This window comes from Arthrobacter sp. MDT1-49-2 (genome assembly GCF_059090185.1).
Map to the genome: position 1 here is coordinate 109,743 of NZ_JBNHFK010000009.1, position 56,146 is coordinate 165,888.

Here is a 56,146-nt window from a genome sequence, read left to right on the forward strand (position 1 = left end):
TTTGCAGAGGCCCGGAAAGGACGGTTGTAGGAGCCCGGACACGCGAGGTGGCGGGGCAGATCACGGCAGGTGTTGGCATTGGCCACAAAAGGCGGACACCGCAAACAGGTATTCCTACCATGGAAGTATGGCCGCCTGCGGGAATCATGGCGGCTTCCACCGGTCCCCGCGCACATGAATCCGGGGACAAAAAGAGTCCTTGACCAATACTCACACTGGGGTGATTGTTGACCGAGCACTTTTTGGAACGCGCAAAAGCTTTTGAATCCCTTTCCTCCCGCGCGCTGCACCGCACCCTGCAGAGCGTACGGAGCTGGACCAATGACCTGATGGAACGGCGCCCCCGGGGCGAGCACGCTGCACCGCACAAACCCCATGACTTCGCCGCCGATGCCATCGATATCCGTGTCCGTGCCAAGGCACTGAGGGGCAGGGCCCGGGTCTGGCTTCAGGACCAGGACACCCCCAGCCACCGCACCGGTGCGCTGGGAGTGGCCGCCGCCATTGCCCTCTCCGGGGCGGTTGCCGGCGCCGCCGCCACCGCCGAGCCGGAGCTGAGGCTCGAACGCCAGGCCGTGGTGACCACCCTGGATGCCGAAGCCAGGCAGGACCCAAGCGAGGGTCCTGCTGACGCGCCTGCCGCGCCGGCGCCTGCTGCCGATGCCGGGGCCGGTGAAGCTCCCGCCCCTGAACCGGCCGCACCTGAACCGGCCGCCCCTGAACCGGCCGACCCGGGTCCGGTTGCCCCGGTTGATGACATGGTGGTCACCTCTCCGTTTGGCGACCGCATCAATCCGCTGGCGCCCGGCTACCTGGAGTTCCACACGGGTACGGATTTCGGTGCGGTTACCGGCACCCCGGTGAAGTCCATGCTGGGCGGAACGGTGGTTGAAGCCGGCTGGCATACCACCGGTGGCGGCGGGCTGCGGGTGGTGGTTGACCACGGTGACGGGCTCGAGACCACCTACAACCATCTGAACAGCATCGATGTTGCCGTGGGGCAGGAAATTGAGGGTGGCGCCGTGGTTGGCGGCGTGGGCAGCACCGGCAACTCCACCGGACCGCATCTGCACTTCGAAGTGCTGCGGCACGGGAACTACGAAGATCCGATGGGCTGGCTGTAGCCGCCGCCCGGCTAGGGCTCCGGGTTGGTCAGGACCGCCGGGTCCTTCTTGCCGTGCGGCATCCGGATGCGCAGTGCACCGGCGTCCATCTCGAAGAGGATGTGGGTGGCGTTGCCCAAGTGGTCGCCGTCCATTTCGAAGTCCAGCGGAGACTCGGTCCAGACCTCGGCCCGTTTGCACTGGTAGTACTCCACCGAGGTGCTGCTGCCCTTTCCACGGCGCAGCAGACCGGTGACCACCCCGAGCCAGCCCAGCTTGCCCTTGGGCGCGAGGGTCAGAATGTCCAGCAGGCCGTCGTCCAGTTTCGCGCCGGGGAAAATCTCCAGGCCGCCGGTGATCTTGCCGCAGTTGCCGCCCATCACGCTGCGAAGGCGGCGATGGATGGGCTTGCCCCCGTCAATGGAAATGGTGGTTTTGACGGGCTTGCCGGGCAGGTTGCGGATCCCGGCGTCAACGTAGGCCAACCAGCCAATCTTGTCCTTCAGCACGTCCCTGGTGTCCGCCATCATGCCGGCGTCGTAGCCCAGCCCGGCCATGACCAGGAAGGTGTCGCTGTCCACTGACTCGTCCACGGTGACACGGACGACGTCGATGCGCCGCTCGGTTCCGTTCAGGGCGGCGCGGACAGCCTGCTCGGGGTCATCCACGCCAATGTCCAGGTTCCGTGCCAGCAGGTTGCCGGTGCCCAGCGGCAGCAGGCCCATGGCGAAGGAAGTGCCCGCCAGTTCCGCGGCAACGCACCGGACGGTGCCATCGCCGCCGGCGGCGATCACCAGGTCCACGCCCGCTTCCATGGCCTTACGGGCCATGGAGTGCCCCGGATCGTCCTGCTCGGTTTCGAAGAACAGCGGCTCGTCCCAGCCTTCATCCGCACAGATTTCCGCCACCCGCACGCGTACGTCGAAATCCGTCTTCTTGATCGGATTCACAATGACAGCAGCGCGCTGGCGGGCCGGGGTCTCTTGGCTGGTCATGGTGTCCTTATCGTAAGCATGCGAACTAGTACCGGTTCTGAGTCTAACCGGGGATGCGGCCCGACGGCCTGCGGCGCTGTGCCGGGTCCCGGCCCTGTCCCCGGCCGGTTGCTTGTACGCTGTGGTGGTGACTTTTACGCAGCGATATGTGGCCCTGGGTGATTCGTTTACGGAAGGCGTGGGGGACGAGGACGAGTCCCGTCCCAACGGCGTGCGCGGCTGGGCGGACCGGGTGGCCGAGCAGCTGGTGCTCGCCGACCCATCATGGGGCTACGCCAACCTGGCCATCCGGGGCAAGAAACTCCACCAGGTCCTGAACGAGCAGGTGGACGCCGCCCTTGCTTTGTCGCCGACCCTGGTCACCATCTACGCCGGCGGGAATGACATCCTGCGGCCGAAGGTGGATATCGACGCGATTGTGGATGCCTACGACGGCGGTATCGCCAGATTACGCTCCAGCGGCGCGGCCGTCCTTGTTTTTACCGGATTCGACTCCGGCCAGTCCCCGGTCTTCGGCCGGACGCGGGGGCGGACCGCCCTCTACAATGAGCTGGTCCGCGAGGTCGTGGATAAGAACGATGCCGTGCTGGTGGACTACTGGCGGATGAAGAATCTCCAGGATGAGCGCTACTGGGCGGTGGACCGGCTGCACATGTCTCCGGCCGGGCACATCCTGACCGCCAAGAAGGTCCTGGAGGTGCTCCGCGGCACCGACGCCATCGACCTTCCGGAACTCCAGGAACCGCAGTCGCTGAACCGGGTGGAACAGCTGCGCCGGGACGCCCAGTGGGCACGCGAATACCTGGGCCCGTGGGTCAGCCGGCGCCTCCGTGGCGTCTCCTCCGGCGACAACCTCAAGCCGCGCTATCCGGAGCTGATTCAGCCGCCTTTGCCCGCCTGAGCAGGCTCTTGTGCCGCAAATCACAGAATTGATGATAAGTCCGCTTTTTATCTGATGAGCGGCCGGGTGCCCCGGTGTGGAAAAGGGGCGAAAACCGGGCCCGGATTCGGTGGAAGGGGCGCATTTTTCTAAACTTGTAGGTCTGCCCGGCACCGTGTGGTGCCTGGGAGGTTGCTTCTGTCTCCAGCAGCCGACTTCTATCGAGGGAAGGCCCACATGCCGAAAGATGCACCGCCCCACATTTCCGGAGCCCCGGACTCACAGTCGAGCTCCGCTGCCCGAAAGCCGCGCCGGTCACCGCTGAGGCGCCGCCGTCTCGAGGTGGATGACGTCAACGTTGTCGACAAATCCATGATGAAAAAGGCCGTTGGCGGCACCGTCGTCGGCAACACCATGGAATGGTTCGACGTCGGTGTTTACGGCTACCTTGCGGTCACCATGGGTGCCGTCTTCCTGTCCGATGCCGACAAGGACGCCCAGCTGCTCTTCAGCCTCGGCGTCTTCGCGGCCACCTTCATTGCCCGCCCGCTGGGCGGCGTCGTCTTCGGGCGCCTCGGCGACCGTATAGGCCGGCAGAAGACCCTGGCCATCACGCTGATCATGATGGCCGCTTCCACTTTCGTCATCGGCCTGCTCCCCAGCTACAACACCATCGGCATCTGGGCTCCGATCCTGCTGGTGCTGATGAAGCTGCTGCAGGGCTTCTCCACCGGCGGCGAGTACGCCGGTGCCACCACCTTCGTCTCGGAATACGCCTCCGACAAGAGGCGGGGTTTCCTGGCCAGCATCCTGGACCTGGGCAGCTACATGGGCTTTGCCCTGGGTGCCGCAGTCGTTTCGGTGATGCAGCTGCTGCTCTCCGACGCCGACATGGTGGGCTGGGGCTGGCGGATTCCCTTCCTCATTGCAGGACCGCTGGGTGCCATCGCAATCTACTTCCGGCTGAAAATCGAAGAATCCCCGGCCTTCCAGGCCACGCTGGACGCCCAGGAAGCCAGCGCCAAGGCCGGTGACGAGACCGGTTCCCTCGGCACCATTGGAATCTTCCGTGCCTACTGGCGTCCGGTTGTGCTGGCCATGGTCCTCGTGGCCGCCGTCAACACGGTGGGCTACGCGCTGACGTCCTACATGCCGTCCTACCTGACCGATTCCAAGGGCTACGACCCGGTCCACGGCACCCTGCTCACCATTCCCGTCCTGGTGCTGATGGCACTGTGCATTCCGCTTGCCGGCAAGCTGTCAGACCGGATCGGCCGCCGCCCCGTGTTGTGGATCGGTGCGGGATCCACCGTCGTGCTGGCTGTTCCTGCCTTTGTGCTGATCGACCAGGGGCCGGTTGCCACTACGCTGCTGGGCCTGGCGCTGCTCGCCGTCCCGGTGACCTTCTATGTGGGCAACCTGGCCGCCACGCTGCCCTCCCTGTTCCAGACGGCCAGCCGCTACGGCGCCATGGGCATCTCCTACAACCTCGCCACTGCCATCTTCGGCGGCACCGCTCCGCTGATTATGCAGGGCCTGATCACCCTCACGGACAATGACATGTCGCCGGCATACTGGCTGATGTTCACCTCCGTGGCCGGTGCCATCGCTGTCATCTTCATGAAGGAATCCGCCCAGCGGCCGATGCCCGGTTCCATGCCGAGCGTGGACACTCGCGCTGAGGCGCATGAACTCGTGGCCGGCCAGGACGAGAACCCGCTGCTCGACGTCGACGCACTGCCATTCGACACGCTGGGCAGCAACCCCTCCGCCAAGCCGGCCGTAGACCCTGCTGCCGAACCCGCCGACCGCTAAGCGGTCCGGAGCCCGCCGGCCTCCGGGCCGGTTGGGTGCCATGCAGACTGGCTGCCTCGCCGCCGGACCGTTCCTTCCCGGGACGTTCCGGCGGCGTCGCCCGTTAAGCGCCGGGGCACCGGCTGGCCGGATGTCGGCTGGAGGCCGGAGGCCGGCGGCAGCGAGCCGCCCGGGGCGGCCCACGCGCCGTTTCCAGAGCCGGTCCCGAGCTGAGATGATTGAAGCATAAAGTTTTGATCGAAACGAGGGCCGTAATGACTGAAGATGCACCGCGCTGGCTGAGCGCCGAGGAACGGCAGGCCTGGCTGGCGTTGTATGCGGTGTCCAGCAGGCTTCCCGCAGTCCTTGACGCGGAGCTTTTCCGCCGGGCACGGATCACCCTTTTCGACTACCACGTCCTGGCCATGGTCTCTGAAGCACAGGACAGGTCGCTGCCCATGAGCGAACTGGCGGCACGGTCCAATGCCTCGCTGTCCCGGCTGTCACACGTCGTCAAAAAGCTTGAGCAGCGCGGCTGGATGTCCCGAACCCCCTCTCCGCAGGATGCCCGTGTCACCACAGCGGCACTGACGGATGCGGGCATGGCGGCCTTGGTGGATCTGGCCCCGGACCATGTGGCATCCGTCAGGGACGCGGTGTTCGACGGTCTTTCCGCCGCCGATGTGGCGGATCTGGAACGGGTCGGAAAGAAGATCCTGGGCCGGATCGATCCGGGCAACGGCATCCTGGGCCCTGACCAGGCGCCGTAGCGGCTTTCAGTCCCGCTGCCCGTCCTTGTTAGCGTGGTAGTGACTGCAAACGGCACGACGAGAGGTACCAAAGCATGCGCTTTCCCCGAATCCTGGCCGTAATCCTCGCCGGGGGCACCGGCGGACGCCTGGGCAGCCTGACCGATCACCGGGCAAAACCGGCCATGCCGGTCGCCGGGTCCTACAACCTCATCGACATTTCCCTTTCCAACCTGCATAACAGCGGATTCAGCGATGTCTGGATCGTGGAGCAGTACAAACCGCAATCGCTCAATGACCAGCTGGTGAGCGGCCGTCCGTGGGATCTGGACCGCACCAATGGCGGGCTGCGGGTACTCCCGCCCTTCCAGGGCGGCGAGGGGGAGGGGTTTGCACAGGGGAACGCCGATGCCCTGTACCGGCAGGTGGACTACATCCGGGAATTTGATCCCGACCTGGTGCTGGTACTCAGTGCGGACCACCTCTACCGCCTGGACTTCCGGGATGTGGTGGAGACCCATCAGCAAAGCGGCGCGGCGCTGACGCTTGTTACCACCAGGATCGAGCACAATCCAGGCGACCACGGCGTGGTTGAAGTCTCGGACGGGGCCGTCACCGGCTTCGAGTACAAACCCGAAAAGCCGGCAACCGACCTGGTGGCTGCGGAAATCTTCCTGTACGACGCCGGTGTCCTGCTGGACTCGCTGGAGGCATTGGTGAAGCGGGACGGCCAGCTGGAGGACTACGGAGACCAGCTCATCCCCTACCTCGTGGAAAACACGAAGGTGGTTGAGCACCGGCTGCCCGGATACTGGCGGGATATGGGTACTCCGCAGAGTTACCACCAGGCCCACATGGACCTCATTGAGGGGCGCGGGCTGGACTTCGATGATGAGCAGTGGCCCATCCTGTCCGCCAGCCCGCGGCGGCTTCCGGCCTACATCGGTCCCGAGGCCGCGGTGCGGGACAGCCTGCTGGCGCCCGGAGTCCGTGTGGACGGCTCAGTTCACCGCAGTGTCCTGAGCGCTGGAACCGTGGTGGAGGCCGGAGCGGAAGTGGAGTCCTGCGTGCTCCTTGACGGCGTCACAGTCCGCGCCGGCGCGCGCCTGGCCAACCTGGTGGTGGACTCCGGGGCGGTGATCGGTGCCGGGCGGAAACTGGACGGTGCACAGGAGGATCCGGAGAACGGCGTGGCAGTAGTCGCCCGGGACTCAAAGGTGGACCCGCCGTCGTCGTGACGGCCGGCACCCGGGTAGCCGCGAGTTTGAACGAAACGCCGGATGGCCCTAGGATAGAGAGGCGTTAAGTCATGCGTGTGTTAATCTGCCTGCCCCGTGCGGACAGGGGAACATTTGCATGGCCACCCGTATAAACCTAGAATTGAGGGCTGTCGAGCCGGGTTTCCCCGTTCGGCTGCCTGAACTTCACCGTCTTCCCCGCGGCGAGGCACTTCGGCTGGATCTCACCCCGCCAGGTCAACCTCCGGAAAGTCGCAGTAATAACGGTGTCAAAACTGGTGGCGGGACGCTCTTTATGGCAGGTGCTTAGGCGCTTTGGCCTTGTGTCTGTTTTTTGAGGACCGTCATATTTACTACAACTGGAGGAGAGATCATGGCAGCTTACTGCCAGGTAACCGGAGCCATCCCCGGCTTTGGTCACAGCATTTCGCACTCGCACCGCCGCAACAAGCGTCGGTTCGACCCGAATATTCAGAAGAAGCGCTACTGGGTTCCGTCCCTGCGCCGCAACGTGACGCTGCAGGTTTCTGCACGCGGCATCAAGACGATTGACATCCGCGGCATCGACGCTGTTGTTACCGACCTGATCGCGAAGGGTGTGAAGCTGTAGTGGCTAAGGATAAGGACGTACGTCCGATCATCAAGCTGAAGTCCACTGCGGGCACCGGCTACACCTACGTAACTCGCAAGAACCGTCGCAACGATCCGGATCGTATGGTTCTGAAGAAGTACGATCCCAAGATCCGCCAGCACGTCGAATTCCGTGAGGAGCGCTAAGAATGGCAAAGAAGTCCAAGATTGCCCGCAACGAGCAGCGCAAGGTCGTTGTTGAGCGCTACGCTGCAAAGCGCCTCGAACTGAAGAAGACCCTGGTAGACGAAAACGCTACCGACGAAGCCCGCGAAGCTGCACGCCTCGGCCTGCAGAAGCTTCCGCGCAACGCTTCCCCGGTCCGCCTTCGCAACCGCGACCAGATTGACGGCCGCCCCCGCGGTACCCTCCAGAAGTTCGGTATCTCGCGCGTGCGTTTCCGCAACATGGCCCACGCAGGCGAACTGCCGGGTATCAAGAAGTCCAGCTGGTAATCACCGGCTGAAAAGGACGGCTCCCTTGAACGGGAGCCGTCCTTTTGTATTTTAAGCCCGGGGGCCCCGGTTTCCCGCCGCTCGTGCCGCGGCCGGCAGGCAGCCATGGACCGTGTGATGGCCGGCCCCGGAGGACGGAAAACGGGGTTTTCAGGCCTAAAAACCCGAAAAAACCCCTAAATGCAGGGGTTTTTGCAGGAGTTGGGGGTGCAAGCTGGTAAGTTTTCGAACAGCGGCGGTTTCGCATCCGCGTTTCCGCACGAGTAATCCCAGAGTCCAGGAGGACATAAATTGGCTATGAACCGCAGTGAACTTGTTGCCGCAGTTGCAGAAAAGTCCGGCAACAGCCAGACCGCAGTCAACGGCGTGCTGGATGCCGTCTTCGACATCTTCGCAACCTCCGTTGCAAACGGCGAAAAGATCACCATCCCGGGCTGGCTGGCAGTTGAGCGCACCGACCGCGCCGCACGCACGGGCCGCAACCCGCAGACCGGCGAAACCATTCAGATCCCGGCAGGCCACAGCGTCAAGCTGACCGCCGGCTCCAAGCTGAAGGCTGCTGTCTCCAAGAAGTAGTATCCACCGCGGCAGAATGCCGCAGGAACCGAAGGGCCGGCATCGTGGATGCCGGCCCTTCCGTTGTCCCGGGCTCTTCCCGCTCGTACCGGCCGATGCCGGAACTCCACGGTCTACCGTGAGAGGGGCAACAATGATTGGCCCTATTTTTACAGCGGGTAGAGAATAGGTATTGTGCCAAAATCCGTCAAAACCCAGTCCGACCGCTCCGCCGGCAGTTCCCTGCCCCCGACAGCCGGAAGCCGGGAGGAATCCAGTGCCCGGAGGGGGAGCGGCAACGCTGTTCCGGCGGTACGTACCGGCTGGCTCGCGGCGTCGGGTGCCCTGGTTTTCGTTGCATTGGTGGCGGCGCTGCTGTTCACCGGTGCCGCAGGCGCCTCGCAGCTGGGTGATCCCGGAGCACTGACACGCTGGGCACTTCCCGTGGCCAAGGCGGTGCAGAACGTCTCCATGGCCGCAGTAATCGGTTCGCTGGTCTTCGCCGTGGCCATCCTGCCCAAGAACCTGCACTTCAAACGCAGCCGCAAGCACGCCCCGGAGCGGACGGCATCAGCGGAACCGGAGCATCCGGCCTTCACCCGGACCCTGGCGCTGACCTCGGCTGCTGCCGTCGTGTGGACGTTGTCGGCGCTGGCAGTCATGGTGTTCACCTACTCCGATGTCTCCGGGCTGCCGCTGAGCGGAGACCCCACCTATACGTCCGGGCTGGCGTCCTTCCTGACCGATTTCGCCACCGGACGGGCATGGTTGGCCGTCAGCATTATTGCGGCCGTTGTCACTGCGCTGTCCTTCGGCGTGCGGTCCCTGAACATGCTGGCCTTTACCGGCATCCTGGCGGCCGGGGCTCTTCTGCCCACTGCCCTGATCGGACACTCGGCCGGCGGCGATGACCACAGCGCGGCGGTGAATTCCATCGGCCTTCATCTGCTCGGCGTCTGCCTGTGGATTGGCGGCATCATTGTGCTGGCCGTCATCTCCCGCCAGCTCGGTTCCATCACCGGGGTCGTCCTGACCCGGTTCTCCGCCCTGGCCGGCTTTGCCTTTGCGCTGGTTTTCCTCTCAGGCGTTGTCAACGCCTCCCTGCGCATTACCTCCTTCGACCAGCTCGCCACCGAGTGGGGCGCCCTGGTGATCACCAAGGCGGCACTCACGCTCCTGCTGGGTCTCCTGGGGCTGATGCACCGCCGCTGGATCATTCCCCGGCTTGCCGGTGCCAACCCGGCGCGCACGCCGTCCGCCGCAGCGGACTCCGCCGCCGCCGGCTCCAAGGGTGAGCTGTCGGCGCAGCGCGTGCTGTGGCAGCTCATCGCGGTGGAACTGGCGGTCATGGGCGCCGTGTCCGGGGTTGCGGTGGCACTGGGCCGCACCGCACCGCCGCGCTCGGAGGAACTTCCCCAGGATGCCTCCCCGGCACGGATCCTCACCGGTTACGACCTTCCGCCCGAGCTGACACCCGAACGGTACCTGACCGAGTGGCGGCCGGACTGGCTGTGGGTGGCCATCATCCTCACCCTCGCCACCTCCTATCTGATCGGCGCGGTCAAGGTCCGCCGGCGCGGAGACAAGTGGCCGGTGCTGCGGACCATTTGCTGGTTCGTCGGCCTGATTGCCCTGTTCTACATCACCTGCGGTGCTCCCCAGGTGTACGGCATGGTCCTGTTCAGTACCCACATGCTCGGCCACATGGCCCTGACCATGGTGGTTCCCCTGTTCCTGGTGCTGGGCGCCCCCGTCACCCTTGCCCTCAAGGCCCTGCCGCCGCGGCCGGACGGCACCCGCGGCATCCGCGAATGGATCCTGATCGGCGTGCATTCGCGCTACTCGAAGGTCATCACCAACCCGATCTTCGCTGCCGTGAACTTCGCCGGATCCATTGTGGTCTTCTATTACTCGGACCTGTTCGGATATGCCCTGCGGGAACACGTTGGCCATGAACTGATGGTGGTGCACTTCCTGCTCACCGGCTACATCTTCATCCTCACGATGATCGGTACCGATCCGCTTCCCAGCCGGGCGCCGTACCCGCTGCGCCTGGTCATCCTGCTGGCCACCATGGCCTTCCACGCGTTCTTCGGCGTAGCGGTGATGGGCGGAACATCGCTGATCCAGGCGTCCTACTTCGGCAACATGGGCCGGGAATGGGGCCTCTCGGCCCTGGAGGACCAGCAGCTGGGCGGTTCCCTGATGTGGGGGATCGGTGAGATTCCAACCCTGTTTGTCGCCATCGGTGTGGCCTATCAGTGGTCCAAATCCGATGCCCGCGAGACCCGCCGCTCGGACCGGGCAGCGGAGCGGAATAATGACGCGGACCTCGCCGCTTACAACAACATGTTTGCAAACCTGGCGCAGCGTGATGCCAGGACCCCGGACCAAGGAGATCGTTAATGACTGAAACCGTGCGCGCCGGATACCGGGTGCGGGCCTCGGAGCTTGAGGGCCGGAACTGGCTGAACACCGGCGGCCGGCAGCTGAACCTTGAAGATCTCCGCGGCAAGATCGTGCTGCTGGATTTCTGGACCTTCTGCTGCATCAACTGCCTGCACGTGCTGGACGAGCTAAGGCCGCTCGAGGAGAAGTACTCCGACGTGCTGGTGACCGTAGGGGTGCATTCGCCCAAGTTCGAGCATGAAGCGGACCCGGTGGCCCTTGCCGCCGCGGTGGAACGCTACGACATCCACCACCCGGTGCTGGATGACCCCGAGCTGGTCACCTGGCAGGCCTACACCGCCCGCGCCTGGCCCACCCTCGTGGTCCTGGACCCGGAAGGGTACATCGTGGCGCACCTCTCCGGTGAGGGGCACGCTGCGGGCCTGGAATCGCTTGTTGCGGAGCTCGTGGAGGAACACGAGGCCAAGGGCACCCTGCACCGAGGTGACGGCCCGTACGTGCCCGCCGAGCCCACTGCCGGGGATCTGCGTTTCCCGGGCAAGGTGACAGCACTGCCCGGGGGGACCTTCCTGGTGGCGGATACCGGCCACCACCGCCTCGTGGAGCTGGAAGCGGATCTGACCACCGTCCGCCGGGTCATCGGTGACGGCACCAAGGGCTGGCGCGACGGTACTGCCGAGGCCGCCCGCTTCAACGAACCCCAGGGTGTGGCCGTGCTGCCCGAAGCGGTGGCCGGTGAAGCCGGGTACGACGTCGTTGTCGCGGACACCGTGAACCACCGTCTGCGCGGGGTCAACCTGGCTACGGGCACCGTGTCCACCGTGGCCGGCAACGGGGTGCAGAGGCTGCTGGACTCCGGCAACCAGACCAAGGCATCGGCCGCTGACACTGCGGACGCCGTCGATGCCGCACCGGCCGACGCCTCCGATCTGCTCGGCGCGGACCCGCTGGCGGTTTCCCTGTCCTCGCCGTGGGACCTGGTCTGGTCTTCGCAGCTCGAACGCCTGGTGGTGGCCATGGCCGGCACCCACCAGATCTTCAGCTTCGATCCCGCCAGCGGCGCAGTAGCCGTACTGGCCGGAACCGGTCTTGAGGGACTGCTCGACGGTGCTGCCTCCGAGTCCTGGTTTGCCCAGTCCTCCGGCCTGGCAGAGGACGCTGACGGAAACATCTGGGTTGCCGATTCCGAGACCTCCGCACTGCGGCGGATCAGCACGGCCGACGGCGTCCGCGTGGACACCGCAGTGGGCACGGGACTGTTCGACTTCGGTTTCCGGGACGGCGAGGCCGCTGATGCCCGCCTGCAGCACCCACTGGGCGTCGCTGTGCTGCCTGACGGCTCCGTAGCCATTGCCGACACATACAACGGGGCCGTGCGCCGCTACGACCCGGCCACCGGCACCGTGTCCACCCTGGCCCGCGGCCTTGCCGAGCCTTCCGATGTCCTGGTGGACAGCAGTACCGGGGAACCCCTGCTGATTGTGGTGGAATCCAACCGGCACCAGCTGCTCCGGCTGCCGATCCCCAAGGAAGCCCAGTCCGTGGACGAGGGCGCCCGCCAGACGCAGCGTCCCAAGACCGCCGTCGAGGCCGGTCCGATGGCCCTGACCGTCCGTTTCGCCGCACCCAAGGGGCAGAAGCTTGACGACCGCTGGGGAGACCCCACGCAGCTGAAGATCTCCGCCTCGCCGGAAGAGCTGCTGGTCTCCGGCGGCGGCACGGCCACGGGGCTGACCCGGGACATAGTCCTTTCAGACACCGTCACCGAGGGAGTCCTGCACATCACAGCCCGTGCGGCGGCCTGCGACGGCGAGCCGGGCGGGGAGATCCCCGACCACGCTGCGTGCCACATGTACCAGCAGGACTGGGGTATTCCCGTTGTCATCAGCACGGGCGGGGAGTCCGAACTGGTCCTGGACCTGCGCGGACTGGACTGATCCCCGGCAGCGAACCAGTAAAAAACCGCCCCGACCGCTTACGGCCGGGGCGGTTTTTCGTGGCATGCCTTGATGCGCTGAAGGCAGTGCCGGCGGTGTCAGTTCACCTGGGGGCTGAGGGTGACATTCTCGCCGTCCACCCGCAGCGCGGCGTTGAACGTGAATGCCTCCTCGGCAACCAGCGGGCTCTTGTCACCGGTGAACAGATCCACCTGGGTAGCTGTGACACGGGCCGTACCGGTGAGCGGGCTCAGGATCCAGCGGCCCTCGGCCTGCGTGAGTTCGACTTCCGGATAGCTGGCAATGCTCCACTTGATGGGCTGCTCCACCCGGTTGTTGGTCAGGTGGTAAAACGGGCAGCCGGGCGGCGCCAGGCGGTCTTCGGCGGAGCAGCCGTCCAGGAACTCACGGATTTCCGTGTCCACCTTTGACAGAAGTTCATCAGTGGCCTCAGGCGCCAGCGTCAGCTGCCGGCCGGTCTCGGCGGTGACCAATGCCGACTCTTCCGGGGCGGCCAGGTACTGGCTTTCGTAGGCGGCGGCAACCCGCGAGAGCGGGAAAGCGGCAAAGGTGTTGCTTCCCTCCGGCAGCGTCACCCGCACGCCATTCAGTGCGGCCTCGCGCAGCACGGGGGCGCTGACCTGGACAGTGGGCAGCGTGGAGGGGACAAATTTCCAGGTGTCGAAGAACATCCAACGTTTCCCGGTGTTCTCCAGCACGAAGGCAGCGGTCTCCTCGGTGTCCCCGTAGGAGTAGGTCACGGGTACCTCGACCCGGTCCTCGCCGACGTCCTTCACCTCTCCGAAGCCGGTGATGGTGAGTCCCTCGACGGACGCGCGGAGGGCGTCGTCGTCGAGCAGTGCGGCATTCGCCTCCGGGACCTCGGCATGGAGCAGGCCCAGAGCCTGCTCGCCTTCACCGTCGGTGAGCGTTTGGACATAGCCGCGGATATGCTGCTCGGGTCCGTACGCCTTGGCATTGACGAAATAGACCGCCACGACGGCGGCCGCGATAGTGAGCATGAGGGCAAGCAGCCAGGCGGCCACTGCCTTGATTACCGGTGATGTTCCCTGCACCGGTATTACGTTACCTGCCCCGACAGGCGAAGGCCGGATCGGTGTCCCGCTCCGGCCTTCGTGTCAGGTGCTCCCCGCTCGGTTAGGAAGCCGCGGGAACCTCGTCACGCGCGGCGGCGATTTCCTCGGCCCGGGCGGCGTTGGCCTCCTCGGTCAGGCGGGCACCGGCATCTGCGTCGCGGGTCAGGTTCTCGCCCGTCTCCGGATCGAACAGGTGCACCTTGCGGGTATCCAGCCACAGCTCGGCATCCCTGCCGCCGCGGATCCGGCTGGCGGCATCAAGGGTCACCACCACCTGCGGGCGCAGTTCGTCGGCGTCCATGTCCCGGGCCAGGCTATCCAGCAGCTCCCGGACCTCGGGGGTGGGATCGAAGTGGATGTACCCGTACTGTTCGTTGCCGAGCCACTCGGTGTGGGTAATCGGAGCGGTGAACGTGGAACCGTGGTGCAGCTTGCTCTCCTCGACCAGGGACGCGTCTTCGAAGAACTCGGGACGGATCCCCACCAGCACCACCTTCTTGCCAGCGGCCTTGCCTGCCTTCTCCTCGGGGATGCGGATGTCGCCCACCGCGGTTTTCAATACGTTGTTTTCAATGGTGGCCGGCAGGAAGTTCATGGACGGTGAACCGATGAAACCGGCCACAAACAGGTTGACCGGCTGTTCATAGAGTTCGCGGGGAGAGGCCACCTGCTGCAGGACGCCCTTCTTGAGCACGGCCACCCGGTCTCCGAGCGTCATGGCCTCGGTCTGGTCGTGGGTGACGTACACGCTGGTGGTTCCCAGCCGGCGCTGCATCTGTGCAATCTCGGAACGCATTTGTCCGCGCAGTTTGGCGTCCAGGTTGGACAGCGGCTCGTCGAAGAGGAAGGCATCCGCCTGCCGGACGATCGCCCGGCCCATGGCCACCCGCTGCCGCTGCCCGCCCGAAAGGTTGGCGGGTTTGCGCTCCAGGTGGTCGGTCAGTTCCAGTGTGGCGGCCGCATCGGTGACCAGCTTCTTGACCTGCTCCTCCTTGTACTTCCCCTTGTTCAGGCGAAGCGGGAAGGCGATGTTTTCGTACACGGTCAGGTGCGGATACAGCGCGTAGTTCTGGAACACCATGGCCAGGTTGCGGTCGCGGGGTGCCTTGTCATTGACCCGTTCGCCGTTGATCAGCAGATCGCCCGAGGTGATGTCTTCCAGGCCCACGATCATGCGCAGCAGGGTGGACTTGCCGCAGCCGGAGGGGCCCACCAGGATAATGAACTCACCGTCGGCAATGTCCAGGCTGACGTCATTGACGGCCGGAAAACCGTCGCCGTACTTCTTGACGAGGTGGTTGAGCGTAATAGATGCCATGGTTAGGGATCCTTTTCTGAGTCCGGATGCCGAAGGGCGCTAGCCCTTGACGGCGCCCTGGGTTAGACCGGAGACGATTTGGCGCTGGAACGCCAGCACCAGGACAACTACGGGGATGGTGACGATGATGGCGGCAGCGGAGATGGCGCCGGTGGGCTCTTCGAACTGTGACGCGCCGGTAAAGAACGCCAGTGCGGCCGGGACCGGGCGGGCGGCCTCCGTGGAGGTCAGCGAGATGCCGTACACAAAGTCATTCCACGCAATGAAGAACGCGATGATGGCGGTGGTGAAGACACCGGGCGCAGCCAGGGGCACGATGGCTTTGCGGAACGCCTGCCACGTGGTGGCGCCGTCCACCTGTGCGGCCTGTTCCAGTTCCCACGGGATCTGCCGGAAGAACGCTGCGAGCGTCCAGATGGAGATCGGCAGGGTCAGGGACAGGTAAGGGATGATCAGGCCCGGCCAGGTGTCGTACAGGCCGATGTTGCGCCACAGATTGAACAGCGGCGTCACGATGGAGATCACCGGGAAAATGGAAACGCCGAGCGCCGTGGTCAGGACCAGCTTCTTGCCCGGGAAGTCCAGGCGGGCAATGGCGTACGCGCACAGCGTGGCCAGGATGACCGCACTGAACGTGGCAATGAGGCAGATGCCGATCGAGTTCCGCAGCGAGCTGAGGAACAGTCCCTGCGCGTCGCCCACCAGGATCTGCTCGTAGTTGCTCGTTGACCAGTTGGTGGGAAGGAAGGTCCCGGAGGTCAGATCGCTGGGGAGCTTGAACGAGGTCGCGAAGATCGAGGCCACCGGGAAGAGCGCGTACAGAATGACCAGGACCGAAATGATGGTCCAGATGACCCGCCGTTTGACTGGTGAGGACTTCACTAGTTACCCCCTCGTGCGCCGGAAAGGTCCACTTTGAACAGCTTGATGGCGATGAAACAGATGATGATGACGCAGATGAACAGCAGGACGGATACGGCGGAACCCATGCCGATCTCCAGGCGCGTGATCGAGGTCCGGTAGGCCAGCAGCGAGAGCACTTCGGTGCCGTAGGCGCCGTTGGTCATGATGTAGACGTTGTCGAAAATGCGGAAGGCATCCAGTGCGCGGAACAGGACGGCCACCATGATGGCCGCCTTCATGTTCGGGATGATGACCCTGGACATCCGCTGCCACCAGGTGGCGCCGTCCACTTCCGCCGCTTCGGTCAGTTCCCCGGGGACCTGGGCCAGTCCGGCCAGGAGCAGCAGGGAGATGAACGGGGTGGTTTTCCAGATCTCCGACGCCATGATGACAAACAGTGCGGTCCAGGTGTCGGCAAACCAGTTCAGGTCAGGGTCTATGCCGGGCACCCAGCTGAACCAACTGTTGATGTACCCGGAGTTGATGTCGAACGCGTAGAACCAGGCGAAGGCCGAAACCACGGTGATGATGCCGTACGGCACCAGGATGGCGGTTCGGAGCCAGCCCCGGACGGCCTTCAGTGCACTGTTCATGACGAGGGCCAGCGCGAAGCCCAGGATGAGTTCCACGACGACAGTGATGACCGTGATCAGCACCGTCACGCCCAGGTCCCGCCAGAACAGCCCGTCCGTGAGGATGGTGGCGTAGTTGCCCAGGCCGACGAATGCGCGGTCATCCGGGGCCGTAAGGCGGTATTTGAACAGGGAATCCCACAGTGCCAGCAGGATGGGATAGGCAGTGACTGCCAGCATGATGATGAACGCCGGTCCCGCCAGCCAGAAACCCAGCCGCCGTTCAGCCTTGGCACGGTCGCTGAGGGGCTGCTTGCGCGGCGCTGCCTGGGACGGCGTGTTGCGGACCGCATCTACTGATGTGCTCACAGCAGTTTCTCCCCTCGAAGGACCTCAGTGATGAACTCCTGGCTGGTGGCCGGGGTGGTATCCGGATTGACGTCGCTCGGCGGAGTCCACGTCTGCTGGATGCCGGTGGAGATTTCGTTGTAGTACGGGGTCTGCGGCCGCGGTACGGCCAGTTCGAGCGAATCCCGGATGGTCGGGGCCATCGGGAAGGTCTCTTCGATCCCGGAAGTCTCGTACGCCTCTTCATTCGAGGGCGGGTTGCCGTTGGTCTCGAAGTACTGCGCCTGGTTTTCCGGTGAGACGATGCATTCGATGGCCTCGTAGGCCAGGTCCGGGTGCTGGCTGCTGGAACCCACGCCAAGATTGATGCCGCCGAGCGGCGGAGCGGTGTCCTCGCCTTCATTCATGGCCGGATAGAGCGTCCAGCCGATGTCATCAATGAGGGACTCCGGCAGCGCACCTTCCTCCACCGAGGCATTGGTGGCAGGCCAGACGAACGGATAGTTCACCATAAAGGAGCCCTGATCACCCTGGAACTGGACCATGGACGTGTTTTCGGTCTGGGTGGGCAGGCCCGGGCCGCCGAGTCCTTCCTTGCCAATGGTCGAAACCACCTCAGCGGCCTGCTTTCCGGCATCCGTGTCGAGGCCGAGCTGGATTTCATCGGCAGAGGCATCGGGATTCTCCACGATGGTGCCGCCAGCCGAAGCCACCAGGGCGTTGACCCAGACGGTCATGGACTCCGCGCGTGCACCCTGCACGCCGATGTACTTGTCCTGGCTCTTCGCGGCTTCGATAATCTGGTCCCAGGTGACGGGTTGGCTCATATCGAGCCCCGCGGCTTCAGCCACGGATTTGCGGTACCAAAGGATCTGCGTGTTGGCCCAGAACGGGACGGCCACCACCTTGTCCTTCCACGTCGCTCCCGCGAGGGCACCCTCCAGGACCCCCTCGGTGGTGCGCTCTGCGACGTCGTCGGGAACCGGGGCAAGATAGCCGGGTTCTGCATACTCCGGGACGTTCGGCGGGTCCAGGCTCATGATGTCCATGGACTTATCCCCGGCAGCCAGGCGCCGTGCCAACTGCTCGCGCTGCGAAGCGGCGTCATTGGGGAGCAGGGATGTTTCGATGGTGTAGGCACCGTTGGACGCATCGCTGCACTGTTTGGCCAGTTCGGCCTGTCCGCCGGCGTCCGGGTTGATGTACCAAGTCAGTGTCGGTGCTGCGCCCTCATCGGTTCCGCAGCCGGTCAGGAGAGTCGCGCCGAGGGCCAGGGCAACGCCGACGGCGGACCGGGCCCCTTTCCGGGTGCGCCCCCAGTGTCTTGCATCCTTTGGCATCGGTACAGTGCCTCCACCTCGTTGTAGGCGTCCGCTGACGGGCAGCGGACGGGCCGCAACACTAAGCAGCCTTTGGTTTGACCATATGCCCTGATCGTAATTTACGCCACACAAAAGCGGGTAGCTGAAAGGCGGGTCAGGCGAGCAGGGCTGCAGCCAGAACCAGGACGGGCAGGGAAGCCACGGTGGTCATCAGCACGGTGTCCTTGGCAACGAGGACGCCCTGCCCGTATCTGGCGGCGGCTACGAAGACATTCTGCGCTGTGGGCAACGCCGCCGTCACTACTACGGCGAAGAGCAGGTGCCCGTCCATGCCAAGCAGGTAACGCGCAAACAGGTATGCCAGCAGCGGTTGCAGCACCAGCTTGAATCCGGAGGCGAGGGCGACGTCGGCCCGGCGTCCGCCGTCGGCATCCATGGGCCGGGATCCCACCAGGGAAAGACCGAAGGCCAGCAGCATGGCAGGCACTGCGGCTCCGCCGATCAGGCTTATCGGCTCGGAGATAATCTCGGGAAGGCGGGTGCCGGTGGCAGCCAGCAGGAGCCCGACCAGCGAGCCGACCACAATGGGGTTGCGTACCACCTGTCCGGCGAAAACGGCGACCGACGTGCGGCGGCCGCTGGTGGCCGAATCCAGCATCATGAGGAACAGCGGCGTGAAGAACGCGAGTTGGAAAATCAGGACCGGGGCAATGTACGCGGCATCCCCGAGCACGTACACGCAGATGGGCAGGCCCAGGTTCGCGGCGTTGACCAGCGAGGCCGACATGGATGAGACAAGCAGTTCCGGTACCGGCCGCCGCAGCCACCAGCGGGTCACCAGCACGTACAACCCGGCCGTGGCCAGGGCGCTGACGGCCGCTACGAGCAGGGGAAGCGAGAAGACCGTGTGCAGGTCCGCTTCACTGAGGGTGGTCAGGAGCAGCGCCGGCGAGGCGACGAAGAAGGCCAGCCGGCTGAGGACCGTCTGGGCATTGTCCCCGAGGACGCCGAGCCGGCCGATCACATAACCGGTCAGGATAATGAGCCAGACTACGGCGAATCCGGTGAGTACCCCCAGCACCGGAAGCGGTTATCCGGCTGTGGCGGTGTCCGGGGTGTTGCCCAGGACGCGGGTGTTGTCCAGGGCCAGCGGCGGACGCTCGGTCCCTTCCGTGACTGCCTCGGCCGGGTCGGTTCCCAGCTCCAGGATGCGGTTGTCCGAATCCACATGGACCACGGTGGGGACGAAGGAGCGGGCCTCATCGGTGGACATGTCCGCGTAGGTGATCAGGATGACCGTGTCACCGACATGCACCAGATGGGCAGCCGCGCCGTTGATGCCCAGCACTCCGGAGCCGCGCTCGCCGGCGATGGTGTAGGTTTCCAGCCGGGCGCCGTTGTCGACGTCGACGATGGAGACGAGCTCGCCGGGCAGGATATCCGCGGCTTCAAGCAGGTCGAGGTCAACCGTCACAGACCCGACATAGTGAAGGTCTGCGTGGGTCACCGTTGCACGGTGGATCTTGGACTTAAACATTTTCCGGTTCATCGCGGACAAGTCTACGCCGATCAGGGAAGAGTTCGAGCCCCCTGTCTTGACAGCTGTCTGTGCGGCTGTCGTGCGGGGGAGCGGGCCGGCTCGCGGGGGATCTCGCGGGGGGAGGGGGGATTCCGTCAGTTGTATATCCGGCGGGTGGTGCTGTGGTGCTGAGGTGCTGTGGTGCTGAGGTGCTATGGGGCAGTGGAGCGGGCGACGGGAATCGAACCCGCGTATCAAGCTTGGGAAGCTAGCGCTCTACCATTGAGCTACGCCCGCAGCGCCGGAGATTTCCGGCACAGTTCCCTACTTTACATGGAAGCGGGCGGTTGCCGAATTTACCCGCCTGGCGGAGCCGTCGACGCGGTGGACGAAGCGGTTTACGCGCTGGGCGAAGGACGCATTAGGGGGAAGGATCAGTGAATGAAGGGTCGGTGGACGAAGGGCCAGTGGAAGGAAGGTCAGCCGCCTCGTCCGGCTCCCCGCTGCGGGCACGTTCCACGAGTTCGCGCCACCGGCCCTTGACCTGCCGCTCGGGAATGGTCACGGCGGCAGGGCCTACGGAGATCTCATAGGTAAAGCGGTCCGGTTCGTCGTCCGCAGCCTCCGGTGGATCGCTCAGGAGAGGCAGCCACTGTTCCCGTGCCTCTTCAGGGCTCACCTGGGTACTCCACTGACGCTGCATTCCCGTGAAGCCGCCGCTGCGCACTACTACCAGTCTCATACCATGACGTTAACCTCTTTCCATGCGGACTGAACAGCAGAACTTTCCTCGGTTCCTGCCCCGTAGCGTTTTTCGGCGGCCGTGAGGGTGGCAGCCGCGAAGACCGCGAAAGTGGCATCAGCCGGGAAGTTGGGCTCGATAATGGTGTCGTACCAGATCTGCCCTGCGCGTTCCCAGGCATACCCGCCCAGTGCGGAGGCAACCAGGTAGAAAGCACGGTTGGGGATGCCCGAGTTGATGTGCACGCCGCCGTTGTCCGCAGCTGTCCGGACGTAATCGTCCATGTTCCCGGGCTGCGGGTCCTTGCCCAGTACGTCGTCGTCGTAAGCAGTTCCGGGCGCTTTGAGGGAGCGCAGCGCCTGCCCGCCCACCTGTTCGGTGAACAGGCCTTCACCCACCAGCCAGGTCGCTTCGCCGGCTTCCTGATTCAGCAGCTTCTGCTCCACCAGCACACCAAAGACGTCGGCGATCGATTCGTTCAGCGCTCCTGACTGGTCCCGGTACTCCAGCTGCGCCGTGTACTGGATGAACCCGTGCGCCAGCTCATGGCCGATCACTGTGCGGGATTTGCTGAAGCGTTCAAAGACCTCGCCGTCGCCGTCCCCGAGGACCATGCGCGAACCGTCCCAGAAGGCATTGTCGTAGTTGCGGCCGTAGTGAACCGTGGCTTCCAGGGTCCGCCCGGCACCGTCCACCGAGGAACGGCCGTAGGCATCGCTGAAGAGCCGGTAGGTGGCGCCAAGCCCGTCATACGTTTCATCCACCGCCGCATCCCCGGTGGCGGGCTGCCCCTCGGACCGCACCGGCGTGCCGGGGACTTCCTCCTGGCCGAGGGCATCGGAGACGATGCGGCGCAGCGTGGGCGTGAACGCGGTCCCTGCATTGCGGGACGGAGGCGGATGAGGCAGGGACCGGGCTGCTTCCACGGTGCCGAGCGTGGTCAGGGTACGCCGGGCGGCTGCGGCCGCTGCCGCGCGGCCCGGGTCTTCCGCGGCGGCGAGACGTGTCAGCAGATACGGGGGAACGATGGAACAGATTGAATGTGTCACTCGTGAGTTGGTCATGTCAGCCCTCCTGATGAGGTTCCCCAGCGTAGGCCCCGCCACTGACACTGCAAGAGTTGGACCCGCAAACTGCCATCAAACGGCCATAACGCAACCTAACCGGCCCGATTCGATGCTTTTCCGGCTGGATTAACCGTCCGTCTCGGTGCGCTCGGGGCGCACCGAATTCTCCTGGGAAGCCTGCTCGGCAGCCTGGTCGTAGGCCGCGGTCAGCGAGGCGACCACATCCGGTCCGATCTCCATGCCGACGTCGTGCCCGGGGTTAAGTGCCATGCCGTAGCCGGGGGCGATGCTGCGGATGGTGGCCTCGCCGGTGGCCTTGACGATCACCGGCGCCGCCTCACGCAGCTGCTGCGGGATCCGGTCCGCGGTGGAGAAGACTGCTGCCACGGAGTATTCCGAGTCGGGGGCCTTCAGTACCAGCGCCTGGAAGGAAGAGGGGTCGTCCTCCTTTGCCAGCCGGCCCACGCTGAGCAGTTCGGAGGTCCAGATCACGGACATGACCTCACGGTTGGAAAGGCGTCCTTCCCGGCCGGCAGTGACGGCTTCCTCGAGGGCAGCACCGGGGGCCGGGGCATCCTCGTTGGCCAACTGCATTGCGGGGACGTCGGGGGTGTTGTCCGGTTCCATGCGGGACTCCTTGGAGAGATCGGGGTCAAAACCCCAAGTCTGGCACACCCAGCGGATACCGTGGTGGGCATGGAAGCCAACGAGAACACGCGCAGCCTTGAAGCAGGTATTGAACGGGATTTCAGCGACAAGATGAGTTACGGGTCCTACCTCGCGCTGGATGAGCTGCTTTCCGCGCAGCATCCGGTGAGCCGGCCCGAGCACCATGACGAGATGCTGTTCATCATCCAGCACCAGACCTCGGAATTGTGGCTGAAGCTGGTCCTGCATGAGCTGCTGGCCGTGCGGTCCCGGCTGCAGGAGGACGATCTCCGTTCGGCCATGAAGGGGATAGCGCGGATTAAGCACATCCAGCGCTCGCTGACCGAGCAGTGGTCCGTGCTGGCCACCCTGACACCCTCCGAATACGCGCAGTTCCGCGGAGATCTCGGAGCTTCCAGCGGATTCCAGTCCTACCAGTACCGCGCCGTGGAGTTCCTGCTGGGCAACAAGAACGAGTCGATGATCGCCGTTTTCTCCGCTGATCCGCAGGCGCAGGCGCTGCTGTCAGGGCTGCTCGGGGAAACCAGCATCTATGACGAGTTCATCCGGTACCTGCACCGCCGCGGCTACGCGGTGGACACTGCCCTGCTGGAGCGGGACGTGCGGCAGGCCCACGTGTACAACCAGTCACTGCTGGAGGTTTACAAATACGTCTATGAGAACCACGAGGCGAACTGGGATGTCTATGAGGCCTGCGAAGAGCTGGTGGACCTGGAGGACAATTTCCAGCTGTGGCGTTTCCGACACCTCAAGACCGTGGAACGCACCATCGGGATGAAGCGCGGCACGGGCGGCTCCAGCGGCGCAGGCTTCCTCCGGCGGGCGCTGGACCTGACGTTCTTCCCGGAGCTCTATGCCGTCCGCACTGAGATCGGGCGCTAGGGGTATGCGCTATTTTTGAAGAGTGCTGATATCTGATCGTGACATCCGAGCCGAGATTGCCGAAAACCGGATCGCCCTGGACCCGTATGACCCCGCCATGGTCCAGCCTTCCAGCGTCGATGTACGCATCGACCGCTTCTTCCGGCTCTTCGACAACCACAAATATGCCCACATCGATCCGTCGCAGGACCAGTCGGAGCTGACCCGCCTGGTAGAGGTGGAACCGGATGAGCCGTTCATCCTCCACCCCGGTGAGTTTGTCCTGGGGTCCACCTACGAGCAGGTCACGCTGCCGGACGACATTGCCGCCCGGCTCGAGGGCAAGTCCTCGCTGGGCCGGCTGGGGCTGCTCACACACTCGACGGCAGGCTTTATCGACCCGGGCTTCTCCGGGCATGTGACCCTGGAGCTTTCGAACATGGCCACCCTGCCGATCAAGCTCTGGCCCGGCTCCAAGATCGGCCAGCTGTGCTTCTTCCGGCTGAGCTCGCCCGCGGAGTTCGCCTACGGTTCGGGACAGTACGGCAACCGGTACCAGGGCCAGCGCGGCCCGACGGCGTCGCGCAGCCACCTGAACTTCCACCGCACCAACGTGGCCGACGACGCCGTGGCCGGCGCCGCCGGCGGCCAGGCGGAAGTCGGCGCTTCCTCCTAGGACCGGCCTTCGGCCCGCCGGCGGGCGGATTTGCGGGCGGCGGCCGGGGAGCGCACCGGCAGCAGCACCAGCAGGCCGACCAGCAGCACGGCGATGATGCCGATGATTCCGTACCGCTGGGCTCCGAAGATCACAATGCAGGCGGAGAACAGGGTGGGGGCCAGGAAGCTGACCGCGCGGCCGGTGGTGGCGTACAGGCCGAAGAGTTCGCCTTCCTCGCCTTCCGGCGCGAGCCGGGCAAGGAATGCGCGCGACGCCGACTGCGCAGGTCCCACGAACAGGCAGAGCAGCAGCCCGAAGATCCAGAAGGTCGTTTCGCCGGCCCACTGCAGGCCAAGCATGTCCTGGTTGGCCGGCCCCAGCACCACCACGGCGGTGCCGGCCAGGATGAGTCCGATCAGCGACCCCACAATAACGGCCTTCGGGCCGACGCGGTCGTCCAGGAATCCGCCGATGACAGATCCCACCGCCGCCACCACGTTGCCGAAGATGGCGAACATGATCACCTCGGACGGTTCCAAGCCGAAGGTTCCTGCCGCGATAACCCCGCCGAAAGTGAACACTGCGGCCAGTCCGTCACGGAAGACGGCGCTGGCGAGCAGGAAGTAGATGGTGTGCGGGCTGCTTTTGAACAGGGACCGGATGCGCTTGAAGAGCAGTTTGTAGGAGGCAATGATGCCCAGCCGGGCCACGGCGTCCTGGCGCGGCACTTCCGGCACTGCGAACATCAGCGGCAGGGCGAAAAGCAGGAACCAGACGGCCGCGAACAGGGCGACGGCGCGCAGGTTCAGTCCGTCTTCGGACGTGACACCGAACCAGCCGACGTCGGGCTGGACGAAGCCCACCAGGACCAGTGCCAGCGCGGCGATGCCGCCCACATAACCCATGGCCCAGCCGAGTCCGCTGATTCTCCCCACGGATGCCGGGGTAGCGATCTGGGTGAGCATGGCGTTGTAGTTCACGCCGGCAAACTCGAAGAACAGGTTCGCGAGGGCGATGAGCGTCACGCCGAGAATCAGGTAGTTGGGGGAGGGGAACACAAACCAGCAACCGGCCATCAGGGCACAGGTGAGCAGCGTGTTGATGGTGAGCCATTTGCGCCGCCGGCCGCCGGCGTCGGAGCGCTGTCCGGTCACGGGTGCGAACAGGGCCACGGCTACTCCGGCAATCGCCAGGCCTGCGCCCAGCACGGCGGAGTTCTCGTCCGTATCGCCAAAGGAAGAGGACGTGAGATAGACGGTGAACACGAAGGTGGTCATCACCGCGTTGAAGCCGGCAGAGCCCCAGTCCCAGGAAGCCCAGGCGAGCACCTGCTTCCAGCGTGCCGGTTGCGGAGAGTGTGCCGCCCCCGCGGACTCTTTGTGTGTGCTGAGACTCATGCGCAGAGCCTAGCGGCAACAGGCGTTTTCCCGCGCATTCCACGCCGGAACGCGGATGTGGCGCCGTCGTGCGGCAGTGCACGAATAGGAAGTGGCGTCTATGCCATGGGTAGAATGTATAGACCGACCTTGACCGCCCCTTGATAAGTACAGCCTGATAACTACAGCTGTGTGACGCTGCAACATCGACAAGAGAGTCCGGGAGATCATCGTGCTATTTGTGCTCACCGTTCTGTTTACGGTGGCACTGGTTGCGCCCTTATTGTTCCGGAAGGTGGGCCGGTCGGCGTTCTACGTTCTCGCGGCCTTCCCGGCTGCCGCCTTCATCTGGCTGGTGGCCACATTCCCCCGGTACACAGGTGCTGACCAGACGCTTGCCTCGGGTGCCCCGAACGCACCCCCGTCAATCACCATTCCGTGGATCCCCGATCTCAGGGTTGAGCTCGCGTTCAGGATGGACACGCTCTCCGCGGTGCTTTCCATCCTCATCCTCGGAGTCGGAGCGCTGGTCCTGTTCTACTGCGCCCGGTATTTCCGCCCCAATGACCCGAAAATGGGTTCCTTCGGCGCGCAGCTGCTTGCTTTCGCAGCCACGATGTTCGGCCTTGTTACGGCGGATGACCTCATCCTGCTGTTCATCTTCTGGGAACTGACCACCATCCTGTCCTACCTGCTGATCGGCTACGCAGCGCACCGCCTGTCCGCGCGGCGAGCGGCACTGCAGGCCCTGATCGTGACGACCTTCGGCGGTCTGGCGATGCTCGTGGGCATGATCATGCTCGGCTCCGCGGCACAGACCTACCGCATTTCCGAGATCCTGGCGCAGGCCCCGGACCTGGTGGCGCAGGGAACCCTGGTCAACGTTGCCATCGCACTGATGCTCGTGGGCGCTGTCTCAAAATCGGCGCTGGTGCCGTTCCACTTCTGGCTGCCGGCGGCTATGGCCGCACCCACTCCGGTCAGCGCGTACCTGCACGCCGCCGCCATGGTGAAGGCCGGCATCTATCTGATTGCCCGCCTGGCACCCGGGTTCTCCGAGACCCTGCTGTGGCACCCGATCGTGCTGGTCCTCGGCCTGCTCACCATGCTGCTGGGCGGGTGGCGGGCCCTGCGGCAGTTCGATATCAAGCTGATCCTCGCCTACGGCACGGTGAGCCAGCTCGGCTTCCTGACTCTGGTGGTCGGCCTGGGCAACCGCGAGGCGGCAGTGGCCGGGCTGGGCCTGCTGCTCGCCCACGGGTTCTTCAAGGCCACGCTGTTCCTGGTGGTGGGAATCATTGACCACCAGGCCGGCACCCGTGACATCCGCAAACTGTCCGGGATCTTCCGCTCCGCGCCAAAACTTGCGGTGGTCGCCGTCATCGGCGCCGCCTCCATGGCCGGCATTCCGCCGCTGCTGGGGTACGTGGCGAAGGAATCCGTGTACGAGACCTTCGTGCACTACGGCGAGAAGCAGGGCACCGTCGCGGGCTGGATCCTGCTGGCCGGCGTCGTCATCGGTTCCATCCTGACCTTCGCCTACAGTGCACGCTTCGTCTGGGGTGCCTTTGCAACCAAGGACGGCTGCAAGCCCACCCCGTTCAAAGCGGTGTCATGGTCCTTCCTCGCAGCCCCGGCCATCCTCGCCGCAGCGACCGTGGTGTTCGGCCTGTGGCCCGCACCGCTGGACAGCATCATCGCCTCCTACGCCGGCCTGTTCCCGGCCGACGGTCCGCCCACGCACCTGGCGCTGTGGCACGGACTGACCCCGGCACTCGGGCTGACCGCACTCACGCTGGCCGCGGGCACTGCGCTGTTCCTGCTGCGCCGCAACGTGGAGACCTTCCAGCGGGACATTGCCTTCCCGTTGGACGCGGAGCGTTCCTACCGAGGCACCATCGGCGTGCTCGACGACGTCGCCGTGTGGGTCACCGGGCGCACCCAGCGCGGTTCGCTGTCCTTCTACCTCTTTGTCATCCTGTCGATGGCAATCGTGACGCCGCTGTCGGCGCTGCTTATCCGTTCCGCGCCCATGCCGCAGGACTTCCGCCTGTATGACAATCCGCTCCAGGCAGTGATCGGCGCAGCCGTGATCCTGGGTGCCGTCGCCGCAGCCCGGGCCAGCAAGCGCTTCCTCGCCGTACTGATGGTCTCCGTCAGCGGGTACGGCATTGCGCTGATCTTTGCCCTGCAGGGCGCCCCGGACCTGGCGCTCACCCAGATGCTGGTCGAAACCATCGTGCTGGTGGCCTTTGTCCTGGCCTTGCGGTCCCTTCCGGCGCGGCTGTGGAAGCGTGAACCGAAGCGGCACCGGCTGCTGCGCGCCGTCCTGGGCATTGCCTTCGGAGCCAGCATGGTGATCTTCGCGATGACCGCCATGGCGTCCCGCGTGGCCACTCCCATCTCCCTGGACTTCCCCAAGCTGGCCTACGAAATCGGCGGCGGCAACAACATTGTCAATGTCACGCTGGTAGACATCAGGGCATGGGACACCTTCGGGGAGATTTCCGTACTGGCCATTGCCGCCACCGGCCTGGCATCCCTGATTTTTGTCCGCGGACGCGGGGACAAGCGGCGCCGGGCCGAAGGCGTTGCCAGCGGTTCGGTGGACCGCGGACGCGAGCACTTTGCCTCCACCGGCCGGCGCCAGGCGACCCTGGCACTGGCCCGGAAGTTCTCCAGCGTGGGCCGCGATGCCTGGCTGGTGGCCGGCAGGACCCTTGCCCCGGAACGGCGCTCCATCATTTTCGAAGTGATCACGCGGCTGCTGTTCCACTCCGTGATCCTCTTCTCGATCTACCTGCTCATCGCAGGCCACAATGCGCCCGGCGGCGGGTTCGCCGGCGGCCTGATGGCAGGGCTCGCACTGACCATCCGCTACTTGGCGGGCGGTCGGTTCGAGCTGGCGGAAGCCAGCCCCGTCAGCGCCGGGACCCTGCTCGGCGGCGGCCTCGGCCTCGCCGCGCTGTCCGCTGCCGCACCGCTGTTCTTCGGCGGCCAGATCCTGCAAAGCGCAATCATCAAGTTCACCTGGCCGATTTTCGGAGAGGTCAAGTTCGTCACCTCCACGATCTTCGACATCGGCGTCTATCTCATTGTGGTGGGGCTCGTGCTGGACGTCCTGCGCAGCCTGGGCTCGGAGATTGACGAGCGCAGCGAAGGCGACATGGACGACGAGGACACCGTAGTGGAGGAACCCCAGATCATCAGCGCGGAAGAGAAAGCCGGCGATACCACCGGAATCAGGGCCGGCGAAGAGGAGGTGGCACGGTGACGGTCAACCTCACTCTCCTCCTGGTGATGGGCGCCCTCTACGCCGCCGGGATCTACCTCCTGCTTGAACGCAGCCTGACCCGCGTGGTGCTGGGACTGACCATGCTGACCAACGCCACCAACATCCTGCTGCTGGCAACCGGCGGAGCGGCCGGGCTGGCGCCGATGTTCAACAAGGACCTGCCGGCGGACGCCTACAACGATCCGCTGCCCCAGGCCTTCATCCTCACCTCGATTGTCATTTCCTTCTCGGTGACGGCCTTTATGCTCGGCATCATCTACCGGTCCTGGGTGCTCGGCCGCCAGGACGAGGTCCAGGACGATATCGAGGACCGCCGCGTGGCCAGCCAGAGCAGCTTCGACGCCGAGGATGATGCGGATGTCCCCGAGGACACCACGGAATTCACTCCGCCGGACGAGGCCGAAGAGGCGGCAGGCTCGCAACGAGGAAACGCTACGAAGAACGGACCGGAGGTGAACCGATGAACACAGCAAGCCTTGCGCCCCTGGCCGTGGTGCTGCCGTTCTTCGGCGCGGCCCTGGCCTTCATCCTGATCCGGCACCAGCGCTCCCAGCGGGTGGTCAGCGTCAGCATCCTGGCACTGACCCTGGTGCTGGAAGTGGTCCTGCTGCTCTCCGTCTGGAACACCGGCGCCGTGGCCGTGAACCTGGGCGGCTGGCTGCCGCCGTTCGGCATCACCATGGTGGTGGACCAGTTCTCGGCACTGATGCTTGTGGTCTCGTCCGCGATCAGCCTGGCCGTCCTGATTTACGCCGCGGGCCAGGGCATGGCCGACGGCGACGAAGACGGACCCATTTCCATCTTCCATCCCACGTATCTGATCCTGGTGGCCGGCGTTTCCAATGCCTTCCTCGCCGGTGACCTGTTCAACCTGTACGTCGGATTCGAAATCCTGCTCACCGCCAGCTACGTCCTCATGACATTGGGCGGCACAACACCGCGGATCCGCGCCGGAGTGACCTATGTGGTGGTCAGCGTGGTGTCCTCGCTGCTCTTCCTGATCGCCATCGCCATGATCTACGCGTCCACCGGCACGGTCAACATGGCGGACCTGGCCCTCAAGCTGGGCGAACTGGATCCGGCGACGCAGATGATGCTGCACCTGATGCTGCTGGTGGCCTTCGGCATCAAGGCCGCCGTCTTCCCGCTCTCGTTCTGGCTGCCCGACTCCTATCCCACCGCACCGGCACCGGTGACGGCGGTGTTTGCGGGACTGCTGACCAAGGTGGGCGTGTACGCCATGGTCCGTACCGAAACCCTGCTGTTCCCCGGGGACCGGATCAATACCCTGCTGATGGTGGTTGCGGGGCTGACCATGCTGGTGGGCATCCTCGGTGCGCTGGCGCAGACGGACATCAAACGTATGCTCTCCTTCACCCTGGTCAGCCACATCGGCTACATGGTGTTCGGGCTAGCAGTCGCCTCCGTCGTCGGCATCGGTTCCGCCGTGTTCTACGTGGTTCACCACATCACCGTGCAGACCTCGCTGTTCCTGGTGACGGGCCTGATTGAGCGGCGCGGCGGTACGGCGAACATGGACCGTCTGGGCGGTCTTGCCAAACTCTCGCCGCTGCTGGCCGTGCTGTACTTCATCCCGGCCATCAACCTTGCCGGTATTCCGCCGTTCTCCGGCTTCCTCGGCAAGCTGGGCCTGATGCAGGCCGGCGTTGACCTGGGCACCCCGCTGGCCTATCTGCTCGTAGCCGCCGGCGCCGCAACCAGCCTGCTGACGCTGCTGGTGATGGCACGGGTCTGGAACCGGGCGTTCTGGCGGACCCCCGAGGACGCGGTGCACCCGGACCCGATCCTGCTGGCCACCAGCGCCGACGGTTCACGGCTGCGCAATTCGGAAGACGTCAGCGAGATCACCACCGGCCGGTTCTCCGCTCGGGATTCCGTGGACCTGCTGCCGCGGACCATGGTTTACCCCACGGTGGGGCTGGTGGCCCTGGGCGTGTCCCTGACCGTCCTGGCCGGACCGCTGTTCTCGCTCAGTGACAATGCCGCCCGGGACCTGCTGGACCGCACGCCCTACATCGAAGCAGTGCTGGGAGAGGGGGCAGCAGAATGACCAAGGAAGCGCCCATGCGCAACCGTGCCCGCGTTCCGCTCCTGAAGGAACTGCCGCTGCTGATCTGGCTGGTATTCCTGTGGGGTGCACTGTGGCAGGACTTCAGTGCCGGGAACCTGCTCTTCGGCGCGGTCATCGCGTTTGTCGTTGCGAACATTTTCTACCTTCCGCCGGTGGAGCTCAGCGGACGGTTCAACCCGCTGTACGCGTTGATTTTTGCCGTGCGGTTTCTCTACAAGCTGGTGCACGCGAGTTTCCACGTCTTCTGGCTGGCGCTGGTCCGCGGGCCGCGGATCCGTAACGGAGTGATCGGGGTGAAGCTGCGCAGCCGCTCGGACCTGCTGGTGACTGCCACCGGCCACGCCCTGTCGCTGATCCCCGGGTCGCTGATTGTCGACGTCGACCGCTCCACCTCCACGCTGTATCTGCACGCACTGGATGTTTCCACCCCGGAACAGGCGGAGAAGGCGCGTACCGAGGTGCTCAACGCGGAGGCATGGCTGATCCGCACCATGGGCACCAAGAAGGAACTCGAAGCGCTGCGTGCCGAGACGGCAGAGTCGCGGCAGCAGAAAATCGGAGGACAGGCATGATGACCGCAGCAGTGGTGGCCGTGTCCCTCATGCTGGCCGTGGCCGGCGCAGGGGCCATTTACCGCATCGCCAAGGGGCCCTCGATCCTGGACCGCGTGCTGGCGGCGGATGTGCTTCTGGCCATTGTCGGCGCAGCTCTGGCGACCGACATGATCGTGTACCGCAACCTTGATTATCTGGCGCTGCTGGTCGCCATCTCACTGGTTGGCTTCATTGGCTCCGTTACTGTTGCCCGCTTCGTCACGGACCGGAGGTAGGCAATGGAAGAGACCGTGTATGACGTGATTGTGGCCGTGCTGATGCTCGGCGGTGCCTTGATGTCCCTGGCCGCGGCTATTGGCCTGATGCGCTTCCCGGACCTGCTCAGCCGGATGCACGCGGCGTCCAAGCCGCAGGTTCTTGGCCTGCTGCTGTTCCTGCTGGCGATGGCCGTGGAGTTCCGGAGCTGGAAACTCCTTCCGATCCTCGCCGTCGCCTGGATCTTTATGCTCCTGACTGCCCCTGTGTCCGCCCACATGGTGGGCCGGGCAGGCTACCGGACCAAGCACCTGCGCCCGGAACTGCTGGTGATCGACGAGCTTGACGACGTCGTCGAACGCGCCCAGCGGATGCTGAAGGAAGCAGAGGAGGAGCGGGCCCTCGAAGACGACGAGGACGATCCCAAAGTGGACGACGATCCGGACGGGACAGCGCCCGAGGACAGCATATATACCGGCGAGCTCGATGACGATGAACTGCTGCGGGCCCGCGATGGCGCAACTGCCGGCGGCTTAAACAACGACGCCCAGCGCCCGGGGAAAAACCCCGAGGGCTGAGCACCGCGGTTCCGCCGGCAGGCGGCTACCTGGTTTAGACGACTTCCGGCGTTTTCTGGTAGCGCTGGATGGCGCGCTGTGTCCCGCGGTTGGTGAGCACCCGGATGACCGAGCTGACCGCACCGGACACGACCGCAAACGCGACAGCGGACCGAAGGCTGTTCTCGAGGCTGCCTTCGGCGTCCTTGGGCGGCTCGTTGCCCGTGGCCTTGGTCCAGATGAAATCCAGGGCCTTCGCGGCGACAATTCCGGACAGAATGCTGGCGCCTGTTCCGAGCAGTTTGAGGATCAGGTTCATGAGTAACTCCTAGCTTCGGGCGTTTTCCCTAACCCTACGGTACCGGTTGGAACACGCGGATCGGCTGATGCCTGTGTAGATCCGGACCCCGTGTGTAGAGTGGAACCGCAAACATACGACAGGGGAGCGCCGTCCCGCAGCAGGTCCAACGGATCTGGGTGACGGGCGCTGAGAGTGCGGACATCCGCAGACCCTCGAACCTGATCCGGTTAGTACCGGCGAAGGGAGTCGAGAGCTCAGGGAATCTTCCCGTGACGGGCCGGCAGCCGCCGGTGCGGGCGGGTAGCTGTGCCGGTGTACCGGCCGTCCCTCCCCTCCTGAACCACAGGAGGATATCCATTGAAAAACCGTTCTTCAGCGGCGGCACCGTCCGCCCAAAAGTTCCCCCCGGCACGCAACGCTGTGTCCACCCTTCGCTGGCGGGTAGTGGACATAGTTGTTGCCTCCGTCCTTGCCGTCGCGGTAGGTGTCATTTTCTGGGCCTGGTCACTGGGATACGCAGGGATCAGCGCCCTGACGGCTGCGTTTCCACCGCTGGCCGGACTGTATACCGGCGGCTGGCTGATTGCCGGGGTGCTGGGCGGGCTGATCATCCGCAAACCGGGCGCGGCCATTTACTGTGAGATGCTAGCGGCCGCGGTCTCCGGCGTGCTCGGCACCCAGTTCGGCCTCTCCGTGCTGCTCTCCGGGTTTATCCAGGGCCTGGGCGCGGAACTGGTGTTCCTGATCTTCCTTTACCGCCGCTTCACGCTGCCAGTGGCGCTGCTGGCCGGGCTTGGCTCCGGCGTGTTCCTGGGACTGAGCGAAAACATCCTCTACAACCTGGAATGGGCAGCCCAGTGGCAGCTGCTGTACGTCATCCTTACCGCGGTCTCGGGCGCGGTAATTGCCGGCGGGCTCTCCTGGCTCGCGGTGCGGGCGCTGGCCCGGACCGGGGCGCTGGCCCCCTTCGCGTCGGGGCAGACCGGGAAGGCATAGCTGTGCTGTCGAGGAGAAGAACCGGACGGAGCCGGAAGGACCTCCGCACTCCGGCTCCGAGCGGTGCGGCTACTGCGTCAGGCGCCCGGGCCCGGCCGGCCGCCGTGACCGCCCGCGGCTGGGGCTGGCGGCATGGCGGCCGCAGCACCCCCGCGGTATCCGGACTGGACCTCAGCATTTCTCCGGGCGAACGGGTGCTGCTGCTCGGTGCCTCAGGTGCGGGCAAATCCACTGTCCTGCATGCCCTGGCAGGGGTCCTCGGCCCCGATACCGGCGGTGTGGAACACGGCAGCCTCAGCGTGGACGGCGCCCACCCCTCCGATCCCGCCTCCCGCGGCCGGACCGGGCTGGTCCTGCAGGACCCGGACAGCCAGACCGTGCTGTCCCGGGTGGGGGACGAGGTGGCTTTCGGGGCAGAGAACCTGGCCGTGCCCGCCGGAGAAATCTGGCCGCGGGTGCATGCCGCCCTGGCCGACGTCGGCCTGGAGGTGCCGCTGGACAGTTCCACGGCTGCCCTGTCCGGGGGGCAGAAGCAGCGCCTTGCCCTCGCCTCGGTGATGGCCATGGAGCCGGGCTTGCTGCTCCTGGACGAACCCACCGCCAACCTTGACCCGGCCGGCGTGGTGGAGATCCGCGACGCCGTAGGCCGGGTGCTGGACCGTACCGGTGCCACGCTCATTGTGGTGGAACACCGGGTCTCCGTCTGGGCCGAACTGGTGGACCGTGTGGTGGTGCTGGCCGCAGGCGGCGGGGTTTTGGCGGACGGCCCGCCCGATCAGGTGCTGTCCGGGCATCGCCAGGGGCTTGCCGCGGCCGGAATATGGCTGCCCGGGACCATGCCCGAGATACCGGGTGACACGGCAACCCCTTGGTGCCCCGGCGGTGGGGACGGCGGCCTGCTGCTCTCGGCCCGCGGGCTGGCGGTGTCGCGGACGAAGACGGCACCGCCGGTGCTCACCCGGGTGGACCTGGGCCTGTCTGCCGGGACAGCGGTGGGGATCACCGGGCCCAACGGGGCGGGAAAATCCACCCTGGCCTTAACTCTCGGTGGCCTGCTCCGCCAGCGTGGCGGCACGGTTGAGGCGGCAGCGGAGCTGGCCGGCGCCGCCCGGCCCGACCCCTTCCGCTGGAAATCGGCGGAGCTGGTGGAACGGATCGGAACGGTATTCCAGGAACCCGAGCACCAGTTCCTTACGGCCACCGTATTGGATGAACTGGCCTTCGGGCCCCGGCGCGTAGGCCGGGAGACCGACGGGAAAACCCGGGCCCGAGTGCATGAACTGGCAGAACGGCTGCGGCTGGACCATCTGCTGCAGGCCAACCCGTTCACCCTCTCCGGCGGCGAGAAACGCCGCCTGTCGGTAGCCACCATGCTGGCCACTGCCCCGCGGATCCTGCTGCTGGATGAACCGACGTTCGGCCAGGATGCCCGCACCTGGGCCGAGCTGGTGGCGTTGCTCCGCGATCAGCTGGCGCAGGGCCGGTGCGTGGTCTCCGTGACGCATGATGCCGAGTTCATTAAGGCACTCGCCTCCCGGACGCTGCGCGTGGTGGACGGCGCCGTGAGCGGGGAGCGTGCCACCCCGGCCGCGGCAGTGCAGGTGACCCCGTGAGCGGTCCGGCGATCCGTGCCGTGTCCAACACCGCGGCTCCTGCACGGCCGGGCGGGAGCTTCCTGAAACGTGCCAACCCGCTGTCCAAGCTGGCCTCGGCGGTGCTCCTGACTCTGGCTGTCCTCGTAACCGTGGACTGGGTCAGTTCCTCCGTGGTCCTGGCGGCCGAGCTGGCTCTGCTGCCGCTGCTGCACGTCCGGATCAGTACCCTGTTCCGGCGGCTCTGGCCCCTGCTGGTGGCCGCACTCATTGGTGCGTGGGGCACCGCCCTGTTGGCGGAGAAGACCGGAACGGTGCTGGTGGAGGCCGGGCCGCTGGTCTTCACCTCCGGATCCGTGGGCGCCGGAATCGCGATCGGGCTGCGCGGCCTGGCCATCGCCCTGCCCGGCATCTACCTGCTGATGACCACGGATCCCACCGATCTGGCGGATGCGCTGGCCCAGAAGCTGAAGCTGCCGCACCGTTTTGTCCTGGGCGCGCTGGCGGCCATGCGGCTGGTGGGACTGCTGGTGGAGGAATGGCGCACGCTCGGGCTCGCCCGGCATGCCCGCGGGGCCGGACCGGATACCGGGGCGGCCGCCCGGCTCAAGGGCTTCGGCGGACAGGCGGTGGCGCTGCTGGTCCAGGCCATCCGGCGTGCCACCCGGCTGGCCGTGGCCATGGAGGCACGCGGATTCGGGGCGGCGGAGCGGACGTGGGCCCGGACGTCCATGTTCAGCGGAGTGGATGCAGCGGTCTTTGGTGCGGGCCTGGCCGTGTCCGCGGCCGCCGTGGCAGCCGCCGTGGCGGCCGGGACGTTCAATTTCATCCTGACCTAGACCCGCTGGCTGAAGCCGGCGGGCGCGCTCCTACAGGACTGCGTCCGCCAGCTTCACCAGTTCGGCATTGAGTGTGGCCGAGAAGGGCATGGGCCGGCCGTCGATGGAACGCACCGGAACCAGCATCCGGATGCTGGAGGCCAGCCAGACGCCGTCGGCCTGGAACAGATCCTCGGGGACCAACGGACCGTAGCCCAGTTCCCAACCGGCCGCCTCTGCTGCCCTGAAGAGCGCGTCCTGGGTGGTTCCGGCCAGGATGCCGCTGCGACGCTCGGGCGTGAGCAGCGTCCGCACTCCGTTGCGCTCGGTGGCCAGGACGACCGTGGACGTTGGACCTTCCAGGACCTTGCCGTCCGAGGAGGTGAAGATGGCATCATCCGCCCCATTGGCCTTCGCATACCGCAAAGCGGCCATATTGACCGCGTAGGAAAGGGTCTTCGCTCCCAGGAGCAGCCACGGCGCCCGGGACGCGGCCAGGCTGTCATAACCGCGGTCCAGCAGCAGCACGCGAATGCCGTCCTTCTGCTGTGCCGCGTTGTCCGGAGCGGACGTGACCTGAACCCATGCGGTAGGCGTCCCCGCGCCTTCAACACCCCTGGTGGCCACCAGTTTCACCACGGCCCGTCCGGCGGGGCCCGCCTCCCCGGCATGCAGCTCCAGCGCTGTGCCGATGGCCCGTTCCCAGGCGGTACGCTCCGGAATCCGCAGATCCAGCAGGCCGGCCGAGGAGCCCAGCCGGTCCAGGTGGGCGTCCGGCTTCCGCGGCACGCCGTCCACCGCCAGGAGGGATTCGAAGATCCCGTCGCCGCGGGTGACGCCCAGGTCAGTGACCATGAGGGCCGGGGCACCGGCGTCGGCCGGGCGTCCGTCGGGGTAGGCAGGATCCAGGAAAACCAGAACAGTCATGGCACCAGCCTAGCCACAAAGGCCCCGACCGGCCGCCGTGCAGATAGGCTGTTCACAGGTGCGGCTGCTGGGAGGAGCTTGAGTGTGTACTGGTCTCTGACCGGCCTGGATCCATCCGGGTGGATAACGGTCGTGCTGACCGTGGTGGACTATGCCATCCGGATCATTGCGCTGGGCGTGGTTCCCGGCAACCGCCGTCCCACCACAGCCATGGCCTGGCTGCTGTGTATCTTCTTCCTCCCCATCCCCGGAATCATCCTCTTTTCCCTGTTCGGCAACCACCGGCTTTCCGAACAGAGGGTTCAGCGGCAGGCCGAAATCAACCGTGCCGTCCGTGAAAACACCAAGGAACTGGAAACCGAAGTCAGTACCTATGACGGCCCTGAATGGGTGCTGAACGCCGCCGAACTCAACCGCCGGCTGGGATCCTTTCCCACGCTGGACGGCAACAAGGTGGAGCTGCAGCGCGACTATCACTCGTCCATCGAGGACATGACCCGGGCAGTGGAGAAGGCCGTCCGCTACGTGCACGTGGAGTTCTACATCATGGGTTACGACGCCGTGACCCGTGACTTTTTCCGTGCCCTGAAAGAGGCGGCCGGCCGAGGGGTAACCGTGCGGCTCCTGTTCGACCACATCGGCACCCTCCGGGTCAAGGGCTACCGGCAGCTCCTGAAGGAACTGCGCAGCAGCGATATCCAGTGGCGGCGGATGCTGCCCGTTGAACCCTTCCGCGGACACTGGCGCCGTCCGGATCTCCGCAACCACCGGAAACTGCTGGTGGTGGACGGCGGCGTGGGCTTTACCGGGTCGCAGAACCTGGTGGAACCGGCCTATCACAAGGCAAAAAACCGCCGTTCGGGCCGGAACTGGGTGGAGCTGATGGCCAGGATGGAGGGGCCGGTAGTAGATGAGCTCAACGTTGTCTTCGCCACGGACTGGAACGCCGAAACGGACGAGAACCTCGAGCGGGAACTGAGCCTGTACGAGTGGACGTTCGATCCCGGTGACGTTACCTGCCAGGTGGTCCCCAGCGGCCCGGGTTTCACGACGGAAAACAACCTGCGCCTCTTCGCCTCCCTGATCTATTCGGCATCGGACCGGATCTCCATCACCAGCCCCTACTTCGTCCCCGACGACACCCTGCTGTATGCCGTGACCACCGCCGCCCAGCGCGGGGTCGCGGTGGAACTGTTCGTATCCGAACAGGGTGACCAGTTCCTGGTCGACCACGCCCAGCGGTCCTACTACGAGGCGCTGCTGAAGGCCGGGGTCCGGATTTACCAGTACCCCAAACCGCTGGTGCTGCACGCCAAGCACTTCACCATTGACAACGAAGTGGCTGTCCTGGGCTCCAGCAACATGGACATGCGGTCTTTCTCCCTCAATCTCGAGGTGTCCGTGATGATGTTTGACGGCACCATCGTGGAGCAGATGCGCCGGATCGAGGACACCTACCGCGCCCTGTCCAAGGAGCTGCTGCTGGAGAACTGGGTGGGCCGGCCGGTCTGGCAGCGCTACATCGACAATGTCGCCCGCCTGACGGCCACCCTGCAATAGCCTGGCGCCGCCGTCTGCTGTTCGTCCCGGATCTATCCGCGCCGATTCGGACCTATTCGGCGCTAGTGCGCCATGGCACCGTCCAGCCGTGCCAGCACCCGGCCCAGCGCGGCCGCGGGATTCGCCCCCGGGCCGACCATCCGCACCGTCAGCGAAGCAGCGGCCGGCACGTCGTCGGTGGCGACCCAGCGGCGTTCCTGCGCCGCCCACCGCTCCCAGTGCGGGGCGTACGTGCTGCCGTCACGGTCCAGGGCGTACCGCTTGCGGACTCCCTCCTCGCCGTCCACCCACACGACGGCGTCCAGCAGGGTGCGGGCCTCGCGGTGGGCCGCTCCCACCCCTTCCAGGACGACGGCGTCGGCCGGCTCCGTGACCCGCTCGGCGCCGGGGCGCCCGGTCTCCCAGTCCCATGCCTGCCAGTGTGCCGGCAGTCCCCGGGAGAGCGGACGCAGGATGTGTTCCCGGTAATAGGCCATGCCGCTTTCCAACCCGTCCCAGCCGGGATAGATGTCCTCCAGGTGGAAGAGGCGGACGGAACCGCGGCTGCTCAGGGCAGCTGCCACTTCGGTGGCCAGGGTGGTTTTACCGGCTCCCGAGAAGCCGTCAACGGCGATGAGCAGGGGCGCCGGGCGGGGAGGACGCTCAGTGCTCATTGGTTTCCGCGCGGGTTGGCCTGCAGGCCGTCCACGTAGTCCACCACGCCCGGAACGGCGGCTTCGATCAGCGCGTACGCGGTTTCAAAGTCTCTTTGGTTCCCGTACCAGGGGTCCTCGATGCTCAGCTCGGGCGAAGGGTCGGGACGGCCGCCGGATGTCTGCAGTGCGGGATCAAAGGCGCGAAGCATCATCACCTTGGTGCGGTCGGATGAAGAGGGTGCCTGCTGCAGAAGGTCAAGGTAATGCCCGTAGTCCATGGCCAGGATGAGGTCGAGGCTGCTGAACCATTCGGAGTGGAATTCCCGGGCGCGGAAGGCTGAGATTTCGGCATCCTGGTAGCCGTGCCGCCGCAGTTCAGCGGCCGCCCGGCGGTCCATGGGTTTGCCCGCCTCCCACCCGGTGAGCCCGGAGGAATCCACTGCCACCGGACTGCCGGTGCCGGCGAAGGCGCGGTCGAGGGCGAACCGGGCCATGGGGGAGCGGCAGATGTTTCCCGTACAGACGGTCTGGATGCGGAACATGGCTTAAACCCTACGCACAAACCGTGATCCCGGCCTGCCCGGGGGCATGAGCGGGCTAGGCGCGCGCCAGCAGCTCGCCGCAGGGCATCAAAAACCAGCCGTCCGGGGCCTCGGCCCACGCCTGCCAGCCGGCCGCGATGCGTTCCAAGGCCTGCCGGTCCGCCAGCCCGCGTTCAAGGGCCTGGTCCGCGAAGAGGGAGTGAAGCACCCGCTCGGCCCAGGAGCCGGCATGCCACGCCCGCTGCTCCGGTGTGGCGTACAGCCAGTTGGAGGAGGACGGGGTGATCTCGGTGAACCCTGCCTCCAGCGCCCAGGAGAGCAGATGCCGGCCGGCATCGGGCTCGGCCTGGTTGCCGCGGGCAATCTGCTGGTAGGTCTGCATCCATTCCGTCAGCGCTGGTGAGGCGGGATGCCAGCTCATGCCGTGGAAATCGGCGTCGCGCACCGCCACCAAGCCGCCGGGTTTGGTGACCCGGCGCATTTCGCGCAGCGCTGCCACCGGGTCCATCAGATGCTGCAGCACCTGATGGGCATGGACCACATCGAAGGTTTCGTCCGGGAAATCCAGGTCGTACACGTTTCCGGGCATGAAGGTGGTGTTCCGCAGTCCCCGTTCCGCTGCCAGCGTGCGTGCCTGCGCAAGGACATCTTCGGACTGGTCCACGCCCGTCACGGGGCCCGGAGCGGTGAGTGCGGCAAAATCCGCCGTGATGCTTCCCGGTCCGCAGCCCACGTCGAGCACGCTCATACCCGGCTGAAGCTCGGGCAGCAGGTACGCGGCGCAGTCCCTCGCGGTGCGGACCGCGTGGGCAGCAACCACGCTGCGGTGATGGCCGTGGGAGTACGTTTCGGAACCCATGGCAGGACCCTACCGTCAGGGCCGGGCGGACGTTATGCACGCGTCACGCCGTGTCACGCAAGCCCCTTCGCCAAAGTTGAGTGATGGAGGCTCAAGTTTGTTGACAAAGAACCAGGGCTGAGTAGAGTTGAGTCCAGAACGCTCAATTGCACTGCCGCGATCCCGGCAGGGGCTCCCGTCCGCGGGGCCGCCCCGCTGACATCGCGGAAGATGCGGGTTTTTCCAAGGAAAGAGGAAGCAAATATGTCACGTGCAGTAGGTATCGACCTCGGAACCACCAACTCGGTTGTCTCGGTCCTTGAAGGCGGCGAGCCCACGGTCATCGCCAACGCCGAAGGCGGCCGCACCACCCCGTCCGTCGTCGCCTTTGCCAAGTCCGGCGAAGTGCTGGTCGGCGAGATTGCCAAGCGCCAGGCTGTCAACAACATTGACCGCACCATTTCCTCCGTCAAGCGCCACATGGGCACCGACTGGAACGTGGACATCGACGGCAAGAAGTACACCGCCCAGGAAATCTCCGCCCGCATCCTGATGAAGCTGAAGAACGACGCCGAGTCCTACCTCGGTGAAAAGGTCACGGACGCCGTGGTCACCGTTCCGGCCTACTTCAACGACGCCGAGCGCCAGGCCACCAAGGAAGCCGGTGAAATTGCCGGCCTGAACGTGCTGCGCATCGTCAACGAGCCCACCGCTGCTGCCCTGGCCTACGGCCTGGACAAGGGCAAGGAAGACGAACTGATCCTCGTCTTCGACCTCGGCGGCGGCACGTTCGACGTCTCGCTCCTCGAAGTCGGCAAGGATGAGGACGAATTCTCCACCATCCAGGTCCGCGCCACCTCCGGTGACAACCGCCTCGGCGGCGATGACTGGGACCAGCGCATTGTTGACTACCTGCTGGGCCAGGCCAAGGCCAAGGGTGCGGATCTGTCCAAGGACAAGATCGCCCTGCAGCGACTGAAGGAAGCAGCGGAGCAGGCCAAGAAGGAACTCTCCTCCGCCACCTCCACCAACATCTCCCTGCAGTACCTCTCGGTCACTCCCGAAGGCCCGGTCCACCTGGACGAGCACCTCTCGCGCGCCAAGTTCCAGGACCTGACCAAGGACCTGCTGGACCGCACCAAGAAGCCGTTCAACGACGTCATTGCCGAAGCCGGCATCAAGGTTTCCGACATTGACCACATCATCCTCGTGGGCGGTTCCACCCGTATGCCCGCTGTGTCCGAACTGGTCAAGGAGCTGGCCGGCGGCAAGGAGCCGAACAAGGGCGTGAACCCGGACGAGGTCGTCGCCGTGGGCGCCGCCCTGCAGGCCGGTGTGCTGAAGGGTGAGCGCAAGGACGTGCTGCTCATCGACGTCACCCCGCTGTCCCTGGGCATCGAAACCAAGGGCGGAGTGATGACCAAGCTGATCGAGCGCAACACGGCCATCCCCACCAAGCGCAGTGAAACCTTCACCACCGCTGATGACAACCAGCCGTCCGTGGCGATCCAGGTCTTCCAGGGTGAGCGCGAGTTCACCCGCGACAACAAGCCGCTGGGCACCTTCGAGCTGACCGGTATTGCGCCCGCTCCGCGCGGCGTGCCGCAGATCGAGGTCACCTTCGACATTGACGCCAACGGCATTGTGCACGTGTCCGCCAAGGACAAGGGCACCGGTGCCGAGCAGTCGATGACCATCACCGGCGGTTCCTCGCTCTCCAAGGACGACATCGACCGGATGGTCCGCGAAGCCGAAGAGCACGCTGCGGAGGACAAGAAGCGCCGCGAGGCAGCCGACGTCCGCAACTCTGCCGAACAGCTCGCCTACTCGGTGGATAAGCTCCTCACGGACAATGACGACAAGCTGCCCGAAGACGTCAAGACCGAGGTCCGCGGCGACGTCGACGCCCTGAAGAAGGCGCTCGAAGGCACCGAGAACGATGACGAGGTCAAGAGCGCGTTCGAGAAGCTGCAGGCTTCCCAGACCAAGCTCGGCGAAGCCATCTACGCTTCGGCCTCCGCCGCGGGTGCCGAAGGCGCTCCAGGTGCGGCCGACGGCGCAGCAGGCGACGGCGCGGCAGCCGGCGGTGCCGACGATGAAGACATCGTTGACGCCGAGGTTGTCGACGACGAAGAGAAGAAGTAACCATGGCGGCTGGAAACGAGCACGGGAACACCCCCGAAGGCGAGGATCCGATCAGCGGCCAGGACCAGCCCGCGCCGGAAGAAGCGCAGCAGGATGGCACGGCAGCGGGGGAGGGCACGTCCTCCCCGGCCGCCGGGCCGGACGGGGACGCACTGTCCCAGGCTGAGCAGATCCTGAACAATGCGGACGTACCGGCACAGCCTGCGGCTTCGCCCGAAGCCGCGGAACTGCGCAACGACCTGCTGCGCCTGCAGGCCGAGTACGTGAACTACCGCAAGCGGGTGGAGCGGGACCGCGACGTCGCACGGGAAATGGCCGTCATCGGTGTGCTGAACTCACTGATGCCCGTCCTGGACGACATCGACGCCGCGCGCCAGCACGGTGACCTGGCGGAGGGACCGTTCGCCGCCATCGCCACCAAGCTGGAAAACTCGCTGAAGACCTACGGGCTCAGCCGCATTGACGAGACCGGCGTGGAGTTTGATCCGAACATCCACGAAGCGCTCATCCAGCAGCAGAGCGCCGAGGTCACGTTCGATACGGTCACGCAGATCCTGCGCGCCGGCTACAAGTCCGGCGACCGGGTCCTGCGTGCCGCGCAGGTGATCGTTTCGGTTCCGGAACAGTAGTTACACGGTGTCCGGGGCTGCCCTAGCAGGCAGCCCCGGACATTTCCATAGGCAGGTCCCGCAGCAGGGCCGGCAGCAAGCCCGTCGGCCGGCGCAACCGGCAGCGACGCGGGATCAGTGCACAAGAAAGGGGACGCCAATTGGCTAGTCAGGATTGGGTCGATAAGGACTTCTACAAGATTCTGGGTGTTCCCAAGGATGCGTCCGACGCCGACATCAAAAAGGCGTACCGCAAGCTGGCACGGAAGTACCACCCTGACCAGAACCAGGGTGACGCCAATGCGGAGCGGATGTTCAAGGACCTCTCCGAGGCCTACTCGGTGCTCTCCGACGCCGAGGAACGCCAGCAGTATGACGCCATCCGGGCCATGGGCAGCGGTGCCAGGTTCACAGCCGGCGGCGCGCCGGGCGGCGCCGGAGCAGGCGGCGCGGGCTTTGAAGACATCTTCGGGGACCTGTTCGGCCAGACCGCCCGTGGCGGCGGACGGCGAACCACTTTTAATGCCGGCGGCAGCAACATCCCGCCGGAGTTCGCGGACCTCTTTGGCGGCGGCGGTTTCGGCGGCGGGGGCTTCGGCGCACCGCCACCCACCAAGGGCGCGGACCGGACGGCCAGCACCACCATCTCCTTCGCCGGGTCCATCAACGGCACCGTGATCGGCCTGCGCGAACCCAGCGGTGAAGTGGTCGAGGTCCGGGTCCCGGCCGGAGTCAAGGACGGACAGAAGATCCGGGTACGCGGCAAGGGACAGTCCGGCGCAGCCGGACCCGGGGACCTGATGGTCACCGTGCACGTCACCCCGCATGACTTCTTCATACGCGACGGTAACAACATCCGGATCCACGTTCCGGTGTCCTTCCCCGAGGCCGCCCTGGGCGCCACCATCGAGGTGCCTACGCTGACCTCGGAGACCGTGCGCCTGAAGGTGCCCGCCGGCACGCCGTCGGGCCGGACCCTGAGGGTCAAGGGCCGGGGCGTGCACACGTCCAAAGGCAACGGCGACCTGCTGGTGACAGTCGACGTCGCCGTGCCCTCACGGCTGAACAAAGACGCCCAGGCCGCAGTGGAGGCCTTTGCCGAAGCGACCAAGGGTGAGGACCCGCGCGCGGGGCTCGCCGCCAAGGCACGGCTCTAGCCGGCTCCCCGGCGGAGTGACCCGCCGGGGTTAGGATTTCAACCAGCAGTGAAGGAGGAACAATGGGCATAGACGTCAATGCGCCTATCTTTGTGATCTCCGTTGCCGCTGAGCTCGCGGAGATGCATCCGCAGACCCTCCGGCAATATGACCGGCTTGGAATAGTCCGGCCCAGCCGGGCACCGGGACGGTCACGCCGGTATTCCCAACGGGATATCGAGTTGCTCCGCGAAGTCCAGAAGCTCTCCCAGGAGGGCGTATCGCTGGAGGGCATCAAGCGGATCATGGAGCTGCAGAACCAGGTCACCGGGCTGCGGCAGCGCGTCAGCGAACTCTCCTCCGAGCTCGAGACTGCCCGCCGCTACACCTCGGACCGCAGCCGCGTCTTCGCCGCCGGCCGGGCCGGCGATGTGGTGACCCTAAGCCGCGGCCAGCGTCCCCCGCCCGCCCCGGGAACGGTACAGCAGCTGGGCCTGGTGTCCCTGATGCAGCGCAGCGGCAGGCTCCGTGCCCTGCCGGCCGGCAAGTCGGCGGACCGGAACTATGCGGACGAAGGCTACATCCAGTCACTCTGACCGCCCGGCAGCATTGCCTTCCGCGGCACCGGCCGTCCGGCGTGAGATGATGCCGGGATGCCACAGATGGGAAGTCCGGTCGGAACCGTGCGGGCGCTGTACCGCTACCCGGTCAAGTCAACCGCAGGCCAGGCCCTTGCCGCCGTCGGGGTCACCGACCGGGGCCTGCAGGGCGACCGCGGCTGGGCGGTCTATACGAACGACGGCGGGATTGCCAGCGGCAAACGCACCCGCCGCTTCCGGCCGGTGCCCGGCCTGATGCACTGGTCTTCCAGCGCCGACGACAACGGCGTTCCGGTGCTGACCGGCCCCGACGGCCGGTCCTACCGGGCCGATGAACCGGCGGCAGCCAGTGCCCTGAGCTCAGCCCTGGGCCAAGAGCTGCGCGTGCAGCCGGAAACCACCGTGCAGCACCATGACGAAACGCCTCTGCACCTGGTCACCACGTCCTCCCTTGCCGCCCTGGATGACCTCACCGGCGCGGCGGTGGACGAACGGCGTTTCCGGGCCAACATCATTATCGATACCGGCGCGGACCGGGTATTTGCCGAGGACGGATGGGCGGGCGCCGAGCTGGCGCTGGGCCCGGACGTACTCCTGCGGCTGGGGCCGGGCATGCCGCGCTGCCTGATGATCGACCAGCCCCAGGCCGGAGTCGGCGCAGCACCCAAGGCGCTGAAGGTGTTGGGCACGCATCACCGCGCCGAACTCGGGCTGCAGGCCCATGTGCTGCGCACCGGGATGCTGCGGGTCGGCGATGCCGTGACCCTGTTTCCGGCGGCCGGCGCTTTCTAACCAAGAACCCCGAATTCCTGCCCGGACGTGCCGGGCAAGCCCCCGGGGAGGCGCGTCAGTGCAGGAGGGTCAGTGCAGGAGGGTCAGCGCAGCCGCCGTGCCCGGAGGACAACATCCCCGCTATGGTGCGCCCCGGCACCGGCCGTGACGTGCCGGGGACGGGTTTCGTCCACCTCAACCTCCCAGTTCCCGTCCAACGCCGCGGCAATATCGCCGGGCAGCACATAATCGCGCATATCGACGGGCGCCTGGTCCCGGGCTTCGCGGGCGGCAGGCATCGCGTGATGCACCACCAGGAGGATACCGCCGGGCGCCACCGCGCCCAGCAGGGCCCGTTCTGCTGCGTTGTCCCCGGTGCGCAGCAGCGCCGGATACTGGGCCGAGACCAGGTCGAAGCCTCCGTGCGGAAGGTCCGCTTCCACCAGGCCGGAGTGCAGCCAGTTCACCGTCAGGGAGCGCTGCGCCGCTTCGCGGGCGGCACGGTCCAACGCGACGCGGGAAACATCCAGCGCCGTGACGTCCCAGCCCCGGGATGCCAGCCAGAGCGCATCCGCGCCTTCGCCGCAGCCCACGTCGAGGGCCCGCCCGGGTGCCAGGGCCGCGGCCTCGGCGACCAGGGCGCCGTTGGGCTCACCGCTCCACAAGGCATCCCGGCCGGCATAACGCTCGTCCCAGTCCGCCTGGACGGTCGCCGGGTCCGGTGCTGCAGGGGTGCCGGCGGGGTCTTTATTCGGTTCCATACCTGAAGCATGCGTCGCCCGGAGCCGGGCCGCAAACCCTGTTGCCGCACCGGCAACGGGCGCACACTGTTCTTCCGCGAGCTGCCTGCTATTCCCGGACGCCGGCCTCCGGCCGGAGCCGGATGAGGCGCTGCGGGCCGTCGTCATCCAGTTCCACCAGGTCGCCGTGCGAGGAAAGGAAGTCCGTGAAGGAGCGGAAGCCGAGCGGTTTCTCGTTGAAGGAGGGATCCATGCGCCGCATCTGGTTCTTCACCGTCCCGGTGTTGAGCCATTCATCATCGCCCTTGGCATGGCCGATCTTGAGTGCCCGGACCAGCAGTTCCGTGGCGAGGGTGCGCGGATCAATGTCCTCGGCCACGTCAGGTTCCTCGTAACGGGCATCCTCGGTGTGCGAGAACATTGGCACCACGGTGAGTTTGCGTGCCTTGCTGGGGGTCTGGTCCATCGCGGCCTCAGCGGGGCCGGCGGCAGAACCCGGAGCAGTCTGCGCTGCCCCGGCCTTTACGATGCCGGGCAGGGAATCGTAGTCCTCGAATTCGTCACAGGCCGCGGCCAGGGAGGTACTGGTGGATCCGGCGACGCCGATGCCTACGACAAACCGGCCAAGCCGCTTCGACTTCTGCGCCAGGGCAATGTAGTCCGAATCCCCGGCGACAATAATGATGTGCGTGAGGTCGGGCAGGCGGAACAGGTCCTCGACGACGTCCACCGCAAGCCGGATGTCGGCGCCGTTCTTGGTGCCCCGCGTGGTGGTGGTAAAAAGCTGCGTGAGGTCCACGGCCCGGGACATCAGCTGGCGCTGGTAGCTCGCGTTGACGGGCACGGACCAGTCCGCGTAGGCGCGGTTGACCACCAGCGTGCCGAAGGAGGCGGCGAAGTCGATGATGGCGTTGAAGTCGACAGTGGCTGCGGCGAGCCGGGCGGCCACCTCCGGATCTGCGTCCCGGTTTGTCTTGTCGAAGTTACGGATCCCGTCCCGCTGGAAGGCATTGCGGCCGTGCAGCTGCTGATAGCGGGAGATCACAATGTTGTCGAAGTCGATGTACAGTCCGACGCGCGGATCGCTCGGTTCAGGCATGGGGCATTCCTTCGGGACGGCGGACGGCTTGCTGCCGCCCGTACCCCCAGTTTCCTGCGCCGGGTACGGCAACGGCAAACCGGCGTCGCCCGCGGGCCGGTCCCGAACCTGCCGGAAACGTCCGGAACGCTGCCCGGCCGGCTATCCCGCGGACGCAAACCGCTGCTGGCCGATCACGGACAGCAGGCGCAGCTTCTCCGCTGCTTCCGTGCGCGGCGGGGCGGTCAGGACCAGAAGGGCCTGGCTGGCATCCTCGCTGTAGAGCGTCTGGCAGTCCAGCTCAATCTCGCCCAGTTCCGGATGCTGCAGCGTCTTGTGGTCCGCGAACCGGGTGGCAACGTCGTGGTCCTGCCAGATGTCATTGAACTCCGGGCTCAGCCGCTGCAACCGCTTGACCAGGCCGCGTGCCTGGGCGGACCGGGACACCGCGACCCGCAGCCCGGCCACCTGGGCCCTGCCCTGCCGTGCCTGCTCGGCGGCCGGATAGATGGATCGCTCGGCCGGGTCCGTGAACCACCGGTAGACACTGCTGCGGGCATCTCCCGTGAACCGCGAGTGGTCTCCGAGCAGCGCCTTGGCCATGCGGTTTTGCGCCAGGGTCTCACCCAAGGCGGAGAGGATCAGCGCAGGAGTGTCCTCCAACCGGTCCAGCACCCTCAGCAGCGGAGGGGCAATGTGGAGATCCATGGACGCACGCGGCGGAGGATTGCGGCCGGCCAGACGGAAAAGGTAGTCGCGCTCGTCATGGCTAAGCCGCAGCGCCCGTGCCAGTGCTCCCAGCATCTGGTCCGAAGGCTGGGGTCCGCGGCCCTGCTCCAGCCGGGTGTAGTAGTCGATGGACATTCCGGTCAGCGAAGCCACCTCGTCCCGGCGCAGGCCCGGGACGCGGCGTCGCGCACCCGGGGACAGCCCGACGTCGGCCGGCTGCAGTGCGTCCCGGCGGGATTTCAGGAATTCAGCGAGCGTGGAGCGGTCCATGCCTCCATCATCGGGCACGGCCGTGATTCTATACAGGGACCGGCAGTCCTACGACAAACGCTCCCCTCCCGCTCGGCGGCGGCCGGGCCAAGACTGGGTGCATGAATATTTCCGGAAACACCATTTTCATTCCCGGCGCCACCTCCGGTATCGGCCTGGCGCTCGCCCTCCGTTTCTCCGCCGCAGGCAATACGGTGATCATCGGCGGCCGCCGCGCCGATGTCCTGGACCGCCTCGCCGCCGACCACGGCTTCGGCACGGTGGTCATCGACACCACCGATCCGGCCTCGGTCCTGGCGGCACGGGACACCGTCACCGCCCGCTATCCCGGACTGAACGTGCTTATTGCCATGGCCGGGGTTATGGCCCCGGAAGACGTGCACACCGCAGGCTTCCTGCCGGAAGCCGAGCGCATCGTCGAGACCAACGTCCTCGGCCCGCTGCGCCTGATGGCGGCTTTCATCGAGCATCTGGAAACCCGGCCGCAGGCAGCCCTCATGACGGTCTCCTCCGGGCTGGCCCACACGCCGCTGGCGGCCACCCCCACGTACAACGGAACCAAGGCCTTCATCCACCGGTTCAGCGAGACCATCCGGCTCCAACTGGCCGGCACCCCGGTCCAGGTCATCGAGCTGGTTCCGCCGGCGGTGCAGACCGAGCTGATGCCCGGCGGGTCGGTGAATGAGCACTACCTGCCGATGGATGATTTCGCGGACGAGGTCATGGCGCTGCTGGAAACCCGGCCCGATGCCACGGAAATCCTGGTCGAGGCCGTGAAGTTCCTGCGGTTCGCCGAGGTGCAGGGGCGTTACGACGCCGCCGTGGCTGCCGTGAATCCGCAGCTCACGGCGGGGGAGCCGGCCTAGCGTGCCTGCTCAGACCCGGCGGTAAGCCAGATCGAAGATCAGCCGCCCGGCCTGGTGGGCCTTGTTCTCGAAGCTGGTGAGCGTGCGCCCCTCGAAACGGGGGGCCCAGCCGCCGCGCTCGTCGACGTCGTCCTCGGGAGCCTTGTTTTCCAGGCCCTCCCGATGCACCCGGGTCAGCGGGCCGGTTTCCCCGGCCAGCTCGCCGGCGTGCAGGTTCTCGAACCGGGCGGAGGCATCCAGGACCTCGCGCATCTGCACGGCGTAGTCGGACCAGTCGGTGGCCAGGCGCCAGGTGCCGCCGGGCACCAGGACGCGGGCCACCAGCTCGGCGAAGGACTCCTTCACCAGCCGGCGCTTGTGGTGGCGGGTCTTGTGCCAGGGGTCCGGGAAGAACACCCAGACCTCATCCACCGATCCGGCGGGCAGCATGGTGGTCAGCACCTCCGGGGCGTTGGCCTGCACCACTCGGACGTTGGTCAGGCCCTTCTGGCCGATCCGCTGCAGGGTCTGCGCCAGCCCGGGCAGGTAGACCTCCACGGCGAGGAAGTCCTTGTCCGGATTCTGTTCGGCGGCGTGCGTGACGGCTTCGCCCAGCCCGGACCCGATTTCGACGACGAGGGGCGCCGTGCGCCCGAACTCGGCCGCGGCATCGAACACGTAGTCCGGATGCACGGAGGTGTCTGCTTCGTCACGCGGCACGTCCACCACGAAGCGGTCCGAGAGCTCGTCCCAGGCCTGCTGGCGCCGCCCCTGCAGCCGGGAGCCGCGCCGGACAAACGAGACAGGCGAGCGGAAATGCCGGTCCTCGGTGTCAGCGGTTTCGGCGGCGTCGGGGAATGCTGGTTCAGTAGTCATCGCCTTAATGCTATCGGCTGGCGCGCCGCCGGATTTCACTGCGGGAGGCCGGCAAATTAGGAAAGTACACCCCAACAGGTAAGCTGGTGGGAGATGTTGGTCCTGCCACGGCGTAAAAACCGTGTGTGTAAGCAGTCCAGCCTGCGTCGATGAACGCTTTCTTTTGTCCCGCCTGTTAGTGCGGTCGACACTGTCTGACTTTTCTTCGGCGAACCCCCGGCCCAAACGGTGTTGGGGGCCACTTACCGAAAGTTGCCTGTCTTTTAATGACTACTTTTGCTGCCCTTGGCGTGCCCAAGGCACTTGTCTCCTCCCTCGCCGCTGCCGGAATCGCTGAGCCGTTCCCCATCCAGGTGGAGACCCTCCCGGACACTCTCAAGGGGCGCGACGTCCTGGGCCGCGGCCGCACCGGCTCCGGCAAGACCCTCGCTTTCTCGCTGCCGCTGGTTACCCGGCTGGCCGAGAACGAGGCAGCCTACCGCCGCCGCCCGAACCGTCCCCTGGGCCTGGTCCTGGCACCCACCCGTGAACTGGCCACCCAGATCAACAACGTCATTGAGCCGCTGGCCAAGGAACTGGGCCTGAACACCACCGTGATCTACGGCGGCGTCTCCCAGCAGCGCCAGGAAAAGGCACTGAAAGCCGGCGTTGACATTGTCATCGCCTGCCCCGGCCGGCTCGAAGACCTGATGAAGCAGAAGGTCATCAGCCTGGAATCCGTGGAAATCACCGTGCTGGACGAGGCCGACCACATGGCCGACCTCGGCTTCCTGCCGGTGGTCCAGCGCCTGCTGGACCGCACCCCGGAAAAGGGCCAGCGGATGCTGTTCTCCGCCACGCTGGACAACGGCGTGGACAAGCTGGTCCGCCGTTACCTGTCGAACCCGCTGACGCACTCCGTGGATGAGCCGCAGGCAGCGGTCTCCACCATGGAGCACCACGTACTGCTGGTCCAGGACCAGACCGCCAAGAAGCTCCTGGTCAAGGAACTGGCTTCCGGCCAGGGCCGGCGCATCATGTTCATGCGCACCAAGCACCACGCCCGCAAGATGGCCAAGTTCCTCACGGACAGCGGCATCCCGACGGTGGACCTGCACGGCAACCTGTCCCAGAATGCCCGCGACCGGAACCTGGCCGAATTCGCTTCCGGCGACGTCCGCGTCCTGGTGGCCACCGACGTCGCCGCCCGCGGCGTGCACGTGGATGACGTGGAGCTTGTGGTCCACATCGATCCGCCCACGGAGCACAAGGCGTACCTGCACCGCTCGGGCCGCACCGCCCGTGCCGGTTCCGACGGCACCGTAGTGACCCTGACCCTTCCGGAGCAGAAGAGCGAGGTCTCCAAGCTGATGAAGGCGGCCGGTGTCGATGTCTCCATTGAGAAGGTCAGCCACAACTCACCCTCGATCGCCAAGCTCATCGGTGAGCGGGCTGCCGTAGTGGAACCGCACGTCCGCGCCGCACAGCTGGCCGCCAAGTCCCCGCAGCAGGGCGGCGGCCGCTCCACCGGCGCCAACGCCCAGCGCAAGCGCGCAGCCCGGGGCACCGGTGCACCCCGCGCCGGCGGCCGCGGCGGCAACGGCGGGCGCGGACGCGTCTCCGCCGAACGCCCCGAGCGGATGGACCGCAGCGAACGCAATGACCGCGCAGCAGCCGGCGACGGCGCACGCACCCAGCGCCCGGCCCGCGCCGTGGAAGGCCGCCGGACAAGCGCCGGAGCCGCCACTGCATCCGGACGCAACCGCCGTCCCGCCACCGGCCAGCGCGCTGAAGGTGCAGGAGCAGGCCAGCGTTCCGGAGGAGCCGCCGGCCGTCCGGCACGTGCCGCCGGTTCCCGCCGCGCCAGTGCCCCGGCGTCCAATGAGCGCCGCTCGCGCTAAAAGACGTCCTGACGGTGCGCTAAGTACCGGCACATGAAAGGCGCCGCATCCAGAGGATGCGGCGCCTTTAGTGTTGGATCCGGGCTGCAGCCCCGCCTACTCGGTGTACAGGCCCATTCCGCGCAGGACGTTGCGGCGTGCGGCATTGGAGATGATGAACCGCCGTCCGGAGGTCACCTCCGGATCAATCCGCACGAACGCGTTCTTGGTACCCGTCTGCCAGGGGAACAGAGGAAGCTCCTCGGAGGCCAGGATCTCCTCGTTGTCCGTCAGCAGGGACGCGGTGCCCTTGAGGACCACGCTCCAGGCGGAGGAAAGGTTGTCGTCATAGCCGTCGATTTCGAAGGCGACGGTATTGCCGGACAGGGCGCCGGAAAGCTTGGTTCCCGCGGCGGTGCGGAACACTACGCTGCCATGGTCCACGGCAACGTTGACCGGGAAAATCTCCGGCTGCCCGTCCACAATGACGGCCAGCCGGCCGAACTGTGCCCGCCGGATGTAGTCCCAGCACTGGTTGGAAGTGAGTTGGTCTGCGGTGGCTTCTTCGGAGGTCGGCATGCCGCCAGTCTAGGCCAGAGGGCACCGGCGCGGCCAAGCAGTCCACCGCCCGTGGCTTAACAATGGCCGGTGGAGAAGAATGGGGAAATGAAAGCGATCCTGAATGTCATCTGGCTTCTGTTCGGCGGTATCTGGCTGGCCCTCGGGTATGCGCTGGCGGGGGTGCTGTGCTGCCTGCTGATCGTGACCATTCCGTTCGGCATCGCCTCCTTCCGGATCGCCAATTACGCGCTCTGGCCCTTCGGCCGGACAGTGGTGGACCGCGGAGGATTTACCGGTCCGCTGAGCCTGGTCGGCAATATCATCTGGCTGCTGCTGGCAGGGATCTGGATTGCCATCGGCCATGTGGTGACCGCCATCCCGATGTTCGTCAGCATTGTGGGCATCCCGTTGGGAATCGCGAACCTGAAGATGGTGCCTATCTCCCTCATGCCGCTGGGAAAGGTCATAGTGCCCACGGATACCTGGCAGATCACCCCCTACGCCGGCAACGCGTACCGGCAGCCGGGGTATAGCGGCCGGACGGTGCCCGGACAGTACCGGCAGCCGGGACAGTACTAGCCCCGCGGTACACCTTCCAGGAATGCCTTCATCAGCGGTCCGCCCGAGGTGGAGCCGCGTTCGCCCTGTTCCACGAAGACCGCCACGGCCAGATCACCCTGGATGGCCAGCACCCAGGCATGGGTCTGGGGCGGATCCTCGCTGCCGAATTCGGCGGTGCCGGTCTTGGCCAGCACCGGATCCCCGGGTACCTCTCCCAGCATCTGCACGCCGCCCTCGGTGACCACGGCCCGCATCATCTGCTGCAGGGACTCGGCCTCGGCCGGAGTGAGGTTCCCCGGCGCAGCCGGGGATGACGAGGTGTCGGGGGAGGGGGAGGCGGCGCCGTCGGCCGTATTGGTGCGGATCAGGATGGGGGCAACGCGTTCACCGGCACCGATGGAGGCACCGGCCACGGCCATTGCCAGCGGGCTGACGAGGATTTCGCCCTGGCCTATCAACGACGCCGCATGGGCGGTTCCCTCCGCTTCGGCGGGAACAGAACCGAAGAAGGCCGGCGTGCCGATGGACGCCTCAACGCCTATGCCCAGGTCCGCTGCTGCGGAGGCGAGGTTCTGCTGGGACACGCTCTCACGTGCATTCAGGAACGCGGTATTGCAGGAATTGGCGAACGCCGTCCGGAGCGGAATGCTGCCGGTCGCAGCCGCAGGATAACCGGGCACGTTGGCGAACCTGCGGCCGTCCACGGTGAGTTCGGCCGGACACTGCACGGTGGTCTCCTCAGTGGCGCCGGTGCGCAGCATGGCCAGCGCCGTCGCGGTCTTGAACGTGGAACCGGGCGGGTACTGGCCCAACAGGGCCGTCTGCTGGCCTTCACTGCCGGGACCGTTGGCGACCGTGAGGATCTCACCGGTGGAGGGCTGGATGGCAACGATGGCCGACGCCGACGGCTCATCCGCCAGGACGGATTCGGCGAGCGTCTGCAGGCCCGGGTCGAGAGTCGTCTGCACATCGGTGCCGGGTTCGGGGTCAAGGGTCATCACACTGGTGCTGGCGCCGTCGGCGCTTTCCACCGTGATTTCCACCCCGTCCCTGCCCCGCAGCTGGTCGTCATACTGCTGCTGCAATCCGGAGAGCCCGGTAGAGTCGCCGGCTGCCAACCGGCCTTCGGACTTCTCGATCAGTTCCGCGGTGGCTTCGCCCACAGTCCCCAGGGTGGCCCGGGCAAAGTCCCGGGTGGGTGCCAGGATCCGTTCCGCCGGCAGGGCCACTGCGCCGGGAATGGCGTCGACGTCGGCTGTTGTGACCGGGCCTTCCGCTTCCGCCCGCTGGACGATGGCTTCCACGAAGGCCTCGGGCCCGGAGGCCTCGACCTGTGCGGTGTAGGCGGCCGGATCCAAACCGGCCAGCTCGGCGAGGGCAGCGGCGGAGGAAGCCTGCAGTCCGGCCGGCACATCGGGTTTGTTGATGCCGATCCGGAGTACGGGCCGGGCGCCCATCAGGGGTTGCCCGTTGCGGTCCAGGATGTCTGCCCGGGGGTTCAGGGCATTCGCGGTGCGGACCAGCCGATCGCCGTCCTGCAGCGAATCGAAGAGGACTGAAGGTGCCCACTCCACGAGCCAGGCGCCGTCGTCGCCGCGGCGCAGCTGGGCGGTGCTCTCGTAATTCCAGTCGGGGGTTGAGTCGCCGTTGATGTCCCAGGCATATGCCAGCTTGGCGGTGGCGGCGTCGTCGTCCTCGGGATCCTCGTCCACTCCGGCCACTGTCACCGCGGGACGGACCGGGCCCATGCCCGCCAGCAGGGTTTCCAGCTCGGTGTTCACCTGCTCGGGCGTGCCAACCGTGAAGGCCGACGCCGAGACATCGGCCTCCGCCAGTCCGCGGGCCAGCTCGGCGGCGGTGTCGTCCGGAGCGGGTTTGTCGGCGGAACAGGACACCAGGCTGAAGGCCAGGGCAGCGGTGAGTACGGAAACGGCGGCACGGTTTTTCCCCATCCGCACAGGCTACCCGTGCCGGGCAGCGGGACAGGGCCGCTGACACGCACAAAGGGCGGCCGGAAACCCTCCGGCCGCCCTTTGTTACTGCAGCGTTACTGCAGGGGAAGGGTTAGGCGGTGCGGTCGGCCTTCAACAGTTCCGCGCAGCGCTCGCCGATCATCATGGTGGTGATGTTCGGGTTGACGGTCACCAGTTCAGGCATCGCCGACGCATCGGCCACCCGCAGCCCGGTGACTCCCTTGACCCGCAGCTGCGGGTCAAGCGGAGCCATCGGATCATCAGCGGAGCCCATGCGCACGGTGCCGGCCGGGTGGTAGACGGTGTTGTGCGTCTTTTTGATGTACTCGGTGATCTGCTCGTCCGTCTGCACGTCCTTGCCCGGGTACAGTTCCTCGCCGGCCCATTCCGCCATGGCGGGGGAGGCTACGATCTCGCGGGCCTTTTTGATGCCGGCCACCATGACCCGCATGTCGTGCGGGTCGGTGAAGTAGCGCGGATCCACCATCGGCTTGTCCCGGAAGTCCCGGCTCCGCAGCCGCACCGTGCCGCGGGAACGGGCATGGGTGACGTTCGGAGTCAGGCAGAAACCGTTCTCCGTCGTGGGGTAGCCGTGGCGCAGGGTGTGCATGTCAAACGGCACCGCCCCGTAGTGGAACATCAGGTCGGGACGGTCCAGGCCCTCTTCCGTGGGGGTGAAGATGCCGATTTCCCACCACTGGGTGGAGGTTTCGGGCATCGGTTTCTTCGCCTCCCACTGGATCACGCCCTCCGGGTGGTCCTGCAGGTTCTCCCCGACGCCGGGGGAATCCACCCGGACCTGAACACCGCGCTCCTCCAGGTGTTCCTTGGGGCCGATGCCGGAGAGCATCAGCAGCTTCGGGGAATCGATGGCTCCGGCGGAGACAATGACCTCCCGCCGGGCACCCAGGTGCTTGGCACGGCCGAACGGGTTGTCAACGACGTCGACGCCGGTGCAGCGGTTCGCGTCGTCGAAGGTCAGTTCCTTGGCGAGGTACCCGGTGAGCAGGGTGAAGTTCTTCCGCTCCATGATCGGGTGGATGTAGGAGACGGAGGAGGAGGAACGGGTTCCGTCGGCACGGCGGTTGATCTGGAAGAAGTTGGCACCGTTGATCACGGTTTCCCCGGTGTTGAACTTAACCCGCGGGATGCCGGACTGCTCGCAGGCGTCCAGCAGGGCGACGCCGCAGGGATCGTTGGCGGGGATGTTCATCAGGTGCACGGGACCGGAATCGC

General features: G+C 66.0%; 54 protein-coding genes, 1 tRNA gene, 2 pseudogenes and 1 riboswitch (2 of these 58 only partly in view). Of the genes and pseudogenes, 32 read left to right on the forward strand and 25 right to left on the reverse strand.

All coding sequences use genetic code 11. The features are described 5' to 3' along the window. Together AC5RTS_RS13320 and AC5RTS_RS13325 are read left to right on the forward strand one after the other, a co-directional pair. Positions 1–30: the final stretch of a FecCD family ABC transporter permease gene (locus AC5RTS_RS13320; protein WP_493992495.1), read on the forward strand. 969 nt of this gene lie to the left of the window's left edge; the window shows 30 of its 999 coding nt (coding positions 970–999); the start codon falls outside the window, past its left edge; it ends in the stop codon at positions 28–30. 212 nt (positions 31–242) lie between these two features. Next, positions 243–1,124, forward strand: a complete 882-nt coding sequence (locus AC5RTS_RS13325) for a M23 family metallopeptidase (protein ID WP_493992496.1) — start codon at positions 243–245, stop codon at positions 1,122–1,124. Between the two features lie 11 nt (positions 1,125–1,135). Here AC5RTS_RS13325 and AC5RTS_RS13330 read toward each other — a convergent pair whose 3' ends face one another. Continuing rightward, entirely contained in the window at positions 1,136–2,098 is a 963-nt protein-coding gene (locus AC5RTS_RS13330; RefSeq protein ID WP_493992497.1) for a diacylglycerol/lipid kinase family protein, read from the reverse strand. Between the two features lie 127 nt (positions 2,099–2,225). On the opposite strand from AC5RTS_RS13330, the gene AC5RTS_RS13335 reads away from it, so the two are divergent. The 10 genes from AC5RTS_RS13335 to AC5RTS_RS13380 all read left to right on the forward strand — a co-directional run bounded on the left by AC5RTS_RS13335 (position 2,226) and on the right by AC5RTS_RS13380 (position 12,745). Beyond that, on the forward strand, positions 2,226–2,999 hold the full coding sequence (locus tag AC5RTS_RS13335) for an SGNH/GDSL hydrolase family protein (protein ID WP_493992498.1): 774 nt from the start codon (positions 2,226–2,228) through the stop codon (positions 2,997–2,999). Between the two features lie 216 nt (positions 3,000–3,215). Next, the gene (locus tag AC5RTS_RS13340; RefSeq protein WP_493992499.1) at positions 3,216–4,793 is read left to right on the forward strand and encodes an MFS transporter; all 1,578 of its coding nucleotides are present in this window, start codon (positions 3,216–3,218) and stop codon (positions 4,791–4,793) included. A gap of 254 nt (positions 4,794–5,047) precedes the next feature. Then, positions 5,048–5,542 (forward strand): MarR family winged helix-turn-helix transcriptional regulator, encoded by a 495-nt coding sequence (locus AC5RTS_RS13345; protein WP_493992500.1) that lies wholly within the window; start codon positions 5,048–5,050, stop codon positions 5,540–5,542. Positions 5,543–5,616: 74 nt separating this feature from the next. Further along, positions 5,617–6,759 (forward strand): glucose-1-phosphate adenylyltransferase family protein, encoded by a 1,143-nt coding sequence (locus AC5RTS_RS13350; protein WP_493992501.1) that lies wholly within the window; start codon positions 5,617–5,619, stop codon positions 6,757–6,759. 373 nt (positions 6,760–7,132) lie between these two features. After that, positions 7,133–7,369, forward strand: a complete 237-nt coding sequence (gene rpmB, locus AC5RTS_RS13355; RefSeq protein WP_146360594.1) for a 50S ribosomal protein L28 — start codon at positions 7,133–7,135, stop codon at positions 7,367–7,369. Next, on the forward strand, positions 7,369–7,536 hold the full coding sequence (gene rpmG / locus AC5RTS_RS13360; protein ID WP_013602737.1) for a 50S ribosomal protein L33: 168 nt from the start codon (positions 7,369–7,371) through the stop codon (positions 7,534–7,536). The genes rpmB and rpmG overlap by 1 nt, the downstream gene beginning before the upstream one ends. A gap of 2 nt (positions 7,537–7,538) precedes the next feature. After that, positions 7,539–7,844, forward strand: coding sequence for a 30S ribosomal protein S14 (gene rpsN / locus AC5RTS_RS13365; RefSeq protein ID WP_227902692.1), 306 nt, complete (start codon positions 7,539–7,541; stop codon positions 7,842–7,844). A 291-nt stretch (positions 7,845–8,135) separates the two neighbouring features. Next, positions 8,136–8,420 carry an HU family DNA-binding protein gene (locus tag AC5RTS_RS13370; RefSeq protein ID WP_269436319.1) on the forward strand — a complete coding sequence of 95 codons (285 nt, stop codon included), beginning with the start codon at positions 8,136–8,138 and terminating at the stop codon, positions 8,418–8,420. Positions 8,421–8,594: 174 nt separating this feature from the next. Continuing rightward, a complete protein-coding gene (locus AC5RTS_RS13375; RefSeq protein ID WP_493992502.1) occupies positions 8,595–10,805 on the forward strand; it encodes a bifunctional copper resistance protein CopD/cytochrome c oxidase assembly protein in 2,211 nt (736 codons plus the stop codon). After that, positions 10,805–12,745 carry an NHL domain-containing thioredoxin family protein gene (locus AC5RTS_RS13380; RefSeq protein ID WP_493992503.1) on the forward strand — a complete coding sequence of 647 codons (1,941 nt, stop codon included), beginning with the start codon at positions 10,805–10,807 and terminating at the stop codon, positions 12,743–12,745. The genes AC5RTS_RS13375 and AC5RTS_RS13380 overlap by 1 nt, the downstream gene beginning before the upstream one ends. Before the next feature lie 98 nt (positions 12,746–12,843). Here AC5RTS_RS13380 and AC5RTS_RS13385 read toward each other — a convergent pair whose 3' ends face one another. From AC5RTS_RS13385 to AC5RTS_RS13435, 11 genes are all read right to left on the reverse strand, one after another. After that, positions 12,844–13,821, reverse strand: coding sequence for a hypothetical protein (locus tag AC5RTS_RS13385; protein ID WP_493992504.1), 978 nt, complete (start codon positions 13,819–13,821; stop codon positions 12,844–12,846). Between the two features lie 82 nt (positions 13,822–13,903). Further along, positions 13,904–15,160: an ABC transporter ATP-binding protein gene (locus tag AC5RTS_RS13390; protein WP_493992505.1), complete on the reverse strand. Its 1,257-nt coding sequence runs from the start codon at positions 15,158–15,160 to the stop codon at positions 13,904–13,906. A 39-nt stretch (positions 15,161–15,199) separates the two neighbouring features. Then, the gene (locus tag AC5RTS_RS13395; protein ID WP_493992506.1) at positions 15,200–16,042 is read right to left on the reverse strand and encodes a carbohydrate ABC transporter permease; all 843 of its coding nucleotides are present in this window, start codon (positions 16,040–16,042) and stop codon (positions 15,200–15,202) included. Continuing rightward, positions 16,042–17,004 (reverse strand): carbohydrate ABC transporter permease, encoded by a 963-nt coding sequence (locus AC5RTS_RS13400; RefSeq protein WP_493992507.1) that lies wholly within the window; start codon positions 17,002–17,004, stop codon positions 16,042–16,044. Before AC5RTS_RS13400 ends, AC5RTS_RS13395 begins: the two co-directional genes overlap by 1 nt. Next, on the reverse strand, positions 17,001–18,323 hold the full coding sequence (locus AC5RTS_RS13405) for an extracellular solute-binding protein (protein ID WP_493992508.1): 1,323 nt from the start codon (positions 18,321–18,323) through the stop codon (positions 17,001–17,003). The genes AC5RTS_RS13400 and AC5RTS_RS13405 overlap by 4 nt, the downstream gene beginning before the upstream one ends. A 136-nt stretch (positions 18,324–18,459) precedes the next feature. Next, positions 18,460–19,386 carry an AEC family transporter gene (locus AC5RTS_RS13410; protein WP_493992509.1) on the reverse strand — a complete coding sequence of 309 codons (927 nt, stop codon included), beginning with the start codon at positions 19,384–19,386 and terminating at the stop codon, positions 18,460–18,462. A gap of 9 nt (positions 19,387–19,395) precedes the next feature. Further along, positions 19,396–19,854 carry an aspartate 1-decarboxylase gene (gene panD, locus AC5RTS_RS13415; protein WP_493992510.1) on the reverse strand — a complete coding sequence of 153 codons (459 nt, stop codon included), beginning with the start codon at positions 19,852–19,854 and terminating at the stop codon, positions 19,396–19,398. 193 nt (positions 19,855–20,047) lie between these two features. After that, positions 20,048–20,121 (reverse strand) — tRNA-Gly (locus AC5RTS_RS13420). A 124-nt stretch (positions 20,122–20,245) separates the two neighbouring features. After that, a complete protein-coding gene (locus tag AC5RTS_RS13425) occupies positions 20,246–20,566 on the reverse strand; it encodes a protealysin inhibitor emfourin (protein ID WP_493992511.1) in 321 nt (106 codons plus the stop codon). Then, positions 20,563–21,630, reverse strand: coding sequence for a M4 family metallopeptidase (locus AC5RTS_RS13430; RefSeq protein ID WP_493992512.1), 1,068 nt, complete (start codon positions 21,628–21,630; stop codon positions 20,563–20,565). The genes AC5RTS_RS13425 and AC5RTS_RS13430 overlap by 4 nt, the downstream gene beginning before the upstream one ends. A 129-nt stretch (positions 21,631–21,759) precedes the next feature. Next, on the reverse strand, positions 21,760–22,260 hold the full coding sequence (locus tag AC5RTS_RS13435) for an SseB family protein (RefSeq protein WP_493992513.1): 501 nt from the start codon (positions 22,258–22,260) through the stop codon (positions 21,760–21,762). Positions 22,261–22,329: 69 nt separating this feature from the next. Here AC5RTS_RS13435 and AC5RTS_RS13440 point away from each other — a divergent pair, with 69 nt between their 5' ends. Both AC5RTS_RS13440 and dcd read left to right on the forward strand, forming a co-directional pair. Continuing rightward, a complete protein-coding gene (locus AC5RTS_RS13440) occupies positions 22,330–23,184 on the forward strand; it encodes a tryptophan 2,3-dioxygenase (RefSeq protein ID WP_493992514.1) in 855 nt (284 codons plus the stop codon). 22 nt (positions 23,185–23,206) lie between these two features. Then, positions 23,207–23,839, forward strand: a complete 633-nt coding sequence (dcd, locus tag AC5RTS_RS13445; RefSeq protein ID WP_493992515.1) for a dCTP deaminase — start codon at positions 23,207–23,209, stop codon at positions 23,837–23,839. Here the strand turns inward: dcd and AC5RTS_RS13450 are convergent. Then, entirely contained in the window at positions 23,836–25,218 is a 1,383-nt protein-coding gene (locus AC5RTS_RS13450; RefSeq protein WP_493992516.1) for an MFS transporter, read from the reverse strand. The two genes, dcd and AC5RTS_RS13450, sit on opposite strands and share 4 nt — an antisense overlap. A 211-nt stretch (positions 25,219–25,429) precedes the next feature. Between AC5RTS_RS13450 and AC5RTS_RS13455 the strand changes: the two genes are divergently transcribed. From AC5RTS_RS13455 to mnhG, 6 genes and pseudogenes are all read left to right on the forward strand, one after another. Further along, entirely contained in the window at positions 25,430–28,471 is a 3,042-nt protein-coding gene (locus AC5RTS_RS13455; protein WP_493992517.1) for a Na+/H+ antiporter subunit A, read from the forward strand. Next, positions 28,468–28,956 carry a Na(+)/H(+) antiporter subunit C gene (locus tag AC5RTS_RS13460; protein WP_493992518.1) on the forward strand — a complete coding sequence of 163 codons (489 nt, stop codon included), beginning with the start codon at positions 28,468–28,470 and terminating at the stop codon, positions 28,954–28,956. The genes AC5RTS_RS13455 and AC5RTS_RS13460 overlap by 4 nt, the downstream gene beginning before the upstream one ends. Further along, positions 28,953–30,563, forward strand: coding sequence for a Na+/H+ antiporter subunit D (locus tag AC5RTS_RS13465; protein ID WP_493992519.1), 1,611 nt, complete (start codon positions 28,953–28,955; stop codon positions 30,561–30,563). The genes AC5RTS_RS13460 and AC5RTS_RS13465 overlap by 4 nt, the downstream gene beginning before the upstream one ends. Then, on the forward strand, positions 30,560–31,156 hold the full coding sequence (locus tag AC5RTS_RS13470) for a Na+/H+ antiporter subunit E (protein ID WP_493992520.1): 597 nt from the start codon (positions 30,560–30,562) through the stop codon (positions 31,154–31,156). The genes AC5RTS_RS13465 and AC5RTS_RS13470 overlap by 4 nt, the downstream gene beginning before the upstream one ends. Further along, positions 31,156–31,413 carry an MrpF/PhaF family protein gene (locus AC5RTS_RS13475; protein ID WP_423723626.1) on the forward strand — a complete coding sequence of 86 codons (258 nt, stop codon included), beginning with the start codon at positions 31,156–31,158 and terminating at the stop codon, positions 31,411–31,413. The genes AC5RTS_RS13470 and AC5RTS_RS13475 overlap by 1 nt, the downstream gene beginning before the upstream one ends. Before the next feature lie 3 nt (positions 31,414–31,416). Next, positions 31,417–31,791, forward strand: a pseudogene (gene mnhG / locus AC5RTS_RS13480) (monovalent cation/H(+) antiporter subunit G); the annotation flags it as partial. Positions 31,792–32,005: 214 nt separating this feature from the next. On the opposite strand, the gene AC5RTS_RS13485 reads toward mnhG, so the two are convergent. Continuing rightward, a complete protein-coding gene (locus AC5RTS_RS13485) occupies positions 32,006–32,269 on the reverse strand; it encodes a DUF4235 domain-containing protein (RefSeq protein WP_493992521.1) in 264 nt (87 codons plus the stop codon). A 110-nt stretch (positions 32,270–32,379) separates the two neighbouring features. After that, positions 32,380–32,513: riboswitch (TPP riboswitch) on the forward strand. Positions 32,514–32,608: 95 nt separating this feature from the next. Here AC5RTS_RS13485 and AC5RTS_RS13490 point away from each other — a divergent pair. The 3 genes from AC5RTS_RS13490 (at position 32,609) to AC5RTS_RS13500 (ending at position 35,678) form a co-directional block, all read left to right on the forward strand. Then, positions 32,609–33,247 carry an ECF transporter S component gene (locus AC5RTS_RS13490; RefSeq protein ID WP_493992522.1) on the forward strand — a complete coding sequence of 213 codons (639 nt, stop codon included), beginning with the start codon at positions 32,609–32,611 and terminating at the stop codon, positions 33,245–33,247. A 104-nt stretch (positions 33,248–33,351) separates the two neighbouring features. Further along, on the forward strand, positions 33,352–34,860 hold the full coding sequence (locus tag AC5RTS_RS13495; protein WP_493992523.1) for an ABC transporter ATP-binding protein: 1,509 nt from the start codon (positions 33,352–33,354) through the stop codon (positions 34,858–34,860). Continuing rightward, positions 34,857–35,678: an energy-coupling factor transporter transmembrane component T family protein gene (locus tag AC5RTS_RS13500; RefSeq protein ID WP_493992524.1), complete on the forward strand. Its 822-nt coding sequence runs from the start codon at positions 34,857–34,859 to the stop codon at positions 35,676–35,678. The genes AC5RTS_RS13495 and AC5RTS_RS13500 overlap by 4 nt, the downstream gene beginning before the upstream one ends. 30 nt (positions 35,679–35,708) lie before the next feature. Here AC5RTS_RS13500 and AC5RTS_RS13505 read toward each other — a convergent pair whose 3' ends face one another. Next, on the reverse strand, positions 35,709–36,584 hold the full coding sequence (locus tag AC5RTS_RS13505; protein WP_493992525.1) for an aminodeoxychorismate lyase: 876 nt from the start codon (positions 36,582–36,584) through the stop codon (positions 35,709–35,711). An 84-nt stretch (positions 36,585–36,668) separates the two neighbouring features. Between AC5RTS_RS13505 and cls the strand changes: the two genes are divergently transcribed. Next, positions 36,669–38,144, forward strand: a complete 1,476-nt coding sequence (gene cls / locus AC5RTS_RS13510; protein WP_493992526.1) for a cardiolipin synthase — start codon at positions 36,669–36,671, stop codon at positions 38,142–38,144. Positions 38,145–38,206: 62 nt separating this feature from the next. On the opposite strand, the gene AC5RTS_RS13515 is transcribed toward cls, so the two are convergent. From AC5RTS_RS13515 to AC5RTS_RS13525, 3 genes are read right to left on the reverse strand one after another with little or no spacing between them, the layout of a single operon-like run. Beyond that, positions 38,207–38,797 (reverse strand): nucleoside/nucleotide kinase family protein, encoded by a 591-nt coding sequence (locus AC5RTS_RS13515; RefSeq protein WP_493992527.1) that lies wholly within the window; start codon positions 38,795–38,797, stop codon positions 38,207–38,209. Beyond that, entirely contained in the window at positions 38,794–39,321 is a 528-nt protein-coding gene (locus AC5RTS_RS13520; RefSeq protein WP_493992528.1) for a low molecular weight protein-tyrosine-phosphatase, read from the reverse strand. Before AC5RTS_RS13520 ends, AC5RTS_RS13515 begins: the two co-directional genes overlap by 4 nt. A gap of 55 nt (positions 39,322–39,376) precedes the next feature. After that, the gene (locus AC5RTS_RS13525; protein ID WP_493992529.1) at positions 39,377–40,180 is read right to left on the reverse strand and encodes a methyltransferase domain-containing protein; all 804 of its coding nucleotides are present in this window, start codon (positions 40,178–40,180) and stop codon (positions 39,377–39,379) included. Positions 40,181–40,423: 243 nt separating this feature from the next. Here AC5RTS_RS13525 and dnaK point away from each other — a divergent pair, with 243 nt between their 5' ends. The 5 genes from dnaK (at position 40,424) to AC5RTS_RS13550 (ending at position 45,439) form a co-directional block, all read left to right on the forward strand. Beyond that, positions 40,424–42,304 (forward strand): molecular chaperone DnaK, encoded by a 1,881-nt coding sequence (gene dnaK / locus AC5RTS_RS13530; protein ID WP_493992530.1) that lies wholly within the window; start codon positions 40,424–40,426, stop codon positions 42,302–42,304. Between the two features lie 2 nt (positions 42,305–42,306). Next, the gene (locus AC5RTS_RS13535) at positions 42,307–42,933 is read left to right on the forward strand and encodes a nucleotide exchange factor GrpE (RefSeq protein ID WP_493992531.1); all 627 of its coding nucleotides are present in this window, start codon (positions 42,307–42,309) and stop codon (positions 42,931–42,933) included. 140 nt (positions 42,934–43,073) lie between these two features. Then, on the forward strand, positions 43,074–44,069 hold the full coding sequence (locus AC5RTS_RS13540) for a DnaJ C-terminal domain-containing protein (RefSeq protein WP_493992532.1): 996 nt from the start codon (positions 43,074–43,076) through the stop codon (positions 44,067–44,069). Between the two features lie 62 nt (positions 44,070–44,131). Then, positions 44,132–44,644, forward strand: a complete 513-nt coding sequence (locus AC5RTS_RS13545) for a heat shock protein transcriptional repressor HspR (protein ID WP_493992533.1) — start codon at positions 44,132–44,134, stop codon at positions 44,642–44,644. A gap of 57 nt (positions 44,645–44,701) precedes the next feature. Next, positions 44,702–45,439 carry an MOSC domain-containing protein gene (locus AC5RTS_RS13550; protein WP_493992534.1) on the forward strand — a complete coding sequence of 246 codons (738 nt, stop codon included), beginning with the start codon at positions 44,702–44,704 and terminating at the stop codon, positions 45,437–45,439. A gap of 83 nt (positions 45,440–45,522) precedes the next feature. Here the strand turns inward: AC5RTS_RS13550 and AC5RTS_RS13555 are convergent, their stop codons facing one another. From AC5RTS_RS13555 to AC5RTS_RS13565, 3 genes are all read right to left on the reverse strand, one after another. Then, positions 45,523–46,179: a class I SAM-dependent methyltransferase gene (locus AC5RTS_RS13555; RefSeq protein WP_493992535.1), complete on the reverse strand. Its 657-nt coding sequence runs from the start codon at positions 46,177–46,179 to the stop codon at positions 45,523–45,525. An 88-nt stretch (positions 46,180–46,267) separates the two neighbouring features. Continuing rightward, positions 46,268–47,257: an NYN domain-containing protein gene (locus AC5RTS_RS13560; protein ID WP_493992536.1), complete on the reverse strand. Its 990-nt coding sequence runs from the start codon at positions 47,255–47,257 to the stop codon at positions 46,268–46,270. A 141-nt stretch (positions 47,258–47,398) separates the two neighbouring features. Beyond that, entirely contained in the window at positions 47,399–48,235 is an 837-nt protein-coding gene (locus tag AC5RTS_RS13565; protein WP_493992565.1) for a helix-turn-helix transcriptional regulator, read from the reverse strand. A gap of 101 nt (positions 48,236–48,336) precedes the next feature. Here AC5RTS_RS13565 and AC5RTS_RS13570 point away from each other — a divergent pair, with 101 nt between their 5' ends. Then, entirely contained in the window at positions 48,337–49,101 is a 765-nt protein-coding gene (locus tag AC5RTS_RS13570) for an SDR family oxidoreductase (protein WP_493992537.1), read from the forward strand. A gap of 9 nt (positions 49,102–49,110) precedes the next feature. Here AC5RTS_RS13570 and trmB read toward each other — a convergent pair whose 3' ends face one another. Further along, positions 49,111–49,956: a tRNA (guanosine(46)-N7)-methyltransferase TrmB gene (gene trmB / locus AC5RTS_RS13575; RefSeq protein WP_493992538.1), complete on the reverse strand. Its 846-nt coding sequence runs from the start codon at positions 49,954–49,956 to the stop codon at positions 49,111–49,113. Positions 49,957–50,222: 266 nt separating this feature from the next. Between trmB and AC5RTS_RS13580 the strand changes: the two genes are divergently transcribed. Next, the gene (locus AC5RTS_RS13580; RefSeq protein ID WP_493992539.1) at positions 50,223–51,836 is read left to right on the forward strand and encodes a DEAD/DEAH box helicase; all 1,614 of its coding nucleotides are present in this window, start codon (positions 50,223–50,225) and stop codon (positions 51,834–51,836) included. A 96-nt stretch (positions 51,837–51,932) separates the two neighbouring features. Here AC5RTS_RS13580 and AC5RTS_RS13585 read toward each other — a convergent pair whose 3' ends face one another. Further along, entirely contained in the window at positions 51,933–52,394 is a 462-nt protein-coding gene (locus AC5RTS_RS13585) for a pyridoxamine 5'-phosphate oxidase family protein (protein WP_493992540.1), read from the reverse strand. A gap of 87 nt (positions 52,395–52,481) precedes the next feature. On the opposite strand from AC5RTS_RS13585, the pseudogene AC5RTS_RS13590 reads away from it, so the two are divergent. Next, positions 52,482–52,877: pseudogene (locus tag AC5RTS_RS13590) on the forward strand (YccF domain-containing protein); the annotation flags it as partial. A 74-nt stretch (positions 52,878–52,951) separates the two neighbouring features. Here the strand turns inward: AC5RTS_RS13590 and AC5RTS_RS13595 are convergent. Both AC5RTS_RS13595 and AC5RTS_RS13600 read right to left on the reverse strand, forming a co-directional pair. Further along, positions 52,952–54,889, reverse strand: coding sequence for a penicillin-binding transpeptidase domain-containing protein (locus tag AC5RTS_RS13595; protein ID WP_493992541.1), 1,938 nt, complete (start codon positions 54,887–54,889; stop codon positions 52,952–52,954). A gap of 112 nt (positions 54,890–55,001) precedes the next feature. Continuing rightward, positions 55,002–56,146, reverse strand: the 3' portion of a protein-coding gene (locus AC5RTS_RS13600; RefSeq protein ID WP_493992542.1) for a GMC family oxidoreductase. 427 nt of this gene lie beyond the right edge of the window; 1,145 of the gene's 1,572 nt are visible here — the last part of the coding sequence; its start codon lies beyond the right edge, outside the window; it ends in the stop codon at positions 55,002–55,004.

Bases quoted from the DNA above. Each gene is read 5' to 3' on its own strand.
- AC5RTS_RS13330 (WP_493992497.1), bottom strand. From the start codon at position 2,098: ATGACCAGCCAAGAGACCCCGGCCCGCCAGCGCGCTGCTGTCATTGTG.
- AC5RTS_RS13340 (WP_493992499.1), top strand. From the start codon at position 3,216: ATGCCGAAAGATGCACCGCCCCACATTTCCGGAGCCCCGGACTCACAG.
- AC5RTS_RS13345 (WP_493992500.1), top strand. From the start codon at position 5,048: ATGACTGAAGATGCACCGCGCTGGCTGAGCGCCGAGGAACGGCAGGCC.
- AC5RTS_RS13350 (WP_493992501.1), top strand. From the start codon at position 5,617: ATGCGCTTTCCCCGAATCCTGGCCGTAATCCTCGCCGGGGGCACCGGC.
- rpmB (WP_146360594.1), top strand. From the start codon at position 7,133: ATGGCAGCTTACTGCCAGGTAACCGGAGCCATCCCCGGCTTTGGTCAC.
- rpsN (WP_227902692.1), top strand. From the start codon at position 7,539: ATGGCAAAGAAGTCCAAGATTGCCCGCAACGAGCAGCGCAAGGTCGTT.
- AC5RTS_RS13380 (WP_493992503.1), top strand. From the start codon at position 10,805: ATGACTGAAACCGTGCGCGCCGGATACCGGGTGCGGGCCTCGGAGCTT.
- AC5RTS_RS13390 (WP_493992505.1), bottom strand. From the start codon at position 15,160: ATGGCATCTATTACGCTCAACCACCTCGTCAAGAAGTACGGCGACGGT.
- AC5RTS_RS13405 (WP_493992508.1), bottom strand. From the start codon at position 18,323: ATGCCAAAGGATGCAAGACACTGGGGGCGCACCCGGAAAGGGGCCCGG.
- panD (WP_493992510.1), bottom strand. From the start codon at position 19,854: ATGAACCGGAAAATGTTTAAGTCCAAGATCCACCGTGCAACGGTGACC.
- AC5RTS_RS13425 (WP_493992511.1), bottom strand. From the start codon at position 20,566: ATGAGACTGGTAGTAGTGCGCAGCGGCGGCTTCACGGGAATGCAGCGT.
- AC5RTS_RS13430 (WP_493992512.1), bottom strand. From the start codon at position 21,630: ATGACCAACTCACGAGTGACACATTCAATCTGTTCCATCGTTCCCCCG.
- AC5RTS_RS13435 (WP_493992513.1), bottom strand. From the start codon at position 22,260: ATGGAACCGGACAACACCCCCGACGTCCCCGCAATGCAGTTGGCCAAC.
- AC5RTS_RS13440 (WP_493992514.1), top strand. From the start codon at position 22,330: ATGGAAGCCAACGAGAACACGCGCAGCCTTGAAGCAGGTATTGAACGG.
- AC5RTS_RS13450 (WP_493992516.1), bottom strand. From the start codon at position 25,218: ATGAGTCTCAGCACACACAAAGAGTCCGCGGGGGCGGCACACTCTCCG.
- AC5RTS_RS13465 (WP_493992519.1), top strand. From the start codon at position 28,953: ATGAACACAGCAAGCCTTGCGCCCCTGGCCGTGGTGCTGCCGTTCTTC.
- AC5RTS_RS13470 (WP_493992520.1), top strand. From the start codon at position 30,560: ATGACCAAGGAAGCGCCCATGCGCAACCGTGCCCGCGTTCCGCTCCTG.
- AC5RTS_RS13475 (WP_423723626.1), top strand. From the start codon at position 31,156: ATGACCGCAGCAGTGGTGGCCGTGTCCCTCATGCTGGCCGTGGCCGGC.
- AC5RTS_RS13485 (WP_493992521.1), bottom strand. From the start codon at position 32,269: ATGAACCTGATCCTCAAACTGCTCGGAACAGGCGCCAGCATTCTGTCC.
- AC5RTS_RS13505 (WP_493992525.1), bottom strand. From the start codon at position 36,584: ATGACTGTTCTGGTTTTCCTGGATCCTGCCTACCCCGACGGACGCCCG.
- AC5RTS_RS13515 (WP_493992527.1), bottom strand. From the start codon at position 38,797: ATGAGCACTGAGCGTCCTCCCCGCCCGGCGCCCCTGCTCATCGCCGTT.
- AC5RTS_RS13520 (WP_493992528.1), bottom strand. From the start codon at position 39,321: ATGTTCCGCATCCAGACCGTCTGTACGGGAAACATCTGCCGCTCCCCC.
- AC5RTS_RS13525 (WP_493992529.1), bottom strand. From the start codon at position 40,180: ATGGGTTCCGAAACGTACTCCCACGGCCATCACCGCAGCGTGGTTGCT.
- dnaK (WP_493992530.1), top strand. From the start codon at position 40,424: ATGTCACGTGCAGTAGGTATCGACCTCGGAACCACCAACTCGGTTGTC.
- AC5RTS_RS13535 (WP_493992531.1), top strand. From the start codon at position 42,307: ATGGCGGCTGGAAACGAGCACGGGAACACCCCCGAAGGCGAGGATCCG.
- AC5RTS_RS13545 (WP_493992533.1), top strand. From the start codon at position 44,132: ATGGGCATAGACGTCAATGCGCCTATCTTTGTGATCTCCGTTGCCGCT.
- AC5RTS_RS13550 (WP_493992534.1), top strand. From the start codon at position 44,702: ATGCCACAGATGGGAAGTCCGGTCGGAACCGTGCGGGCGCTGTACCGC.
- AC5RTS_RS13555 (WP_493992535.1), bottom strand. From the start codon at position 46,179: ATGGAACCGAATAAAGACCCCGCCGGCACCCCTGCAGCACCGGACCCG.
- AC5RTS_RS13560 (WP_493992536.1), bottom strand. From the start codon at position 47,257: ATGCCTGAACCGAGCGATCCGCGCGTCGGACTGTACATCGACTTCGAC.
- AC5RTS_RS13565 (WP_493992565.1), bottom strand. From the start codon at position 48,235: ATGGACCGCTCCACGCTCGCTGAATTCCTGAAATCCCGCCGGGACGCA.
- AC5RTS_RS13570 (WP_493992537.1), top strand. From the start codon at position 48,337: ATGAATATTTCCGGAAACACCATTTTCATTCCCGGCGCCACCTCCGGT.
- trmB (WP_493992538.1), bottom strand. From the start codon at position 49,956: ATGACTACTGAACCAGCATTCCCCGACGCCGCCGAAACCGCTGACACC.
- AC5RTS_RS13580 (WP_493992539.1), top strand. From the start codon at position 50,223: ATGACTACTTTTGCTGCCCTTGGCGTGCCCAAGGCACTTGTCTCCTCC.
- AC5RTS_RS13585 (WP_493992540.1), bottom strand. From the start codon at position 52,394: ATGCCGACCTCCGAAGAAGCCACCGCAGACCAACTCACTTCCAACCAG.
- AC5RTS_RS13595 (WP_493992541.1), bottom strand. From the start codon at position 54,889: ATGGGGAAAAACCGTGCCGCCGTTTCCGTACTCACCGCTGCCCTGGCC.